At 62.3% G+C, this 57,671-nt stretch carries 46 protein-coding genes and 1 tRNA gene (2 of these 47 only partly in view); 36 read left to right on the top strand and 11 right to left on the bottom strand.

Translation table 11 applies throughout. The features are described from left to right. Positions 1-263: the 5' end (the start) of an efflux RND transporter permease subunit gene (locus HAHE_RS00765; RefSeq protein WP_338687670.1), read on the bottom strand. 2,935 nt of this gene lie to the left of the window's left edge; the window shows 263 of its 3,198 coding nt (coding positions 1-263); it begins with the start codon at positions 261-263; its stop codon lies beyond the left edge, outside the window. A gap of 124 nt (positions 264-387) precedes the next feature. On the opposite strand from HAHE_RS00765, the gene HAHE_RS00760 reads away from it, so the two are divergent. The 8 genes from HAHE_RS00760 to HAHE_RS00725 all read left to right on the top strand — a co-directional run bounded on the left by HAHE_RS00760 (position 388) and on the right by HAHE_RS00725 (position 7,720). Next, on the top strand, positions 388-1,044 hold the full coding sequence (locus HAHE_RS00760) for a hypothetical protein (protein WP_338687668.1): 657 nt from the start codon (positions 388-390) through the stop codon (positions 1,042-1,044). A 128-nt stretch (positions 1,045-1,172) separates the two neighbouring features. Beyond that, the gene (gene ccsA / locus HAHE_RS00755; protein WP_338687666.1) at positions 1,173-1,937 is read left to right on the top strand and encodes a cytochrome c biogenesis protein CcsA; all 765 of its coding nucleotides are present in this window, start codon (positions 1,173-1,175) and stop codon (positions 1,935-1,937) included. Next, entirely contained in the window at positions 1,937-2,929 is a 993-nt protein-coding gene (gene hemA, locus HAHE_RS00750; RefSeq protein ID WP_338687665.1) for a glutamyl-tRNA reductase, read from the top strand. Before ccsA ends, hemA begins: the two co-directional genes overlap by 1 nt. Then, positions 2,926-3,855, top strand: a complete 930-nt coding sequence (gene hemC / locus HAHE_RS00745; RefSeq protein ID WP_338687663.1) for a hydroxymethylbilane synthase — start codon at positions 2,926-2,928, stop codon at positions 3,853-3,855. The genes hemA and hemC overlap by 4 nt, the downstream gene beginning before the upstream one ends. After that, positions 3,852-5,360, top strand: coding sequence for a uroporphyrinogen-III C-methyltransferase (gene cobA, locus HAHE_RS00740; RefSeq protein WP_338687661.1), 1,509 nt, complete (start codon positions 3,852-3,854; stop codon positions 5,358-5,360). Before hemC ends, cobA begins: the two co-directional genes overlap by 4 nt. A 57-nt stretch (positions 5,361-5,417) precedes the next feature. Next, a complete protein-coding gene (nadC, locus tag HAHE_RS00735) occupies positions 5,418-6,275 on the top strand; it encodes a carboxylating nicotinate-nucleotide diphosphorylase (protein WP_338687659.1) in 858 nt (285 codons plus the stop codon). Beyond that, the gene (locus tag HAHE_RS00730; RefSeq protein WP_338687657.1) at positions 6,272-6,988 is read left to right on the top strand and encodes a biotin--[acetyl-CoA-carboxylase] ligase; all 717 of its coding nucleotides are present in this window, start codon (positions 6,272-6,274) and stop codon (positions 6,986-6,988) included. The genes nadC and HAHE_RS00730 overlap by 4 nt, the downstream gene beginning before the upstream one ends. Positions 6,989-7,120: 132 nt before the next feature. After that, positions 7,121-7,720, top strand: coding sequence for a hypothetical protein (locus HAHE_RS00725; RefSeq protein WP_338687655.1), 600 nt, complete (start codon positions 7,121-7,123; stop codon positions 7,718-7,720). Between the two features lie 52 nt (positions 7,721-7,772). Here HAHE_RS00725 and HAHE_RS00720 read toward each other — a convergent pair whose 3' ends face one another. Together HAHE_RS00720 and HAHE_RS00715 are read right to left on the bottom strand one after the other, a co-directional pair. Then, positions 7,773-8,426 (bottom strand): DR2241 family protein, encoded by a 654-nt coding sequence (locus HAHE_RS00720; protein WP_338687654.1) that lies wholly within the window; start codon positions 8,424-8,426, stop codon positions 7,773-7,775. Further along, complete coding sequence (locus HAHE_RS00715; protein WP_338687653.1) at positions 8,423-9,232, bottom strand: CbiX/SirB N-terminal domain-containing protein; 810 nt, start codon at positions 9,230-9,232, stop codon at positions 8,423-8,425. Before HAHE_RS00715 ends, HAHE_RS00720 begins: the two co-directional genes overlap by 4 nt. Positions 9,233-9,272: 40 nt before the next feature. Between HAHE_RS00715 and HAHE_RS00710 the strand changes: the two genes are divergently transcribed. From HAHE_RS00710 to HAHE_RS00695, 4 genes are all read left to right on the top strand, one after another. After that, entirely contained in the window at positions 9,273-9,977 is a 705-nt protein-coding gene (locus tag HAHE_RS00710; RefSeq protein ID WP_338687651.1) for a lipoyl protein ligase domain-containing protein, read from the top strand. An 82-nt stretch (positions 9,978-10,059) separates the two neighbouring features. Further along, positions 10,060-11,490 carry a circularly permuted type 2 ATP-grasp protein gene (locus tag HAHE_RS00705; RefSeq protein ID WP_338687649.1) on the top strand — a complete coding sequence of 477 codons (1,431 nt, stop codon included), beginning with the start codon at positions 10,060-10,062 and terminating at the stop codon, positions 11,488-11,490. 3 nt (positions 11,491-11,493) lie between these two features. Next, the gene (locus HAHE_RS00700; protein WP_338687648.1) at positions 11,494-12,528 is read left to right on the top strand and encodes an alpha-E domain-containing protein; all 1,035 of its coding nucleotides are present in this window, start codon (positions 11,494-11,496) and stop codon (positions 12,526-12,528) included. A gap of 65 nt (positions 12,529-12,593) precedes the next feature. Beyond that, positions 12,594-13,454, top strand: coding sequence for a transglutaminase family protein (locus HAHE_RS00695; RefSeq protein ID WP_338687647.1), 861 nt, complete (start codon positions 12,594-12,596; stop codon positions 13,452-13,454). An 18-nt stretch (positions 13,455-13,472) separates the two neighbouring features. Here HAHE_RS00695 and HAHE_RS00690 read toward each other — a convergent pair whose 3' ends face one another. Continuing rightward, on the bottom strand, positions 13,473-14,273 hold the full coding sequence (locus tag HAHE_RS00690) for an ATP-binding cassette domain-containing protein (protein ID WP_338687646.1): 801 nt from the start codon (positions 14,271-14,273) through the stop codon (positions 13,473-13,475). A gap of 105 nt (positions 14,274-14,378) precedes the next feature. On the opposite strand from HAHE_RS00690, the gene HAHE_RS00685 reads away from it, so the two are divergent. Further along, positions 14,379-14,455 (top strand) — tRNA-Pro (locus HAHE_RS00685). Positions 14,456-14,605: 150 nt separating this feature from the next. On the opposite strand, the gene HAHE_RS00680 is transcribed toward HAHE_RS00685, so the two are convergent. Then, complete coding sequence (locus HAHE_RS00680; RefSeq protein WP_338687645.1) at positions 14,606-15,742, bottom strand: hypothetical protein; 1,137 nt, start codon at positions 15,740-15,742, stop codon at positions 14,606-14,608. A 292-nt stretch (positions 15,743-16,034) separates the two neighbouring features. On the opposite strand from HAHE_RS00680, the gene HAHE_RS00675 reads away from it, so the two are divergent. From HAHE_RS00675 to HAHE_RS00645, 7 genes are all read left to right on the top strand, one after another. Beyond that, positions 16,035-16,775 (top strand): type II secretion system protein, encoded by a 741-nt coding sequence (locus HAHE_RS00675; protein ID WP_338687643.1) that lies wholly within the window; start codon positions 16,035-16,037, stop codon positions 16,773-16,775. A gap of 13 nt (positions 16,776-16,788) precedes the next feature. After that, complete coding sequence (galB, locus tag HAHE_RS00670; RefSeq protein WP_338687641.1) at positions 16,789-19,248, top strand: beta-galactosidase GalB; 2,460 nt, start codon at positions 16,789-16,791, stop codon at positions 19,246-19,248. 1 nt (position 19,249) lies between these two features. Continuing rightward, complete coding sequence (locus HAHE_RS00665) at positions 19,250-22,321, top strand: DUF1800 domain-containing protein (protein WP_338687639.1); 3,072 nt, start codon at positions 19,250-19,252, stop codon at positions 22,319-22,321. Positions 22,322-22,342: 21 nt separating this feature from the next. After that, on the top strand, positions 22,343-23,758 hold the full coding sequence (locus HAHE_RS00660; protein WP_338687637.1) for a DUF1501 domain-containing protein: 1,416 nt from the start codon (positions 22,343-22,345) through the stop codon (positions 23,756-23,758). 3 nt (positions 23,759-23,761) lie between these two features. Beyond that, positions 23,762-24,325 (top strand): hypothetical protein, encoded by a 564-nt coding sequence (locus HAHE_RS00655; protein WP_338687636.1) that lies wholly within the window; start codon positions 23,762-23,764, stop codon positions 24,323-24,325. A 133-nt stretch (positions 24,326-24,458) separates the two neighbouring features. Beyond that, a complete protein-coding gene (locus HAHE_RS00650) occupies positions 24,459-25,673 on the top strand; it encodes a glycoside hydrolase (RefSeq protein ID WP_343218193.1) in 1,215 nt (404 codons plus the stop codon). Positions 25,674-25,707: 34 nt separating this feature from the next. Further along, a complete protein-coding gene (locus HAHE_RS00645) occupies positions 25,708-27,336 on the top strand; it encodes a sulfatase family protein (RefSeq protein ID WP_338687633.1) in 1,629 nt (542 codons plus the stop codon). Between the two features lie 85 nt (positions 27,337-27,421). On the opposite strand, the gene HAHE_RS00640 is transcribed toward HAHE_RS00645, so the two are convergent. The 4 genes from HAHE_RS00640 to HAHE_RS00625 are packed head-to-tail and all read right to left on the bottom strand — an operon-like array spanning position 27,422 to position 33,612. Next, entirely contained in the window at positions 27,422-28,327 is a 906-nt protein-coding gene (locus HAHE_RS00640; RefSeq protein WP_338687631.1) for a family 16 glycosylhydrolase, read from the bottom strand. A 36-nt stretch (positions 28,328-28,363) separates the two neighbouring features. Beyond that, positions 28,364-29,992, bottom strand: a complete 1,629-nt coding sequence (locus HAHE_RS00635) for a sulfatase-like hydrolase/transferase (protein ID WP_338687629.1) — start codon at positions 29,990-29,992, stop codon at positions 28,364-28,366. A gap of 47 nt (positions 29,993-30,039) precedes the next feature. Continuing rightward, entirely contained in the window at positions 30,040-31,794 is a 1,755-nt protein-coding gene (locus HAHE_RS00630) for a sulfatase-like hydrolase/transferase (protein ID WP_338687627.1), read from the bottom strand. Positions 31,795-31,845: 51 nt separating this feature from the next. Further along, the gene (locus HAHE_RS00625; protein ID WP_338687625.1) at positions 31,846-33,612 is read right to left on the bottom strand and encodes an arylsulfatase; all 1,767 of its coding nucleotides are present in this window, start codon (positions 33,610-33,612) and stop codon (positions 31,846-31,848) included. An 82-nt stretch (positions 33,613-33,694) separates the two neighbouring features. Here HAHE_RS00625 and HAHE_RS00620 point away from each other — a divergent pair, with 82 nt between their 5' ends. Continuing rightward, a complete protein-coding gene (locus HAHE_RS00620; RefSeq protein WP_338687621.1) occupies positions 33,695-34,912 on the top strand; it encodes a glycoside hydrolase family 117 protein in 1,218 nt (405 codons plus the stop codon). A 150-nt stretch (positions 34,913-35,062) separates the two neighbouring features. After that, entirely contained in the window at positions 35,063-35,929 is an 867-nt protein-coding gene (locus tag HAHE_RS00615) for a DUF4437 domain-containing protein (protein ID WP_338687619.1), read from the top strand. Between the two features lie 106 nt (positions 35,930-36,035). Here the strand turns inward: HAHE_RS00615 and HAHE_RS00610 are convergent, their stop codons facing one another. Continuing rightward, positions 36,036-38,321 (bottom strand): thrombospondin type 3 repeat-containing protein, encoded by a 2,286-nt coding sequence (locus tag HAHE_RS00610; protein ID WP_338687616.1) that lies wholly within the window; start codon positions 38,319-38,321, stop codon positions 36,036-36,038. Between the two features lie 283 nt (positions 38,322-38,604). On the opposite strand from HAHE_RS00610, the gene HAHE_RS00605 reads away from it, so the two are divergent. The 3 genes from HAHE_RS00605 (at position 38,605) to HAHE_RS00595 (ending at position 42,442) form a co-directional block, all read left to right on the top strand. Beyond that, on the top strand, positions 38,605-40,125 hold the full coding sequence (locus tag HAHE_RS00605) for an arylsulfatase (protein ID WP_338687614.1): 1,521 nt from the start codon (positions 38,605-38,607) through the stop codon (positions 40,123-40,125). Positions 40,126-40,293: 168 nt separating this feature from the next. After that, positions 40,294-40,803 carry a sigma-70 family RNA polymerase sigma factor gene (locus tag HAHE_RS00600; RefSeq protein ID WP_338687612.1) on the top strand — a complete coding sequence of 170 codons (510 nt, stop codon included), beginning with the start codon at positions 40,294-40,296 and terminating at the stop codon, positions 40,801-40,803. A 1-nt stretch (position 40,804) separates the two neighbouring features. After that, entirely contained in the window at positions 40,805-42,442 is a 1,638-nt protein-coding gene (locus HAHE_RS00595) for a LamG-like jellyroll fold domain-containing protein (protein ID WP_338687611.1), read from the top strand. Positions 42,443-42,555: 113 nt separating this feature from the next. Here HAHE_RS00595 and HAHE_RS00590 read toward each other — a convergent pair whose 3' ends face one another. Beyond that, positions 42,556-44,814, bottom strand: a complete 2,259-nt coding sequence (locus HAHE_RS00590) for a hypothetical protein (RefSeq protein ID WP_338687609.1) — start codon at positions 44,812-44,814, stop codon at positions 42,556-42,558. A gap of 319 nt (positions 44,815-45,133) precedes the next feature. Between HAHE_RS00590 and HAHE_RS00585 the strand changes: the two genes are divergently transcribed. The 11 genes from HAHE_RS00585 to HAHE_RS00535 all read left to right on the top strand — a co-directional run. Beyond that, entirely contained in the window at positions 45,134-45,745 is a 612-nt protein-coding gene (locus tag HAHE_RS00585) for a GntR family transcriptional regulator (protein ID WP_338687607.1), read from the top strand. A 126-nt stretch (positions 45,746-45,871) separates the two neighbouring features. Beyond that, positions 45,872-47,068 carry a hypothetical protein gene (locus HAHE_RS00580; RefSeq protein ID WP_338687605.1) on the top strand — a complete coding sequence of 399 codons (1,197 nt, stop codon included), beginning with the start codon at positions 45,872-45,874 and terminating at the stop codon, positions 47,066-47,068. Positions 47,069-47,154: 86 nt separating this feature from the next. Continuing rightward, on the top strand, positions 47,155-47,784 hold the full coding sequence (locus HAHE_RS00575) for a GntR family transcriptional regulator (protein ID WP_338687603.1): 630 nt from the start codon (positions 47,155-47,157) through the stop codon (positions 47,782-47,784). 21 nt (positions 47,785-47,805) lie between these two features. Then, positions 47,806-49,281: an aldehyde dehydrogenase gene (aldA, locus tag HAHE_RS00570; RefSeq protein WP_338687600.1), complete on the top strand. Its 1,476-nt coding sequence runs from the start codon at positions 47,806-47,808 to the stop codon at positions 49,279-49,281. 1 nt (position 49,282) lies between these two features. After that, positions 49,283-50,422, top strand: a complete 1,140-nt coding sequence (locus tag HAHE_RS00565; protein ID WP_338687598.1) for a mandelate racemase/muconate lactonizing enzyme family protein — start codon at positions 49,283-49,285, stop codon at positions 50,420-50,422. 4 nt (positions 50,423-50,426) lie between these two features. Then, positions 50,427-51,440, top strand: a complete 1,014-nt coding sequence (locus HAHE_RS00560) for a zinc-dependent alcohol dehydrogenase (RefSeq protein ID WP_338687596.1) — start codon at positions 50,427-50,429, stop codon at positions 51,438-51,440. Between the two features lie 37 nt (positions 51,441-51,477). Beyond that, the gene (locus HAHE_RS00555) at positions 51,478-52,242 is read left to right on the top strand and encodes an SDR family oxidoreductase (RefSeq protein ID WP_338690835.1); all 765 of its coding nucleotides are present in this window, start codon (positions 51,478-51,480) and stop codon (positions 52,240-52,242) included. 47 nt (positions 52,243-52,289) lie between these two features. Further along, the gene (locus tag HAHE_RS00550) at positions 52,290-53,351 is read left to right on the top strand and encodes an L-rhamnose/proton symporter RhaT (protein WP_338687594.1); all 1,062 of its coding nucleotides are present in this window, start codon (positions 52,290-52,292) and stop codon (positions 53,349-53,351) included. Further along, the gene (locus HAHE_RS00545; RefSeq protein ID WP_338687592.1) at positions 53,348-54,397 is read left to right on the top strand and encodes an aldose epimerase family protein; all 1,050 of its coding nucleotides are present in this window, start codon (positions 53,348-53,350) and stop codon (positions 54,395-54,397) included. The genes HAHE_RS00550 and HAHE_RS00545 overlap by 4 nt, the downstream gene beginning before the upstream one ends. 35 nt (positions 54,398-54,432) lie before the next feature. Beyond that, positions 54,433-55,176, top strand: coding sequence for an AraC family transcriptional regulator (locus HAHE_RS00540; RefSeq protein ID WP_338687591.1), 744 nt, complete (start codon positions 54,433-54,435; stop codon positions 55,174-55,176). Positions 55,177-55,267: 91 nt separating this feature from the next. Next, positions 55,268-57,671 carry the 5' portion of a DUF1553 domain-containing protein gene (locus HAHE_RS00535; RefSeq protein WP_338687590.1) on the top strand. It continues 764 nt past the right edge of the window, so the window shows 2,404 of its 3,168 coding nt (coding positions 1-2,404); it begins with the start codon at positions 55,268-55,270; its stop codon lies beyond the right edge, outside the window.

Raw genomic sequence — 57,671 nt, 5'->3', positions numbered from 1 at the left:
CCGCTTCCGGCGCGGGCTTCCGACTCGATCGACTTCACGCCGGCCAACCCTTCGAGCGCGAGTTCGACCGGGATGACCACGCTGCGCTCGACGTCTTCCGGGCTGCCGCCGCGATATTCGACATCGATCCGGATCTCGTTGAACTGCAGACCCGGCTGAACCTCGAGGGGCACGCGCTTGAAGTACGACCAACCTCCGATCAGCAAGATGCCGATCATGAGAAAGTTGGCCGCAATGTCGTTGCGCGCGAACCACTGAATCATGTGCGGGTGGGATACGCCGGGGAGGGCCCCTAGTCTAGCGACGGATCTGAAATTCCCGCCATCCCGGGCTGGCACCGGATCGGCGAATCCGCTTGGCTCCGGTTCTCCCGGACCATTCTCCGCCGTGCTTCAGGAAATCCCGCTGCAACACGATCCCGTCGACCTTCCCGATGACGTCGCCGACCTGCTCGACGTCGCCGAGCGGCGGTGCGAGGCATTTTACGCCGAAGGTCTCGGGCCGCGCTACTATCGCTACGTGCCGAGCGATCCGACCGTTGTGTTCCGCGCGATGGATTATCTGGTCAAGAGCCGCCAGTTGCGCGGCATGCGTTTCTGCGAACTCGGATGCGGATTCGGGATTGCGACCGGAATGGCGGCCTTGCTCGGGTTTCGCGCCAGCGGAATCGAGCTGGAAACCGAGCTCTTCGAGCGCGCCAAGGCGCTGCATCGGGATGTCGGACTCGATGTCGAGATCCTCAACGAGAGCTATTTGCCGGAGGGATACGAGTCGGTGCAGGGAATCGGCGGCAAGGATCTGGTGGTGCCGAGTGGGGGGCAGTCGCGGGGTGGATCGCTTGATGCGCCGACTTATGAGGGAATCGATCCGGCTGAGGTGGATTTGTTCTTTGTCTATCCGTGGCCGGACGAGGAGGAATTCATGCGCCAGCTCTTCGACGAGGTGGCTTCCGACGGCGCCGTGCTGCTGATGTATCAGGGGGAAGGCGAGATCTCGGCCTACCTGCGGGAGGAGGAAGGCGACGACTTCGGGGATTTCGGCTGAATCGGGCTTTCAGGGCGACCGACATTTCTGTCGAGTCGCGACCGCGAAAGGACCATCGACAGGAATGTCGATTCCCCTGAAGTTTCCGGGACTTGCGCGAAGCGGCTTCGGGGGTCATGGGAAGGGGCGTGGATCTTGCTTTTCTGATCGCCGCCACCCTGCTTGCCGCCGTTGGCGGCGCGCTGGGCATGCGCTCGCTGCACCACGGGCGGCGGAGCAAGGCGACCGTGTTCTGGATGATCGCGGTATTCGTGGCGCAGCTCGGCTTCCTCTCAATCCGCGGTCAGGCCCGCGGCGCGTGTCCGCTGGTGGGGATCGGGGAGATTCTCGTATTTCTCGCGTGGTCGCTCACGCTGATTTACCTGCTCGTCGGACCGACCTACCGGCTGTCTTTGCTCGGAGTCTTCTCGGCGCCGGTGATTGTGCTCTTCCAAGGGGTGGCCCTGATTCCCGGCGTGCTCGATCCCGATCCGACGAAAGTCGCCACCACCGATGCCTGGCGCGAGACCCACTCCGCGATGTCGGTGCTCGGTTACGGAGCCCTCGCTCTGGCTGCCGTTTCCTCCGTCATGTTTCTGGTCCTCGACCGGCAGCTCAAGGACCACCATCTCGCTTCGGGGTTGTTCCGGAATCTGCCGCCGGTGCGGGAGTTGCTCGTCTCCGGCCGCCGCCTGCTCTGGCTCGGGTGGGGAATGCTCACCATCGGGGTGGCGGCGGGATTCCTGATGGAGCGCGATGGTGGTGGTGCGCATCTGGTGGCGGCCGTGGCCGTGTGGGTGGCCTATGCCGCTTTGGTCGGCGTCGCCCAGTTCCGCGGTCTGACCGGCCGCAAATTTTCGGTGCTCTGCGTGGTGCTGTTCGTCGCGTCGCTTTCGGTCTTTGCCTTGGTCTGATGGAGTTGGTCTGTCTCGGTCTGAATCACCGCAGCGCCCCGGTCGAGGTCCGGGAGCGGTTCGCCGTGCCTCCGTCGAAGCTCGGCGAGCGGGCGATGGAACTCGCGAAGTTGTCGGGGATCGAGGAGAGCGTGGTGCTCTCGACCTGCAACCGCACCGAGTTCTATCTCGCGGCTCCCTCGGCCGACGATGCGATCCGTTCGCTTCACGAGAAGATCGAGACCGGGGGTGCCGAATTTTGGTACGAGAAACGCCGTATCGATGCCGCGCGGCACCTATGCCAGGTGGCGAGCGGGCTCGACTCGATGGTGCTCGGGGAAACCGAGATCTTCGGGCAGGTGAAGGAGGCCTACCGTTGCGCCCACGGGGCCGGTGCGACATCGGGCACGCTCAACCGCCTGTTCCAGCGGGCCTTCGGGGTCGGTAAGAAGATCCGCACCGAGACGAAGATCCAGGAAGGGGCGACCTCGGTGGCGGGCACGGCCGTCGAGCTGGCCGAGAAGATTTTCGGCAAGCTGAAGGGCTGCCGCGTGATCGTGATCGGGGCCGGCGAAATGAGCCGCCAGACGGCCCAAGCTCTGGTTTCGCGCGGGGCTTCCAGCGTGTTCGTGACGAACCGTTCCTTTGAGCGCGCCGAGCAGCTCGCCGAGGAGATGGGCGGGCGTGCGGTGAGTTTCGACGAGTGGCAGGGGGTACTCGCCGGGGTGGATGTCGTGATTTCCTCAACCAGCGCGCCACACCCGGTGGTGATGCCTTTTCATATCGAGGCCGTCCGGCGGGTGAGGAAGTTCCGCCCGCTGTTTCTGATCGACATCGCCGTGCCGCGGGACATCGATCCGGCGGTCGCCGAGATCGAAGAGGTCTACCTCTACGACATCGACACGCTCGAGCAACTGGCGTCGGAAGCCCGGGGGCGTCGCGAGCGCCAGATCGAGGAATGCCGGCGGATCATCGACGACGAACTCGTGAAGCTGAATCTTCCCGGAACATGACGAATCAACGAATCATCATCGGAACCCGCGGCAGCGATCTGGCGCTGGTCCAGGCGACCGCGACCGAAGCGGCGCTGCGCGACGCCTTTCCCGAACTGGAGCTGGTGCGCGAGGTGATCCGGACGACCGGCGACCGCAGGACCGATGTCGCGCTTTCCGAAGTCGCGAAGGTCGAAGGCGTGCTCGACAAAGGAGTGTTCACCAAAGAGCTCGAGATCGCGTTGGAGGACAAATCGATTGATGTCGCGGTCCACTCGCTGAAGGACGTTCCGACGGTTCTTGAGCCCGGTTTCGAAATTGCCGGGACACTCCCGCGGGCGCCGATCCGCGACGTGCTCGTGATGACCGTCCCGGGTGGAATCGATGCTCTGCCGGAAGGCGCGACGGTCGGGACCAGCAGCGTGCGGCGCGCGCGTCAGCTGGAGTGGCTGAGGCCGGATCTGAAGGTGGTTGATATCCGAGGTAACGTCCCGACCCGCCTGCGCAAGGTGGCGGCCGGGGAGTTCGATGCGATCATGCTGGCCGAGGCCGGTCTGGTGCGTCTGGGACACCCGATGGACCGAGTGTGCGAGGTGGAGGGCGTGTCGCTGCACTTCGCTCCGCTTGATGAGGAACAGTTCTTTCCTGCGGCGGGGCAGGGTGCGATCGGCTTCGAGATCCGGAGTGGCGACGATGTCACCCGCGAGCGGATCGCGTCGATTGTCGACGGTCCGACTTTGGTCCGTGTCACCGCTGAGCGCGAATTCCTGCGTTTGCTCGACGCCGGGTGCCACACGCCGGTGGGGGTATTCACGATTCTCGACGGCGAAAATCTGACAATGGCGGCTCGCGTGTTCCCCGACGAGGGAGGGGAGCCGAAAACGGGACGGGTTGGCGGCTCGGACCCGATCACCGTGGCAAAGGAACTTTTCGAATCACTGGCATGAAGAACGAAGGCATCTGTTATCTGGTTGGCGCCGGTCCGGGGGATCTCGGGCTCGTCACGCTTCGGGCGAAAGAGGTCGTGGAGCTGGCGGACGTGGTCGTCTACGATGCGCTTAGTAGTCCGGAAATCCTGCGTTGGATGAAGCCGGGGGCCGAGAAGATCTACGTCGGCAAGCGGGCCAAGGATCACGCGCTTTCGCAGGACGGGATCAACAAGCTGATCGTCGAAAAGACCGGTGAGGGCAAGAAGGTCGTCCGGCTGAAGGGCGGCGACCCCATGATCTTCGGTCGCGGTGGCGAGGAGGCTGCGGAACTGGCGGAGGCCGGAGTGGCGTTCGAGATCGTGCCGGGAATCAGCTCGTCGATCGGCGGGCCTGCCTACGCGGGGATCCCGGTAACCCATCGCGACCACTGCTCGCAGCTGACGATCTTCACCGGCCACGAGGACCCGACCAAGGGCGAAAGCTCGATCGATTACGGGCAGATCGCCAGTGCGCCGGGAACCAAGGTTTTCCTCATGGGCGTTTCTCGGCTTCGCGACATCGCCTCTGCATTGGTCGATGGCGGAGCGGCGCCCGAGACGCCGATCGCGCTGGTCCGCTGGGCGACGACGGGTTCGCAGAAGACGATCGAGGGAACACTGGCGGACATTGCCGACATCGCCGAGCGCGAGGATTTCAAGAGTCCGGCGGTGGCGGTGATCGGTGGGGTGGTCACCGAGCGGAAGAAGATCAACTGGTTCGAGAACCGGCCGCTATTCGGCAAACGCATTGTCGTGACCCGCACGCGGGCGCAGGCCGGCGGTCTCAGTCGTGAGTTGTCCGGGCTCGGGGCGGATGTCGTCGAGTTGCCGACGATCCGGATCGAAACTCCCGACGACCGGCAGGGCTTTGTTGAGTCGGTAGCCCATGCCCACGAGTACGACTGGCTGGTGTTCTCCAGCCCGAACGGAGTCGAGCGATTCTTCAACGCGTTTTTCGCCGCCTACGAGGATGCCCGCAGTTTGGGAAATCCGAAGATTGCGGTGATCGGCGAGGGGACGGCGAAGAAGGTGCGCGAATACCGCTTCGGTGTGGACCTCATCCCGAAGCGCTTCGTGGCGGAGGGCTTGATCGAGGCGTTCAAGGACGAGTCGATCGAGAACCTCACGATGCTGTGGGTGCGGGCGCAGGAAGCGCGCGACGTGATCTTCGATGGATTGAACGCGATGGGGGCGATCGTCGACGAGTGTGCCGCCTACAAGACCGTGCCGGAAACGGAGGACCCGACGGGTGCCGTTGACCGCTTCAAGACCGAGGGCGCGGACCTCGTGACCTTCACCTCGAGTTCGACCGTGGAAAACTTCTTCAAGATGGGGCTTCCGTGGCCGGAAGGCTGTGTTGCCGGCAGCATCGGTCCCGTCACCAGCGAGACGCTGCGCAAGCACGGGGTCGAACCGGCCTTCGAAGCCGAGCAGCACGACATCCCCGGCTTGGTGGCCGCGATCCGCGAATGGGCGGGTGCCTGAGTTTCGGTCCGTGGGTTGTTGTTGTCCCGGGTTGGTCGGGTGGCCTAGCCTCCGGCTGTGGATGAAGCTGTATCGCAACTGATCGACGCCGCGCTGGAAGAGGACATCGGCCCCGGGGATCTGACTTCGGAGTATTTCGTTCCGGCGGATGCAAAGGTGCGCGCCTTTGTCGTGGCGCGCGATGATGGGGTGCTCGCAGGCACCGAAGTTGCGGTGGAGGTCTTCCGACGGGTGAGCCCGGACATCGATGTGCAGGTTCTCGTCAATGAAGGCGCGAAAGTCGGAAAGGGTGCGCACGTCATCTCGCTGACCGGTCCTGCCCGCGGTGTGCTCACGGCCGAGCGGACGGCCTTGAATTTCCTTCAACGACTCTCCGGAGTCGCCACGGCCACCCGCCGCTACGTCGACGAGATCGCCGATGCCTCGGCGAGGATTCTCGACACCCGCAAGACCACACCCGGCTGGCGTTTGCTCGAAAAAGCGGCGGTGGTTGCAGGTGGAGGGACGAATCACCGAATGGGTCTCTACGACCGAGTGATGGTGAAGGACAACCATCTCGTCGCGCAGCACGACACCGAGGCGCTGCAAGCGGCGATCCGCCGGTTGAAAGAGGAGCATCCCGGTGTCGAGGTTGAACTCGAAGCCGACCGGCTCGAACAGGTTGCGATATTTCTCGAACTCGAAGGCGTCGATCACATCCTCCTCGACAACATGAGTCTGATGGATCTGACCGAAGCGGTGGCGCTCCGCGGCGACCGCCTGACTCCGCGACTCGAAGCGAGTGGTGGAGTGACGCTCGAGACAGCGCGATCGATCGCGATGACCGGAGTCGATTTCGTTTCGGTCGGAGCGATCACCCACTCGGCGGTCGCGCTCGATCTCGGTCTCGATTTTGTGCCTCTGGAGGAGGAATGATCGCGCTGCCCGACGGCTGGTCGATCGAGTGGCTGGAGGAAGTCGACTCGACCAACGAGCACCTCAAGCGCGGTTCGTATCAGCACGGGCATGTCGTCGTGGCGGATCGCCAAACCCATGGTCGGGGGCGTCGCGGTGCGGTGTGGCACTCCGAACCCGGTGGGGGACTTGCCTTTTCTGTAATGCTGCGTCCTTCCGAGCCTCGCGGGCTATGGCCGAGGCTGGCCTTGGCGGCTGGTCTTGCGGTGGCCGAAGGTTTGGGACGTTTGGGAATCGAAGCCGGCGTGAAGTGGCCGAACGATGTCTGGATCGGCGACAAGAAGGTCGCGGGGATTCTCGTTGAAGCGGTGCCTGAAGGCGCAATCGTCGGAATCGGGCTGAATGTGGGCACGCGGGAGTTTCCCGAGGACATCTCAAACACGGCCACGTCGCTGTGGCTGGCGGACCGGGTCGACCGGACGCGTGAAGAAGTGCTGGAGATCCTTCTTCCTCCGCTCGCCGCATGGTCAGCAAGGATTGGCCGGGACTTCGGCGAGTTGCTCGGCAGCCTGCGCGAGCGATGTGTTCTGACCGGGCGCGCGGTAACTCTCGATACCGCTGCGGGTTCGGAATCCGGAGTCGTCCGCGGGATCGGGGATCACGGTGAACTCCTGCTTGAATCATCCGATGGGATTCGGCCGATCCTTCAAGCGGATCAGGTGCGGATCACGTGAGGGTTATCTGCGTCGAACCGCCCCTTGGGTGGAAGGGCCTGAACAGGTCCACGGACGCTTCGATGGTTGCTCTGACGTGCGATGTATATCCTTTTCGAGTTTCAAAGCTCCCACCAGAATTGAGGCACGAATATGGACATTTCCGAATTCAGCGAGCTGATGCAGGGGCTCGCAGCACTTGCCTCTATTGTCGCAATTATACCAAGCGTCATCATATTTCTCAGGCGGCAGAAGGAGCAGCTCGAAAACCAGCGTGAGCAGCTCCAACTAGCGAGGATTACCAATCATCGCTACGTGATCGAGAGGTATCGTGAGTTCCTCCGGATTTGCCTGCAGTATCCGGAGATTTCCCTTGAGACCGGAGAGCCGAAAGCTTGCCTCGATAGTCAGGCCCGAATGCGACGGGACATTGCATTCGATATTCTCACTTCGATTTTCGAGTCCGCGTTTCTGACCTACGTGATCGACAACTCCCGATCGGACGCGGGCCAATGGGAAGGGTGGGACCGTTACATCGAAGACTACTGCCGGCGACCCGATTACGTTGAGTGGGTTCGGCGGTATCTTTTCCAAGATCGGCGGGAGAACTTTTTCGCGCCGGGAGGAACCCAATATGATCCACGTTTTGAGGAACGGCTTTATGAGCGCCTGCGCCCGCACCTGCTGAGGATGCAGGAGAACGGAACGCTGGAAGAGTTTGCGCGAACCGGGCAGGAGGAAGCGGGCTCCTGAGGAGGTTGGCTGACTGAGGGGTGTTGGGTGCCTCAGGCGAGTTCCGTGGCTTTTATCCCTTCGCCGCACCCGCCGCCTCGAACTCTGCCTTCGATGCCTTGCGGCACTCGGCGACGAAGTGGTTGCACGCCTCGCGGCAGAGCAGGGGAATCGAGCGGGCCGGCTCGCCGAGCGTGCCATCGAAGCGGCTGGCTTCGCTGTCCTCGAGCGGGGTGTCGGCGTCGAGTTGCCACAGGATCTTCTTCACGCAGCAGTTGCCCGGACCACAGACCTCACGGACGAGGCGTTGGGCACCGGCGTCGCTGATGCCTTTGGCGAATTTGTACATCCCGGTCTGGCGGCCGAGCTTGTCGCGGAGGTGCTGGACCTCGAGCGTTCCGTCCTCTTGTGCAATCCACACGCCGAGGGCGGCAGGGTAGAAGAGGTCGAGTGCTTGCCGGAGTTCGTTGAGGTCGGTCAGCAACAGCATCCAACCTTTCTTGAGCGAGAGCTCGCCCTTGGTGAACCGGTAGTGGCCGTCTTCGGCCCAAGTCGAAAGGTCGCGCGCCGCTCCGGCACCGCGGTGGATCTCGAGTTCGTCGAGCCGGTCCTTGTCATCGATGTGGCACAGTGCGAATGCCGAGTCCGCCACGTCGCGCAGGATGATCAGCTCGCCGATGCGGTTGATGCCCCGGTCGAGCGCTTGCTGAAGTCGTTCGGCAATCATGAGAGGTGCTTGCTGTCGAAGTCGGCGACCTGGTCGAGGATGACATCGGCCATGTGGCGCTCGGTGCCGATGGCGGAGGAATAGTAGAGGGTCTTGCCGCGCAGGTGATAAGGGTTGTTGCGGAACACTTCGCGTTGGCTCGCGGCTTCGCCTTCGTCCTTTTCGAAGCCGAGAAGGACCGGGATGTCCTGATAGCTGTGCAATCCGTCGGCGATGAAGAACGGCACCACCACGACGTGGTCGGTCTTCGACAACTTGTCCCAGTCGGCGATGAACGGCTGCTCTTCCATGTAGGCGTCGAGCACCTCGGCGTAGCCGGCACCGGAAGCCTTGATCGCCTCGGCCTGGTCCCTGATCGCCTTGGTCGAGTTCTGGTTCAGGCCGGTGCCGTGGCCGACAATGAACAGGGTGATCTCGGACGGGTCGACGTCGGGCGCGACGTCCTTCGCCCGGCGCAGGAGAAGGCCGGTCATCGACGAGTGGACTCCGACCGGCAGCGTGTAGTGCCACGTTTTTCCGTGATGCTCGGTGGTCGGGCCGTCGAGCCCGAGTTCGCGGGGGATGATCTCCTGGGTGAAGTAGCCCTCGCTGATGAAGTCCGGGACGACGTAGACCTCGTCGGCGTCGATCATGTAGCGGGCCTCGCGCATCGACGGTTCCTCTTTCCAAAAGCAGCAGTGGACTTCCGAGAAAACTCCGCGCGAGCGGATCTCATCGGCGTGGTCGAAATAGGGCGTCGAGGAGTCCGGGTTCTCGGTCGAACCGTGCCCGACGATCAGCAGGGCGGTGTCCGGCTTGGATGGCATGAGCCCGACCCTGCGTGGGAACGGCGAACGCGCAAGAGCAATGACGGTGTGGGTTGTCGAAACCGGCCGGAACGACTTGGATGGGGCCGTGATTCCGGAACTGCAGCTGTGGACCGACGACGCCCGCCGCGACGGCTGGCGGAACATGGCCGTCGACGAGTGGCTGCTGCGGACGACAGAGCGGCCGGTACTGCGGATCTACCGGTGGGAGCCGGACTGGGGCAGCTACGGGTATTTCGTGCCCGATGCCGAAGCCGCGGCGGCCTTGCCCGGCCTGAAGCGGGTGCGGCGCTGGACGGGCGGCGGCATCGTCGACCACCGGCAGGACTGGACCTACACGCTCGTGCTGCCGGGCCGCGAGGGTTTGGCAGGGGCAAAAGGCGCGGAGAGCTACCGGGTCATCCACGAGGCGCTGGCGGGAGCCCTCGCCGAATCGGGCGTCGGTGTCCGGTTGTCTCCAGCCGGGGAAGCGGCTCGCGGCGGGGAATGCTTCGTCCATCCCGTGGAATACGATCTGACTGATCCCGAGGGCCGGAAAATTGCAGGTGCCGGACAGCGCCGGACCGCCGACGGTCTGCTGCACCAAGGGTCGCTCGCATGCCCGGTCGACGGAGCTTTCGGGGAAAAACTTGCCGCCCGACTTGCGGATCGGGTCGAGGTCTCCGGCTTTTTGGCGGAAGCTGCTGAAATCGAGTCGATTGTGGAGAAACGCTACGGCAGCGAGAGCTGGCGTTTGAGGCGCTGATCCGTGCCGTTCCGCTGCCTTGGAAAATCAATCCCTTGGCCCGCCCCGTGCTGAGATGCCATGCTAGGCCTTTAGCCAACCCATGTTCGATCGCTACACCACGGATTCCTTTTACGATGAGATGTTCGAAGCCGACGGTTCCCTGAGGGGGCAGTGCGGCGACCTTTTCGAGCGCTTTTCCCAGTTCGAGCCCGAGGAATTCGAAGCGAGACGCAACGCTTGCGACGCCCACTTCCTGAAGCAGGGCGTAACCTTCAACGTCTACCACGACAATCGTGGATCGGAGCGGATCTTTCCCTTCGACCCGGTTCCGCGGGTGATCCCGGCCAACGAGTGGGAGCACCTCGAGGCCGGGCTTTCACAGCGGATCATCGCGCTGAACCTGTTCCTGCACGACGTCTACCACGAGCAGCAGATCCTCAAGGACGGCGTGATCCCGCGCTACTACGTCGAGCAGGCGAAGCACTACCGCCCCGAGTTCCGCGGCGTCGACGTGCCGAAGGACATCTACATCCACATCTGCGGGTCCGACTTGATCCGCGGCGACGACGGCACCTACTACGTACTCGAGGATAACGGCCGCTGTCCGTCGGGTGCCTCCTACCTTCTTGAGAACCGCAACGCGCTGAAGCGGGCGTTTCCCGCTCTCTTCGATTCGATGGGCGTGCGCTCGGTCGATTCCTACCCGCGGGAGCTGCGCGACATGCTCGAGTTCATCTCGCCCCACCGCGAAGGCGATGCCGTCTGCGTGCTGCTGACGCCAGGTTGCTACAACAGCGCCTACTTCGAGCACTGCTATCTGGCGCGCGAGATGGGGATCGAGATCGTCGAGGGCAATGACCTCGTCGTGATCGACGACTTCGTCTACATGCGCACGACGAAAGGGCTCGTCCGGGTCGACGTGATCTACCGCCGCATTGACGACGACTTCATCGACCCGACCGTTTTCCGAAAGGACTCGGTGCTCGGAGTTCCGGGCATCATGCGCGCCTACCGCGCCGGCAACGTGGCGCTCGCCAATGCGGTCGGCACCGGGGTGGCGGACGACAAGGCGACCTACTACTTCGTGCCGAAGATGATCGAGTATTACCTCGGCCAGGAACCGATCCTGCCGAACGTGCCGACCTATCTCGCGCACGAGGACTCGGACCGGAAGTACATCCTCGATCACCTGCCGGAGCTGGTGGTGAAGTCGGCCAACGAATCGGGCGGCTACGGGATGTTGATGGGACCCACCGCGAGCAGGGAGGAGATCGCCAAGTTTCGCGACAAGATCATCGATGATCCGCGAAACTTCATCGCCCAGCCGGTCGTCTCGCTGTCGCGATGTCCGACGTGGTGCGACGGGTCCTTCGAAGGCCGCCATGTCGACCTCCGTCCCTACATCGTTTACGGAAACCAGGTGAAAATCGTGCCCGGCGGATTGACCCGGGTGGCGTTGAACAAGGGTTCGCTCGTCGTCAACTCGTCGCAGGGCGGGGGAAGCAAGGATACCTGGGTTCTCAAGGATTGAGTCATGCTATCGAGAGTCGCCAACAGCCTATACTGGATGGTCCGCTACATCGAGCGGGCCGACAACCTCGCCCGCCTGATCGAGGTCAATGAGCAACTCGTGCTCGACCTCGGCAAAATCGACCGTGAGACGCTCGCCGCGTTGTGGCGCCCGGTCATTGCCAGCACCGGGGATGAGGAGCTCTTCGACGAGGCCCATCCCGACGGCCAGCAGTCGGAGGCGATCCACTTTCTCACCGTCGACCGCGAGAACCCCAACAGCATCGCCTCGTGCGTGGCTCTGGCCCGCGAGAACGCGCGGATGGTTCGCGACCAACTTGCGGAAGCCCTCTGGGAGGAACTCAACGGTTTGTACCTCTTCGTCAATTCGGACGAAGGCGCATGGAAGCTGGCGAATGACGCGGCTGGCTACTACGAGCAGATCCGGCGGGCGACGCATTCGTTCCACGGCATCGCCGCGGCCACGACCTTGCGCGGCGAGGCGTGGGATTTCATGGATCTCGGCCGACACCTCGAGCGGGCCGACAAGACCACGCGCTTCCTCGACATCACGACCTTCCTCGAGCGCCGGATCGACGAATTCGGCCTGACGGTCGACGAACACTGGCTGGCGATCCTCCGCTCGTGCGGCGGTCTTGGTGCGTTCCGGATGAAATACCGGGCCAAGTTCAAGCCGCGCAACATCGCCGAGTTCCTCATCCTGTCGTCGGACTTCCCGCGCTCGGTGCGGTTCTGCGTCGACCGGGTCGACCAGAGCCTCCACGCGATTTCAGGAACTCCCCGCGGCGGCTTCAGCGACGATGCCGAAATCAAGTCGGGCCAGCTCCTGTCCGCGCTCGCCTACGCATCGATCGACGATGTGCTCGACGGAGGTCTCCACGTCTATCTTGACAGCCTCCAGACCCGTCTGAACGACATCGGCGAGGAGATTTTCCGGACCTACGTGCTTCTGCCCGAACAGATCGAAGACCGGCCGCCGATTCCGGCGAATACCGTCTCCGCCGTGGTTCGTTGGCAGATGGAACAGCAGCAGCAGTGAGTTCGCTCCCGAATCCCTCGTCACCGGCTTGCCAAGGAGAGGGCGGTAGCGTTCTCTCGCTCCCGGTGACTCCCGGTCCGAAGTATCAGGTGCTGCATCGCACGGTTTTCGAATACGCCTTGCCGGTCACGGAAAGCGTGAACGCGTTGCATCTCGAGCCACGCAAGTTTCCTTTCCAGCGGACACTCCAAGCCTTTGTCGGAGTGACGCCGCCGACGCGCCTGCGGCGCTTCCATGACCTGTTCGAGAACGTCACCCATCACTTCGAGGTTCTGCCGCCCCACCAGAGGCTCGAGATCACCAGCCGGATCCGGATCCAGAACCTGAAGCTCGAACTGCCCGACGGAGCGCGCGAACTCGGGGAGGAGGCTTACGAAGATCCTGAGACCCGTGAGCGCATCTGGCCGTTCCTGCAGGAGAGTCACTACGTTTCCAGTCACCCTGAGATATGGCGGGAGGCGATCGATCTGACCACCGGGATCCACTCGATCTTCGACAAGGCCAGCGCGATCATGAGCTGGATTCACCGCGAGTTCCGTTACGAGACCGGATCGACGCAGGTGAACACGCACCTTGAGGAGGCCTTCGCGCACCGCCATGGCGTCTGCCAGGATTTCACGCATGTGATGATCGGCCTGTGCCGGGCTGTGGGAATTCCGGCGCGGTATGCTTCCGGTTACCTCTACAATGGGCCGCGGGATCACCTGGTCGGCTCCCAGGCATCCCATGCGTGGGCGGAAGTCTACCTGCCGAATGTCGGCTGGGTCGGCTTCGATCCGACCAATGACAACCTCGCCGACGAGCGATACATCAAGGTTGCGGTCGGACGCGACTACGACGACGTCGCACCGATCAAGGGCAGCTATCGCGGCACTGGCCACTGCATGCTGTCGGTCACCGTCGAAGTCGAGCGCCTCGACGCCTGAGAGCGGAAAGCCTTCGGCTCAACCGGCTTCCGAGAAGCTCGGGATCGCGGCTAGGAGGCGCTTGGTGTATTCGTCCTGCGGATTCCGGAACACCTCCTCGGCGTCGCCACGTTCGACGATTTTTCCTTTGTACATCACCGCGATGCGGTCGGCGAGGTAGCGCACCACGCCGAGATCGTGGGAGATGAAGATCATCGTCAGTCCGAGATCGGCGCGCAGCTTCTTCAGCAGGTTCAGGATCTGCGATTGGATCGAGACATCGAGAGCCGAGACCGGTTCGTCGGCGATGATGAGCTTCGGCTCCGGGGCGAGGGCGCGGGCGATCGCGATCCGCTGGCGCTGGCCGCCGGAAAACTCGTGGGGGTATTTCCGCTGAAGCCGGGGATCGAGTCCTACCGTTTCCATCAATTCGGCGACCCGGCGTGCGAGGTCATCACCTTTCACGCCCGGGTGGCGCTGGCGGATGGCCTCGGTGAGGGTGGCGGATACGGTCATCCGCGGGTTGAGCGACGCGTAGGGGTCCTGGAAGACCATCTGGAAATCGAGCCGCCGGCGGCGCACGACGTGGGCTGGCAGGGAAGTCAGCTCCGTGCCGTCGATCGTGATCGTCCCCGAGGTCGGGCGGATGAGCTGCATCACCGTGCGCGACAGGGTGGACTTGCCGCAGCCGGACTCGCCGACCAGACCGAGGATCTCGCCTTTCTGCACATCGAGGCTGACTCCGTCCACGGCCCGAATCGTCTCCGTTTGGCCGCTGAGCCAGCCGCCGCTCTTCTTGGTGAAGTGGGTGTGCAGGTCCTTGATTTCCAGATAAGCCACGGGCGAAGAGTGGGGGAGGCGTTCGCGGGTGGCAAGCCGCCTTGGCCGAGAATGCGAGACTTCCCGCTTGTCAAACCGCGGTTGTCTAGGAACCTTCCGCGCGTCCGGGGCGTAACTCAGCCTGGTAGAGTGCCTGCTTTGGGAGCAGGATGTCGTCAGTTCGAATCTGGCCGCCCCGACCACTTCTCTTCCGTTCGATTGATCGATCCGCCCGCGGTGTCCGTCTTCGCTGCCGAGGATGCCTCAGGTTGGTCCGGAGCCTTGCCGCCGACGAGGCGGTGGAACCCGGCTACGCGGTGTGACGCTCCGAACCACGTGTTGCCGGGGAGTGGTTACTCAACCAACTCGAGCTTGTACGGATACCGGCGTCCGGCATTCCACTCCATCACGAAGATGTTTCCCTGAGCGTCGACCATCAGATCGTGAACGTGGCGGAATACCGGGTGCTTCTGGCCGTGGAGGTGGGGGTGTCCGTGATCGGTATGAGAAGCATCCGGAGGGGGAGGTGTTCCGCCAGGGGCGGAGAGGACCCTGCCCGTCTTGCGATCCAGCACGAGGACGAAGCCGGACGCGCTCTTCTTTGATCCGGACTTCGGATCCTTTGACCAGCAAACGCCGGTATACACCTTGTCGTCGTGAAACACTGCCTGACCGGCGTAGGCCCCGGGAAGGTCGATCGTGTCGATGTGCTTGCCCTCCAGGGTGAAGCGCTTGAGCTGGTTCTGTTCGCGCGAGCTGATCCATACGACGGGATTGTCCGGGTCGGTCGGATCGATCGAGATGCCGTGGCCGTTCCGGATGTCGGACGCATCGTCCGGTTTGTGGCCACCCCAATGCCGGACAAGCTTTCCTTTCTTGGTGAAGTGAAGGACCCGGTCGGAGGAGTAGCCATCGATGACGAGGATGTCACCGCCGGGAGTGATCGCGACGTCGCATGGTCCGTAGAAGGTTCCCTTGGCCTCAAGTCCGAGATCGATGGTGTCCGGCAGGGTCCGGACCACATCTCCGTCCTTGGTGAGCAAGTTGACCGAACCGGTTTTCTTCGTGGCCTTGCCGGCTGCATCGAATTCCCAGCCACAGTCGACATGGACGACGAGTTCCCTGTCACCGTCTGGCAGCATCGCCACCCCGTGTCCGCCTTTCAGTCCAGTGCCGAAACTGCGAATGAAGGTACCGTCGGGGCGGAAGACATGGAACGCGTGGTCGGGATGGTCGGTGACGAGATAATAGAGCCCGTCATTCCCCATCGCCATTGCGTGGGCGTTGACCACCGGGGCCACGGCGGGATCGGCTTTGGTCCAATCTCTGACCACCCGGTAGCGTAGTTGGCCGTGACCAATCACGCGTTCCTCAGCGGACAGGACGCGGTCGTCCCTCTCATACGTGAATTGACCCATCACGGGAATGCTGAGACCGAAGAATAGAAGTGTGCGGAAGCGGATGACCGGGAACGGAGGAAAGGTTTTCAAATGAGACTGCGATTGGTTGGTCCGGAAGACTACTGCCGATGAGGGCGCAATTGTCCATCGGGGACCGTGGTGGAGACGAAGCCCTTGAATAGGGAAGCACGCGGGTTCCCGGAGAGAACCTCGTCTGCCTGAGCAGATGAAAGAAAAGCTTGCAGGATTGGCGCGTGGGTCTAATTGTAGACAATATACCAAAAAGCAGCAGCAAGCGTGGCGGAACTTCGGCACGATTTCTTGCACTGCCTCCGGTCAGCGGGACATGCCCTGCAAAACCCATCCAAAACCTCATCAACCCATGAACAGAACCCAGAAACCCTCCGGTTTCACGCTGATCGAACTCCTGGTGGTCATCGTGATTGTCGCCGCTCTCTCAAGTCTCGTCTTCCTCGGCGTCAAGCGAGCCGTCTCGGGCGCCAAGTCGGCCAAGTCCGTCTCGAACCTCAAGCAGATCAGTCTCGGAATCGAATCGATCATGGCGGACGGCGTGCAGAACGGCCACAACATACGGGGAACGTATCCGCCGTACGCCGGCTGGATCAAATCGCCGGTGTGGGCGCAGTTCAATCTCTACGAACTGCTCGGAGAAGAAGCGGGTCTTTGCCAGCTTGAGGGGAACAAGTACAGCTGGTCGGTCCATCCTTCGGAAACCTTCCTGCAGAACCCTCTCTCGGAGCACAAGCTCTGTGGCGACACTCCGATCGTAAGCATCGAGAATGCAACCTTCAAGGCGGGTGAGGGGCTGCGTGGAGGTTACGCCTACAACCATCTCATTGAAGGATGGGTCGGGCCGGCGACTCCTGAAGAGAAAGTCAAAGGCACGCGGGCCCACCGCATCAAACGCCCTGCGAGTATCATTCTCGTGGCAGAGCAGAATCCCGACAAGGGCGCGATCTGGTTCGGACCCTATGCCAACGCGATCCCGCAGGGCACTTACAAGGACAAGACCCATTGCCTGATGGTGGACGGCCACGTCGAGCTGATCGACAACACCAAGCTGGCGGATCTCGACGAGGCCAAGCGGCTGATGAAGCCGTAGGGAACCGCCTTTCATGCAAGTGATCCGACTTCTTGCGGTGGTCTTCGGCGTCGTTGTCGCGACGGCTGCCGAGAAGAATTCGTTCAATGACGGCTGGCGCTTCCTGACCGGTCCTGCGGAGGGCGCAGAGACGACGGCATTCGATGACTCAGGGTGGCGCGAAGTGCGGGTTCCCCACGACTGGGCGATCGAAGGGCCGTTCGATGTGAAGTACAACGCCCGCAGTGGCGGACTTCCGATTCATGGAACCGGCTGGTATCGGAAGCGCTTCGAGATTCCCGAAGACCAACGCGGGAAGCGCGTCGCGATCGAGTTCGACGGGGCCATGTACGACGCGCATGTCTGGGTCAACGGACATTTCGCCGGGCACCGGCCCTTCGGCTACGTCGGGTTCGAGTTCGACGTCACAAGGTATCTCAACACGGATGGCGGAAATGTCATCGCGGTGCGGCTGCAGCCCGAGGATCTCAGTTCAAGATGGTACCCCGGGGCCGGGTTATACCGGAACGTGTGGATTCGTTACCGACAGGAGACGCACGTGTCCCACTGGGGGACGACGGTGACGACACCGACGGTCGCCGCCAACTCAGCCGAGGTCTGCGCACGCACGCGGCTTGAGCATCATGGCGATGAACCTATCGCGCTCCGGCTCGAGACGCGTGTTCTTGACCCGTCGGGGAAAGAAGTCGGGTCGGCCTCTTCACCGGTCGAGGTGCAGCCGGAAGAAACCGCCACGGTCACCCACACGATGGAGATCAGCGAGCCACAGCGGTGGGATCTGGAAACTCCGCGACTCTATACGGTGGTCTCGACGGTTCTGACCGGAGGTGTCGCGGTCGACCGGACGGAGACGCCTTTCGGAATCCGCACGATCACATACAAGGCCGGTGAGGGCTTCTATCTCAACGGGCGCCACGTCCGGCTGAACGGGGTGTGCATGCACCATGACCTCGGTGCTCTCGGCGCGGCCGTCAACCGGCGGGCGACCGAGCGGCAACTGGAGATCATGAAAGAGATGGGGGTGAACGCGATCCGGACGTCCCACAATCCGCCCTCGCCCGAGCAACTGGAGCTTTGCGACCGGCTTGGTCTTCTCGTCCAGGTCGAGGCGTTTGACTGCTGGCAGATGGCGAAGGTGCCGAACGGCTACAACAAGTTTTTCGACGCGTGGCATGAGCGGGACCTGCGCGACATGATCCGGCGCGACCGCAATCATCCCAGTGTGATCATGTGGTCGATCGGCAATGAAATTCTCGAACAGTCGAAGAAGGACGGATGGAAGCTGGCGAGGCATTTGCACCGGATTTGCAAGGACGAGGATCCGACCCGTTTGACCTCCGCCGGGTTCAACTACTATCCGGCATCGGTTACCAACGGTCTCGCCGCCGAGGTGGATATCCCCGGATTCAACTACAAGCCTCTGGCCTACGCCGAGGTCCGGCGTCAGCACCCGGAGTGGCACGTGCTCGGGTCGGAGACCTCGTCGTGCGTGTCGTCCCGTGGCGTTTACCATCTGCCGATCGAGAAGTACGAGAGGGCGGACGACAACCAGGTCACTTCCTATGACCTGATCGGGCCCGTGTGGGCGTATCCGCCGGATATCGAGTTCATGGCACTGGAGGGGAGTCCCGCGGTGATTGGCGAGTTCGTGTGGACGGGATTCGACTATCTCGGCGAGCCGACACCCTACGGCGGAAGGGACAACTCGACGGATGGATACTGGAATGACGACTGGCCCTCGCGTTCCTCCTACTTCGGGACGGTGGATCTTTGCGGATTTCCGAAGGACCGCTACTTCCTCTATCAATCCCAATGGAGAGATGTCCGGGAGTTTCCCATGGTTCACGTCCTGCCCCATTGGAACTGGGAAGGCAGTGGTCATGAACGGATCCCGGTTTATGTGTACACGAATGCCTCGGAGGCAGAGTTGTTCCTCAACGGCGAGTCGCTCGGGCGCAAGCGCAAGGGACGGGATAAGCCGCCTCTCAAGGTGGATTTCAAGAACTGGACTGCGGGCGACTATGAGACCCCTTACCGGTTGCGCTGGGAGGTGCCTTTCCAACCCGGTGAGCTGAAGGTGGTCGCCTTCGAGGATGGCAAAGCGGTTGCCGAGGACGTTCGCCGAACCGCTGGACCTGCTGCCGCGATATCGCTGGTCGCGGACCGGGAGACCATTGCGGGTGACGGGTCGGATCTTTCTTTCGTGACCGTGGCGGTGACCGACAAGGACGGCGTTCCCTGTCCGACGGCCGACGATCTCATCCGTTTCTCGGTCGAGGGGAGTGGAGAGATTGTCGCGGTGGACAACGGCAATGCGGCTTCGACCGAACCTTTCCAAGCCAGCCAAAGGAAAGCGTTCTCGGGAATGGCCCTGGTGATTCTCAGGGCGACGAAGAACAGTCCGGGTCGCATCAAACTCACCGCAACCGGTGAGGGACTTCGCCCGGCCAGCATCGTGGTGACATCGAATTGAAGTGAGAGCACATCTTTCCATCCTGCTACTGTCGTTGGGCCCTGTAACGGCCGCCAGTGAGGATTTCGACGCCCTTGCTCCGGGTCCGCTTCCGGCCGCGGACTGGTCGGTGAAATGGGTGGATAGCCCTTCGACCCAGCAGAACCTGCTGCAGGTCGCGGGCGGGTCGGGTGCCGGCGGCACGAACGGAGTGGAGATCGATGCGGCGGTCGTTGAAAGCAACTACGACGCGACCTATCTGCACGCGGTTGCCGGTGGAAGCTACTCGGTTTCCGCGAGTTTCCGGATGACGATCGGGAGCGGTGTGCCGGACCAGGCGAACCACAATTGCTTCGGGGTCAGCCTCAGCACGACACCGAACTGGTGGGATGGCGACTCGATCGGGCTGTTCCTTTCCCGGCGCGACGGCGGGAAGCGGTTCGGGATCTCGGGAATCGGATCGGACGCGGCGAACCCGCAGTCATGGCAGCAGAAGGGGTGGGAAGCCAACTCCGAGATCGGGCTGCCCGGAACGTTGCCGGGGACGACCGCCACCAGCGAGTGGCTCAACCTGAAACTCACCGTCACGCCGACCGGCGGTGCGGACGGCCTCGGACGTCCGCTGTGGGACGTGCTGGGTGAGGTGCGGAACGAGTCGGGAACCGTGATCTTTTCCCATCTGGTCGAGGGTCGGGTCATCACCAGCAGTGCGGGCAATCCCAACGATCCCGCTGCGACACCGATCTTCTCTCCTGGCCAGAATCTCTACGGAACCATCGAGATCCCATGGATCAGCACCGGCAGCTACAAGGTGCTCGAAATGGGGCAGGTCCCTTCGCTCCAGGTCGACGACTTCGAGGTGGCCGCAAGCTTTGTGGCTCCGGAGCTTCCGATGCACGGTCTGACCACGGATCCGGGCGGCGAGGACCGCGATGGCAACGGTTTGCCCGACCTGTGGGAAGCCCTCTACGGAGCGTGGGACGTCGATCCCTCGGCCGACTCGGACGGTGACGGCATGAGGAACGGGGACGAGGCGGGGTTCGGGACCGATCCGTTCGATCCGACGAGCCTTCTCGAAGCAAGGATGGTGAGAGATGCGGGTGGCTTGTCGCTGCGCTGGACGCATCTGGATCTGCGTCCGGGGCAGCCGGAGAGTTCTACCGATCTGGGGCAAGCCGATGCGTGGACCGCATTTCCCGGAGTGCCGGTCATCGACGGGGGCGAGTGGAAGTTGCCGCTGGGTGCGGCGGATTCCCGGCGCTTCTTCCGGATCGGATCTGCGGAGACGGACGGTGATGGCGATGGGGTTCCGGACTGGATCGAACCCATGCTCGGCTTCCTCAGCGGGCCGGGAGGGGCGGAGTCCGCGAGGCTTCCGAGGTCGTATGACACCGACGGAGACGAGATTCCGGACACAACACTCAGTGGCGACCTTGCCGCTTTCAACGAGATCTACCGTAGCTCGGAACCCGGAACCCGAATGACCCGGGCGCAGGCGGCGCGGTTCCTGATCCAGTCAACCTTCGGACCGGCGGACATCGCCGAGATCGACCGGGTGGCGGGCATCGGGGTGGAGTCGTGGATCGAGGAGCAGATCGCTCTGCCTCCGAGTCTGACGGAGCCCTACATGATCGCGATCAAGGACGACTGGACGAACGGCACGGCCGATCCGGCTCTGGCCGGCTACTCCAGCAACGAGACGATCGTCTTCGGGCACAACTTCGTGACGCCGTGGGCGCGCAACGCGTTGTCGGCACCGGACCAGCTTCGCCAGCGGGTCGCATGGGCGCTTAGCCAGATCCTCGTGACCTCGCGGGGCGGTCCGATGCTGGCGAACCAGGGACAGGCGGTCGCCCACTACTACGACCTGCTGGTCCAGAACGCCTTCGGGAACTACGAGGATCTGCTCCGTGAGGTCTCGCTGAGCCCGCTGATGGGGCACTACCTCAGCCACTTGGGAAACCGCAAGTCCGACCCGTCGATCGAGAGGTATCCGGACGAGAACTTCGCGCGTGAGATCATGCAGCTTTTCAGCATCGGCTTGTGGGAGCTCCACCCGGACGGAACCCGCAAAACGGATGCCTTTGGAGAACCGATCCCGACCTACGACAACGGTGACATCACTGAGCTGGCACGCGTGTTCACGGGCACCCACTACGCGGCCAACAATTTCGGCGGCGGCTGGAGAGATGACGGTCGCTACATGACGGCGCCGATGAAGGTCTTCGCCTCGGAGCACGACTTTGATCCGAAGACGGTGGTCACCGGAAATGGCACCAAGCACACGATTCCGGCGCGCGGCGCTTCGGATGCGAACGCGCTGCAGGATGTCGCGGACGCCGTTCATCAGCTCGTGCTGCATCCGAACACGGCTCCGTTCATCTCCCGGCAGTTGATCCAGTTCCTCGTTACTTCGAATCCTTCACCGCAGTATGTCCAGCGGGTGGCATCCGTGTTCTCCGACAACGGCGTAGGCGTGACCGGCGATCTTGAAGCGGTGGTCAGGGCGATCCTGACGGACGACGAGGCGCGGGATCCGCTGCAGCATCTTGCGATCGGGCATTTCGGCCAGCTCCGCGAGCCGACCGTGCGTCTGATGCATCTCTCCCGCGTGCTGAAGATCGGCCGCCACGACAACCTTCTATGGTGGGACTGGGGAACCTACACGGAGGTCTCGCTCCAGGACCCGATGCACTCGCCATCGGTGTTCAACTACTTCCGTCCGGACTTCCGGCTCTTCGGGGACCTGGCGGAACGCCAGCTGGACTCGCCTGCGTTCGGAATCGTCAATTCCTATTCGTCCGTGTCGTTTCCGAACTGGCTGTGGCGCACCTGCAATGTCGGGTTCAAACATCCCAACGGTGACCAGTATTATCCCGAGCAGTCGGAAGACCTGAGCGAGCTTGAGGCACTTGCCGGCAACATCCCGGCACTCCTCGACCGCTTGTCGCTCTACTACTGCGGAGGCACGCTGGGAGCAACCAGTCGTCAAACGATCACGACCTCTCTCGAGGCCGAATCCGATCTGACCGAACGGGCCCGGCTGGCGGCCTACCTTGTCCTCGTCGCTCCCGAGGGCTCGTGCCTGAAATGAATCCATGATCCGACCCCAGCGATGATCCGATCCAGACGCCAGTTCCTCGGAGAAGCCTCGTGTGCCGCGATCGGCTCCGTATCGGTGCTCTCGACCCTGCTCAACCTGAAGCTGGCAAACCAGGCGGCGGCGTCGGATCTGACGCCAGGTGAGGATTGCAAGACCATCGTCTGCATCCTGCTCGCCGGCGGATGCGATACCTTCAACCTGCTTGTGCGCCGCGATGCCGCCGGGCATGCGGAATACGCCGGATCCCGTACCAACCTGGCCTTGGCCTCCGAGGATCTCATTCCGCTGAATCAGGCCGGAGCGGGCGATGGCAACCTGTACGGAGTGCACCCCGGATGCCAGGGGCTGGCGGACATGTTCAATGGCTCCGGAGCCTTCGCAGGGAGCGGCCGACGGCTTTCGTTCGTTGCCAATATCGGAACGCTGGTCCAGCCGACGACGCTGGCGGACTACCTGGGTGGGACGGTTTCCCTTCCGAAGTCCTTGTTCTCCCACATCGACCAGATCACGCAGTGGCAGACCTCGGTGCCCCAGGGGCTCGGCGAGTTGACCGGATGGGCGGGCCGGATGGCCGATGTCCTTCACTCGACCTACAACACCGGGGCAACCTCGATGTCGATCTCGCTGGCCGGCAACAATGTCTTCCAGATCGGCAATGAGGTGGCGCAATTCTCGATTACGGACAGCGGAGCCCTGCTGCCCACGGGCGATACGGCCGGTCTGGGGAGCACGACAGCGCGCAAGAATCTGGCGGTCGACGGGTTGCTGACCGAGTCCTACAACAATTTGATGCAGGACGCCTTCGCGAAGCACGTGAAGCACAGTCACGAGGCGCAGGCAGCGTTCAATGCCGTCTACCAGTCGATCGATGACTCCGCGATCGCGCCGCTGTTTCCGAACTCGAAGATCGCGAAGCAATTGCTTGCCGCGGCGAAGACGATCAAGGCGCGCGATGCGCTCGGACTGCGTCGCAGCACCATCTTCATCCAGCGCGGCAACTGGGACCATCACGGAGAACTGCTGGTCACGCAGGCGGCGATGCTCGACGAACTCGCTGCAGCGATATCGGCCTATCAGCAAGCTCTCGAAATCCTCGGTGTGGCCGACGACGTGATCAGTTACACCGCTTCCGACTTCGGCAGGACCCTGCGCTCGAACGGGCGCGGTACCGATCACGCGTGGGGCGGCAACCAGATGGTCTGGGGTGGCCCGGTGGATGGGGGAAAGGTCTTCGGGACCTTTCCGAGTCTTGCCCTCGACGGCCCCGATGATGTCGGACTCGGTGGCCGGTTGTTGCCGTCGACCTCGATCGACAAGTTCTTCGAGGAGATCGCCGCGTGGTTCGGTGTGTCGTCGACCGACATGCCGCTCATCCTGCCGAACATCGGTAGTTTCTCGGGCGAACCGCCGGTTGGATTCATCGCCTGAGCCATGATGAGAACGCGGTATCTCGTCTCGGTCCTTGCGGTCGTGCTCGGTGTCGGAATCCTTATGCAGCTTTTCCGGAGGCAGGAGGTTTCCGCCCCGGAGGCGAATCGGAGCGCGGAGGCCAAGGCCGGCCAGCCGAGCGGTGAGAGCGAAAGCGATGGGCCCAGCGGAATGGACTTTCTCGATGGCTACAGTGATGCCGGTTCAACGCCGGCAGAGGATATGCGTAAGCTGGGGCGCGCGGTCGAGGGAATGCTCTTGCTGTTCAAGGGGCTCGATACCCGGTTGATCGCGACGAACCGTCAGCTTTCCGATTTCATTACCGGTGCCAATCCGGAACGGCTCGCCTATCTCGACCGCTCCCATCCCGTCTTCGACGGAGAGGGAAGAATGGCGGACCGGTGGGGAAGCCCGATCGTGATTCACCCATTGGGCACCGGGCTTCTCGAACTCCGGAGTGCGGGACCGGATCGGGTTGCCTACACCGAGGATGACCTCAGCTTGCTTCCGGACGGACAGCTCATTGCCGGGTACGGGTCGCGATTGATCGGTAGCGAGTCGGAATGAAATCGACTCGCCAGTCGGTCAATAATGTAGACAATCGACAAAAAGATGAAATAGCTCCGGATGACCTCCGGTATGCTCGGGAAGTCAAATGCGAGACGGATTTCTACAGTCAGTTCTTGGGGTCACAATCAGTATGCCAGGCGCTGCCGTGGGGGGCGAAGGTGTGTTTCCCCACAAGATGCCCGAGTCCAAGCCGGACATCGAATTGAGTTCCGCGATGGAACGGATGTTCGACTATCCGGCGCCCCGGGCGCAGGACAATGAGTTGTTCTCGCAGTTCAAGTTCACCCGCCTCAAGGGTTTCGATTACCGTGATGGGGACGGCACGGTATCGCGCCGCGATCCGTCGCGCCCGATCCGGGCCAACGGGCGCTACTACGTCTGGTATACGAAGCGCGATTCCCCTCGGCCTCCGCTCGGGGTGAAGCGCGCTGCGGAAGCGACGGATACGATCCCCTCCACCGACTGGGATTTGTCCGAGATCTGGTATGCGACCAGCGAGGACGGATTCACTTGGGAGGAGAAGGGGGTGGCGGTGCGTCGCCCGGAGAAGCCCGCCATCGGATGGCGTTCGGTCGCCACTCCTGACATCCTTGTTTGGAAGGGGAAGTATTATCTGTACTACCAGGCCTTCGTCGAGACGAGTGGTATCCGGGGAGATGTGTGTCCGGTTTCGGTGTCGTGGTCGGAGTCTCCGGATGGTCCGTGGACCCCGACGCTTCGCCAAGTGGTGCCGTTCGGAGAGAAGGGGGAGTGGGATCAGGATGCGATCCATGACCCGCAGCCGGTGGTCTACAAGGGCAAGATCCACCTTTACTACAAATCTGCCTACAACAAGTGGCCGGACCATCGTCAGGACTACGCGGTGGCGCAGGGTCTCGCGGTGGCGGAAGACCCGCTCGGTCCCTTCGTGAAGCACCGGCTCAATCCGGTCCTCAATTCCGGGCATGAGACGACCTACTTTCCTTTCAAGGAGGGAATGGCGGCGATGGCGATCAAGGACGGAAACGAGCACAGCACGATGCAGTACGCGCCGGACGGTGTGAATTTCGAGATCGCCAGTGTCCTCACCCTCACGCCGACCGCCGCCGGTCCGTTCACGCCGGACGCCTTCACAGGTTCGGGAAACGGGCGGGGGGTCACGTGGGGTCTCTGCCACTTCATCAATGCCGGCGATCGCGACCATCAGCACACGATTCTCGCGCGCTTCGATTGCGATCTGAGTCTCGACTGGCACGATCCCGCCATGAAGCAGACCGGGATCTGGCACCGGCCGGAAGTGTACTTCAGCCAGGGACTGACTCGCGAGCAGCGGCAGCGCATTGCCACACAGAGGCCGGAGCCGTGATGCCGGAAACGCGAACGCCCGATCCGCACGTCTCATGGTCCGCCTGCTTTTCGCGATTTCGTTTCTCTTTGGCTTCGGTCTGCTCGGGGCCGAATCTCCGGTGCGGCGTCCCAATGTCATTTTCATCATCACCGATGACCAGAAGCGGGATGATGTCGGATTCCTGACCGGGAAGGCACTCACACCGAATCTCGACCGGATCGCAAAGCAGGGGGTTCGGTTCGAGAATAGCTACACCTGCAGTACCGTCTGCACGCCGAGTCGCTACGCCTGCATCACCGGCCGATTTCCCAGCCGTTGCACATCGCCGTCCTTTCTGGGCGACATCACGCCGGAACGGGTGACGAAGGTCTACTTCAACACGCATCTCGAGCCAGACCGTCCGAATCTTCCGAAGGCGCTGCAAGCGGCGGGCTACACCACCGGGCTCGTGGGTAAGTGGCATCTCGGACTGCAGGGTTTTCGGCGCGGGAATGTGCCGGCCAATGCGGACCCGAAGGATCCGGCGATCCGGGCCGAGTTGGAGCGGGAGCAGCGCGATCTCTGCGAGGAGCTGAAGGTTCACGGATTCGATGAAGTCTCACGAATCTATGCGGGAAATCCTCTCGACTCGGTCAGCCTCCGCAATGCCGGTCTTGCCCATCACAACATGGAGTGGGTCACCGAGGGAGCGGTCGACTTTATCGATGCGCATCACGACAAGCCGTTCTTTCTCTACTTCTCGACCACGCTGCCTCACGCTCCCGATCCGGTCGGCGGCATGCGCGAGGATCCGCGAAGCACGCCGGTCGGATTTCTCGACGAACCGCCAGCCTCCGGAATGCCCGCGAGAGAGAAGATCTTTCGGACGGTTGCGGAGGCCGGGTTGGCGGAGAAGACCGCTGGGAATACCTGGCTCGACGCCGGGGTAGGGGCCATCCTCGCGCGGCTTGAGAAGCATGGGATCGCGGACGACACGCTGATCATCTACTTCAATGACCACGGGATGGAGCACTCGAGCAAGAGCACTCTCTACCAAGGGGCCCTGCGCACGCCGAGTGCCGCCCGTTGGCCACGTCGGATCCGGCCGCAGGTGTGCGGGAAACTGGTTTCGAACGTGGATATCACACCAACCATCCTTGATGCCTGCGGAGTCCCGCCGCTGCCGGAAATGATTCTCGACGGGCGAAGCTATCTTCCGGTGCTTGAGGACCCGGCTGCCGTGTGGCGTGAAGCAATCTACGCGGAAATCGGATTCACCCGCGCTGTGGTTACGGAGGAGCGGAAGTACCTCGCGTTTCGTTTGCCGCCGAGCCAGGTGCCGGACGAGAATGAGGGAATGCGCCAGCAGTTCGCGATGCTGGAGGAAATCAAGCGCAGGCACCCGTGGGTGGACTGGAAACCGGATCCCGATGCGAAGGTTCCGCATGTCGGAGGCCCTCCCGGCGGGGACTTTCTCGTGCGCCTGACACTTCACGCGAGTCCTCCCTACAAGAAGAACTACTTCGATCCCGACCAACTCTACGAATTGGGCGCGGATCCGCTCGAAACCACCAACCTCGCGTCAGATCCCGCCCACGCCGAGCGGCTGGCAGCCATGCAGGGGCGTCTCGGAGAATTCCTGAAGGAACTCCCCGGAGAATTCGGAGAGTGGAACGGGCTGCCGGTCGATCCCGGGCACTAGCCCGACGGGCGGATTCACCTGTCCACTCGCAGGCATGCGCGATCGAGAGGAAGTTGGAGGTTGAGCCACCACGGGCTGCGTCTCTTCACTCCTTCGCCTCGACCGCTGCCGGGATCGGGTCGGCGGGCTTCCAGACACGCACCCAGTCGTAGCTCGTGGTCCGTTGTTCCTCGGTGCCGCTTTCGACCAGCCCGCCGTCGGCAGGGATCGGATTCCAGTCGTAGGTCTCGATCGCCATCTGGATGAATGCCGGCACGTCCCACTCAACTTTCGGCTCGATGCTGTAAACGTGCTTGCCGTCGAGGTAGAAGCGCACTTCATCGGGTGACTTCCACCAGGCGCCGTAAACGTAGTAGCGCTCCCAGTTCGCCGTTTCGGTCGGGATTGAGTTCTGGATCTGGGCTTTTGTCGGGTTGTGTCGATTCGTACGATGGATGAGATTCGAGTGGAAGATCCGATCCCATTTCTTGGCCCATGGTGAGGTGAGATCGGAAGTCCTGCCGACGCACTCCTGAATATCGAGCTCGAGCTTCTTGACGTGGTTGGCTTTGGTCATCAGCCAGAAGGTCGACGACATCGCCGTCTGATTGGCCTTCATCCGGCATTCGTAGAACCAGCCCGGTTGTCCGGCATGAAGTGACCGAATGATCGCGCCCTGATGGGTGAAGCGGTTTCCTCCGCGTTCGACAGGTTCGTCGAGTTTCGAAACGGTGACCTTGAGGTTGCCGTCAGCGGTGCGCGCGTTCTTCGGGACAAAGAGACCGGGCGGGCGGCCATACCATGACCACCCGTTGCCGACCGGTTCGGTCTGCCACTTGGAATCGTCGATGGCGGATCCCTCGAACTCGTCCGACATGTTCTTGACCGGGAGCCACTTCTGGCTGAGGGCTCCGGCCGCTTGGCCGGGGACTAGGTGCGGGTGGTCCGGGGCGGCGGGTGAGGGCGCTACGATGGCCGCCAGCAGAGGGGCGAGAGTCAACAGGCGTTGCATGGAGGTCTTGTTTGGGTTGGGTTGTTGAGATTGAGTTCAGCCATTCCGACTGGCGTTCTGCTTCGGGAGGACCGGTTGTGTCTTGCGGGCAGGCACGCCTGGCGCGTCGGGAGCGGATGCGTGGAGGTCGAAACGGGGCAGGATCGCCTTCAGGGCATCCCGCTCCTTTCGGTGGGCATCGCTGACTGCGGTCCAGTCATCGATTCTCGGGAAACTGATGAGATTCTCGGGTGACGTGCTGACGTCCCACCATTTGCCAAACCCGTCCCTGAGAACGTGGCGGCCGCGGATGATCTGCTTGTTTCCCTGATATCCGTAGATCCAGTCGCGGTGCTCCGATTTTTCCGAGAAGAGGAATGGGACGAGGCTTTCGCCGTTGATCTCGTAGTCCTCGGGAATGGGCGTGCCGGCAAGCTCCGCCAGGGTCGGAAGGAAGTCGGACATGTTCACGAGGACATCCTGCCGGCCGTGCTTGGTCATGCCCGGGGCATACATGATGAGAGGCACGTGGGTTCCCTTCTGCCGGTCCGCGTTGTGTTTGCCGTAGCCGCTGGTTCCGTTGTCGGCGCAGAAGATCAGAACCGTGTTGTCGGCGATGCCGAGTTCCGCGAGTTTCTTCCGATACTGCCAGACCTGGTAATCGAGGTAGTTGATGTGGTTGTGGACCCCGGGTCCGGTGACCGTCCCGTGGGTGTCGTAGTCACCTTTGTCACCGGTGACGTGCGGCTCGGTTCTGAAATAACGTCCGTCCTTCCACTCGATCACCGGAGTTCCCGGCCACTTGCTGTCCGAGTCCGGATTGAACCAGTCGAACGCATCATGGCCGAGGTGGCTGGTGTGGTAGATGAAGAACGGTTTGCCTGCGTCCTGCTGCCGCTCCATGAACTCGAATACGAAGTCGAGTTCGACATCAGGGCCATAGGTGTTGAGTCCGAATTGCTCGCGGGACTCTTCGGTGTTCGGCCACCAGCAGAACTTCGGCGATCCGGGCTGGTTCATCAGTCGGACATGGGGGTTCCAGTACCACCCGTGCTGGAGATAGGTGTCGAGGGGCTCTCCCGTGTCGCTGTTCACGAGCACCTTCTTCCCGTTGACCGGCTTCATCTCCATCTTGAAGTCCGTGTAGGGGTTGTCCCTGTCGGACAGGTTGCCGGGCGTGAAGCAGCCTTCGTCGAAGCCAAACCGGGTGAGGTCCCCCGCCATCTGCGTTTTGCCCGCCCAGTAGGTGGCGTAGCCGGCGCGCTGCGCGACGTGCCCGAGTTGCAGTGGCGAGCTTTCATAGAGAGGCCACGTGGTCAGGCGTCCGTCGGTGTTCCTGTAATTCCCCTTGTCCTTGTTATCCCACCACTTGTGAAGGTGTGCGTAACGACCGGTCATCATCATCGCCCGGCTCGGCGAACAAACCGTTGAGGCCCACGCATTCGTGATCCAGCAACCCTCCTCGGCGAGCCGGTCAAGGGCAGGCGTCCGGGCGCGGAACCGGGGATCGCTCGAGTCCTTGCTCCACGGGTCGGTCCATACCGAAGAACCGTAGACCGGCAGTTCCCGAGCGCTGATGTCGTCCGCGAAGATCAGGATCACGTTCGGCCGCGACGGCTGGGCCGCAGCGCTCACACCGCCGAGCGAGAGAGCCGCGAGGAGCATGATCTGAACCGGGTTTCGCATGGTTTCAGGGGGTATGTCGGATTCGGCGGGAACGGTGCAACCGAGTGTCAATCGACCTCGATGACAATGCGGTCGGTGAATCCGTCGCGCGAGAACGTCTCGCTCCGGTTGTCGGCCAGCGGGCGGGCGTCATCCCACGAATACACAGTGATCTCGGTGGTTCCGGGGGCGATGGCATGAATCATTCCGAATTTGTCGACCGTGGCGACTTCCGGATTCCCGGACTCCCAGATCAGGTTCTGTCGCGTCGCGTTCTCCGGCGTGATCCGGCAGCGGATCAATGTGCTCGCGCCTTCTTCGAGCTTCAGGGAACGGGGAATGACCTCCAGTGACTTCACCGGGACGTGGTGATGCCGGTCCAGCACGGCACCGAGACTCCGGTAGGCCTCACGCTGATCATTGGTGAGGCTTGAGGTATCGAGGCCGCTGTGGTGCTTGTGCCACCACGCGACCTTTACCGAGTGCTCTCCCGATTCCTCGAGGGGGTCTTCCCGCAGGTCGAAGAAGCGGCCTTCCGGGAAATTGGCGTGGGGAGCATAACGTTTGAAGTCCTTGGTGAACGCGTAACGAATCAGCTTGGAAGTGTCGGTGCCCGGCCGGTTGGCATTGTACCAAGTGTAGATCACTTCCCGGGCCTCGCCGGGCTTTCCAATGGCGTGGGGCCAGAAGCTGATGCCGTCGATCGAACGGGGATTCGGGATCTCGAGTCCCGCGGCATCGCACATGGTCGGGTAAATATCGGTCACATCGACGAGGCCTTCATAGCTTGTGCCCCCAGGGATCGTTCCCGGCCAGGAAAGAACCAGCGGAACGTGGGTGCCGTTGTCCTTGGTGTCTCCCTTGCCGCCCCGGTAGTCGCCGCCGTCCGGCAGGATGTGGGTGAAGTTCTCCTTGGTGCCATTGTCGCCCATCACGATGAACAGGGTGCGCTCCCGGAGCCCCAGCCGTTCGATCGCAGCGACGACCTCTCCGACTTGCCTGTCCATGTAGGCAACCATGTCGGGAAGGAATCCGAGGTCGTCTCCCTTCTTGTTCGCCTTCCTGTCCTGCCATTCGCGGAATTCATCGAAGCGCTCCGGTGGGCGCGTGTCGGGTGTTGGCTGGTGAGGGTCGTGAACCAGCATGAAGGGAAGATAGAGCAGGAATGGCCGCTCGCGATGGCGTTCGATGAAGTCCAGCGCATGCCTTTGGCAGATGTCGGGCCCGTACCAGCGTCGTCCGGTCTTCGGGTCGATCGGGTCGCCCTTGCCGTAGTCCCGCGGCACGCCGTCGGTGACAAGGTTCGGAGCGAGAAAGCGTTGCCCCTCGCCGACGACATCGAAGCAGCAGAACTCGTCCCAGCCGAATTCACGGATGTAGTCCTTGCCCTTGATCTCGCGGGTTCCGCGGGTCTGCTTCCACTTGCCGAAGATGCCGGTGGCGTAACCCGCCCTCTTGAAGACATCGCCGAAGGTGATGTCCGACGCGTGCTGCGACTTCGGCGCGAGGAAGTTCCGGCCATTGAGTTGGCCGCTCATCAGCGCGATGCGGGTCGGTTCACAGAGTGGATAGGCGAAGGCGTTTTCGCAGAGGAGTCCACCGTCAGCCAGGCGGTCGATGTGGGGGGTTGAGATCGTTTGCGGCACTTCGTCATCCCCAATCCGGATCCGGTTCGCTCCATAGGCGGTCACGCCGTAGTGACTCAGGTCGTCGATGAGAATCACCACGACGTTGGGTCGCTCGGGCTCGGCACCGGCTGCATTCGAAAGCGCCAGCAGGCCAACGAAGAGCGCGACGATCGGTGTGAGAAGCGGTTGACGCATGTTCATGGGGAATGTCGACGGGGGATGACGACGTGAAGCTGATGACAGGATTCAATCCGACCGTTCCGGCTGCGGACCGGAGCCGGTTTGCCGGAGAACCTTGATGAAGTAGGCTCCGCGCTCCCGGCCACTCGCCGCATCGGTGAGCCACGTCCGCAGCATCGCTGGACCTTGGGGCAGGAGGAGCTCAAACGCGACGGTCTCCGCCTCCGGACGAGTGTCTGCGGTAGCGCTCTTCTCTCCGATCGAGATGCGTGCCCGACTCGCTCCGATGGGCTGCGTGACGCCCTCCGGATACCTCCGAAGCTCGAATCGGTAAGTTCCGGCCTCCCGCACGTGGACGGGCCAGTAGCCATTTGGGAACAGCGCGTCGTCCGAGGTCTGGCTGGTGGCCCAGAAAACCTTTCCTTCGGTGGGGAACCAATCCCTCGCGGTGAACTCGGTGGGGTTCTCCGTCGGATGTCCCAGTTGCAATCGGGAATAGCGCTCTTTGGCTGAACCAATCTCTTCCCAGTAGTCCCGGTATGCCTGAAGGTGCGCATTCACGACGGCGGGATGGGCCTTCGCGACATCGTTTGTCTGACCGGGATCCTTCGTGGCATCGTAGAGTTTGCCGTTCACCAACCGCCAGCGCTCGCTGAGCACCGCGAAGGGGTGAGAAACGCTGCCGTTCGGTAGGGCGGACTCGAGCATGCCGTCTTGGTGCTCGACGACCAGCATCCGGTCGGGCCAAGTGGAGGATTCGCCGCGGAGCGGTGCTGCCATGCTTCGTCCGTCGAATCGGACGGGACCTGCGTTCAGGTTGCAGGCTTCGATCAGGGTCGGAAGCCAGTCGCGGTGGGTCGTGAGTCCGCTGAATTCCCTGCCTCCCGCAATCTCTGCCGGCCACCGGACGAAACAAGGGACGCGATGGCCTCCGTCGTAGACCGATCCTTTCTTCCCCCGCATCCCCGAGTTGAATCCGTCTGCCGATCCCGGCTTTCCGTCGCTTCCCGCCGAAGTGCCGTTGTCGCTCATGAAGATCAGGATCGTGTTGTCCTCAAGCTTCCGCTCTTTCAACTCCCGCATCAGCAGGCCGAGATTGTCATCGAAGTTTTCGATCATGCCGTAGAACTTCGCCCGGTTCTCCGGATGGCCCTGTTCGTCGAACCGTCTGCGATAACGCTCTGGAACACCGAATGGCGAGTGCATCGCATTGGTGGCGAGATAGACGAAGAACGGACGGGAGTCGTCCGTGCCGATGAACCGGAGCGCTTCCCGGAAGAAGACGTCGGTGCAGTAGCCCTTGAATTTCTCCGCCCTGCCATTTCGAAAGTAAGAATCGTCGATGAACGAGTTCTCCGGTGGATTGCCGAGCTCATCGACGCCGCCGGCTTTGTGGCGCACGGTTTCCTCGAACCCTCGGAACCGCGGGGCGTAGGGATATGGATCGCCGAGGTGCCATTTGCCGAACATGCCGGTGCGGTAGCCCGCCGAGGCGAAGTACTCCGGCATGATCCGTTCTCCCGGATCGAGGAGTTGGCGCCCGCGCGTCACGGTCCACGCCCCGACCTTGGTGCAGTATCGCCCGGTCATCAGGGCGGCCCGGGTCGGTGTGCAGTAGGGGTCGACGTGAAAGTTGGTGAGACTGACGCTCTCGCTCCGCAGTCGGTCGAGATTCGGTGTGCGTAGGGATGGATTCCCATGGCAGGCCAAATCGCCGTAGCCTTGGTCATCGGTGACAATCAGGATCACATTCGGCCGGTCTTCCGCCACGGATGGGGCGACGTGGCAGGAGATGCCCGCGAGGAGAGCGCAAAGGGTGTTGAGAGGACGCATGGCGGGGAGGCCGAAGCCGCGACAGGTTGTTCTGGATCGCGGATGATAGATTGTCTACAATCCAGCGTTTGTTCTTCTACCCATGCCAGCACGAATTCTTTCCACCGGTGCGCTCTTGGCGGCAGTTTTGCCCGCCCTCGGCGAGTTTCCCTACGAGTTGCCCCCTGAGAAGCCGGACATCCCGCTCAGCCCCGCGATGGAGCGGCTTTATGAGCAGTATCCGGGGGCGCGTCCCGAGGAGAACGAGCTCTTTTCCAGCTTCAAATACACCCGCCTCGTGGGTTTCGACTACCACGGTGGAGATGGAACCGTCTCGCGTCGCGATCCGACCAAGGTCATCCGGGTCGATGGCAAGTTCCACGTCTGGTACACCCATCGCGCCACGCCCACACCGCCCCGCGGAGCCGATCTGGCAAATGAGACGACACCGTCAAGTGACTGGGACCTCGCCGAGATTTGGCATGCGACCAGTGAGGACGGCTTCACTTGGAAAGAGGAGGGCGTTGCGGTTCCCCGGCCACCGAAGCCGCATCCCGGATGGCGCTCCGTCTCCACGCCCGACATCCTTGTGTGGAAGGGCAGGTATTACCTCTACTACCAGGCGTTTCTGGAGATCTCGGGGAAACGTGGTGACGATTGTCCGGTGTCGGTGTCGGTAGCCGATTCACCCGACGGTCCGTGGACACCGACCCATAAGATCGTGGTAGCGAACGGACCGGAAGGGAGTTGGGACCAGTATTCGATCCATGACCCCTATCCGCTGGTGCGGGACGGGAAGATCTTTCTCTACTTCAAGTCCGACTACAGGCGGAATGGAGATCACATCCGTTCCCAAGGTCTCGCGCTTGCCGATGATCCGCTCGGCCCGTTCCGGAAGCATCCGCTCAATCCGGTCATCAACTCGGGGCACGAGACGACGCTCTTTCCCTACCGGGAGGGTGTTGCGGCGCTGGTGATCCGCGATGGCAATGAGAACAACACCATCCAGTTCGCGTCGGACGGAGTCGACTTCAAGGTGGTCGCCCAGACGATCCTCATGCCGACGGCCGGCGGTCCTTACGTACCCGACGCCTTCACCGATACCAAGGATGGCAGGGGCATCAGTTGGGGGCTGTGCCACTTCACGTGGCAGGGAGGGAAGGGCAAGAGCCACAGTATTCTCGGCCGCTTTGACTGCGACTTGAGCCGCGATATCGAGAGCCCCTCGATGAAGAAGACCAACACCTTCATCCCTGCGGAGACTCACTTCATGAACAGCCTGCCGCCGGCGGAGAGGAAGAAGCGGTCTGAGAAACAGTGAAGGTGAGCAGGATTCCGAGTTCCCTGATGGCCGGACGGTGAGGATCCTTGTGGCAAAAGCTGTGCCGGTGGGTGCACTCGGCGATCTACATTCTGTGAATATCATTTACGTCCCTAGAATTTCGGCGATCCCAACCCCATAGAGTATTCCATGAAAAAACGTTTCCCCATTCTGGTGGCATGCACGGCGGCCACAGCGGCGATCGCTCAGGTTGCGAAAGACAAGGTCGGGTCAAAGGCCCCGAAGATCGTGAAGGCGGATGACGTTGCGTGGGGAGCTTTGAACCCCGCGAGGGGAGAGAAGGGTCCCCGCGCCGGTTCATTGTGGAACGACCGCACAGCCGGAGACGCTTCCGGTTTCCTGGTGCGCTTCGCCGACGGATTTTCCTCTCCGCCTCACATTCACAACGTTACCTACCGAGGCGTCGTGATCAGCGGTAAGGTCCACAACGACGACCCCGAGGCAGCCGAAATGTGGATGCCTCCTGGCTCATTCTGGACCCAACCGGCGGGAGAAGTTCATATCACCGCAGCGAAGGGGGAGAACGTCATGGCCTACATCGAGATCGACAGTGGTCCGTATCTGGTGCTTCCGAAAGAGGAGGCTTTCGACAAGGGCGAGCGACCGGTGAATGTTGTGCCGTCAAATCTCGTCTGGCTGTCGGGATCCGAGACCGATTGGATTGGGGACGGGACAGAGTCGTCCGAAGGCGAGACCCCCGAGATCGCGTTCCTCTGGGGAGATCCCGGTTCCGGACACAAGTTCGGATCCTTCCTCCGGCTTCCCAAAGGATTCAGCGGGGCGCTTGCGTCAGACGCGGGTCCGCTTCGAGTGGTGATGGTGAAGGGCGAAATCGGCTACGCCGAATCCGACGGAGACCAGACGACGGAACTGGGTGCCGGGGAATACTTCGAACTTCCCGCCAACGGGTCGCGTCACGTTGTTTCCGCATCGGAATGTGGGTGTGTTGCCTACCTTCAGGCCTCGGGACCGTATCGCGTGGGAACCCGGGAGTAAGGTCTCCGAAGCGGCCTCGAAGAAAGCGGCCGACCGGGGAAACCCAATTCGAAACCCCGGCCGGCCAACCCCAATGATTGCCAACACTCGGTTGGCGGAAGTCGGTTCAGTTGTCCTCCACCCTGAAGAAGCCCTTCGCTGACACGGGCAGGGGGAGATCGAAGGTGAACGATCCGACACCCGAACCGTCGGCCGCGGTGGTCAGTCCGGTATCGCTGAAGGGTGTCGCGAGGTCGGGTGAGTAGGTGAGCTTGTAGGATGCCGAAGGCGAACCGGTGAAGTCGACCTGGATGGTGTCGGCATCGACGAACTGGAACAAGGTCACCTCCGGGTCGACAGTAACGACGACCGGGAAGTCGTTCTCGTCGAGCGGATCGGTGCCCGCCGTGATCTCCGCATCATCGCTGAAGCCGTCGCCGTCCGTATCAGTCAGTAGATCGCTGGTACCGAGCAACGCCTCTTCCGCTTGGCTGAGCGTGTCGCCATCGATGTCGACTGAAGCGCTGTAGCCGGTGGAGCTGAAGTTGTCGGTCGCGAGGGCCGAGATCTTCGCGAGATCTCCGACCGGAGTCGCTGGCGCGGCATCGAGGGGGTCGATCGGCGCCGCGGTGTCATTGCTCGGGTCCGTGTTGTAGCTGTTCGTCAGCATGCCGTAGACGTCATTGGTTCCGTCGAAGGCGGCGGGAAGGGCGGTCGGGTCGCTGGTGAAGAACACCGAGCCGTTGTAGGACGCCTTGCAGACCGCCTGCATCGTGCCCGAGCCGGGACTGGTCTCCGAGATCTCTATGCGGAGTTTGAACCAACCGCTGGTCGAGGGTGTGAGTCCGGGATCGAGGCCGATGGCCGAGTTCGAGACCCATCCCGTCAGCGAGTTGCCGACAAAGAATCCGAAGTTGTCGTCGGCGCGACGGCAGACGGAAAAGGTGAAGCTGTTGCTTCCGTTTACCTGCCACCACGCGTTGTCGGTCGCCACGGCGGCGAGTCCGATGAAGCGGTCGTTGACGCCGTTGATTCCTCCGGTGCCGCTTTCATTGAGCGCCGCTCCTGTGGTGGCGAACTGGAAGTCGGATTCGAGGATGACGACATCACCAGCCACGGGTGTCTGGTTGACGGTGTGGTAGTTCCGCCAAGCCTTGGTCACGTCCAGACCATAGCCCTGGCCGCCGTCGACTCCATTCGTCGCACCGACGCTCCAAAGGTTGCGCTGCGATGGATTGGAGCCATCCCACTTGGTTGACCAGTCGGAAGTCGAAGGAGTGGTTCCGGCGGAGTAGGTCGAGAAGTCGTCGGATGCCACTTCCGGCGAGTCGGGGTAGCTGGTGTTGTCGAGAGGGTCCGTGCCGTGGACGTAAACTTCATCTTCATCGCTGAAGGTGTCGCCGTCGGAATCCGCTTCGCCATCGGAGGTTCCGAGGGCGAACTCCTCGGCCTGGGTGAGGCCATCGGAGTCATTGTCGATCGCGCCCGAGGCATAGCGGAACAGGGCCCGGCCGGATCTGCCGACGAAGCCCGCGTTGCCGTTCGGAGCGAGTTGCTGCGCAAGGAAGGCCTCGACGGGAGTGGCGGGAACCGCTCCGCCATCGTCGTCATAGGTGAAGGTCTGGGCGGGTCCGCTGTAGTCCCACGTTTGGGCAGTGGTCAGGTTGGTCACGGTAAAGCCGATGACTTCCCAGGCCTGGGTGGCCGCATCGGTGCAACGCGCGGTGTAGGCAACCCGGATGTCATCGCTTTCGAAGTCCGCGGTGCCGTCGCCGACTCCCGGATCTCCCGCGGCGTTCAGCCCCAGCAGGGCTCCGTCGATGATCAAGGCGTCGGCATTTGCAGTGTCGCTACGGTCCGGCCAGAACTTGACCGAGCCGCCACTTGCCGCGGAGAACTGGTTGTAGGCGAGCTTGAATCCCTGCACGGCGGTCCAGTTGTTGGCGGTTTCGCCGCGGATGCCGACGTTGGCCATGTTCACGTTCACCGACGGAGGAAGGGTGAACTGGTAGTCGAACTCGATCGACAGGATGTCGTCGGTCATGAATGTCCGGACGGCGGTTCCCGGATCACCACCGGTGCTGCCGAGAGCGCCAGCGCCGTGAGCGTTGCGGATATAGCCGACGCCGGAGTTGCTGATCGTGGCGGTGGCCGTCTCGACCTGGGTCGTCGTCTGGCCGAGCCACCCCAACTGTCCGCTGAGGTTGCCGTCGACGAAACCTCCCGCGTTCGAGAAGTCGGAGTGGAAGACGACCAGCGGATTGCTGTGGGGATCGAGAGGATCGAAGCTGTTGCTCGTTTCGAAGGAGTCACTGTATCCGTCGATATCGGTATCGATGGCTCCGGACGCCGCCGGCAGGGCGGCGAGTTGCGCGGACACAGCTAGCGCAGGGACAAGGTGGGCTTTTCTCATGGTTTTTCGGATTTCACACGACTCCGGATTGGAAAACCGGAGTCGTGACGGGTTGTCGGTTTTTGAGGGTTTCGGGCAGTCTCCCGGATGGGGGCGGGACGGCTGATTCGACCGGAAGCGGCCGCACTGCGGACGATCCGATACAGGGAGATGTTCGCGGTTCGGAATGCTTGCAGGAAATTGCTCAAAAATCTTTTTCGGAGGGGCCGGTACGCTTGGAGTTGAAGCCGGCCAGCGCGACCCTTGCAGGGAGCCCGGCTGGGGTGACATATCCTTGGCGAACATGAACAACGCGGTCCTGCATCTGCTTTCGATCAGCCTGGCGGTCCATTCCGTCGTCCACTCGAAGGAACAACCCGGACGCCCGAACATCGTGTTCGTGATGGCGGATGATCTCGGACTCGGGGACGTTGGATTCCACCGTCGGAAATTCGAACGCAAGGAGGTGATCGTGCCGACTCCGAATCTCGACCGGCTCGCGGAGGGTTCGCTTTGGTTTACCGACGGGCACTCGTCGACCGCGCTCTGCTCGCCGACACGATACTGCACGATGAGCGGCAACTTGAACTACCGCAGCTACGCGCCGTGGGGAGTCTGGGGAACCTTCCGTGAGTCACCCTTTGGCGAGGGGCAGGTGACTTTGGGTACGGTGACCCGTGACGCCGGCTATGCCACCGCGTTCATCGGCAAATGGCATCTGGGCGGTGACTTCAAGCGAAGCGACGGCCCCGGAATCTACCGGGGAGAGGACCGTGGAAAGGCCGGGCTTCCGGTGGACCTCACGCGCTGGGTCTCCGGAGGTCCGCAATCACTAGGGTTCCAGTATGACTTCACCCTTCCCTGCGGGATTCAGGGACCGGTGTATCTCGCCTACGAGAATGGCGAGTGGTCGCCTTTCTCAAAGGACTCCTCCATCATCCACCTCGATCGCGAGAGCGCGCTTGATCCCGGATTCGTCTCCGACAAGGGGCCGGGCCCGGGCGACTCAGGCTGGGACACCCGCAAGGTCAGCGGGATTCTTGCGGGAAAAGCGGTTTCGTTCATCCGGGGTCAGAAGAAGGACCAGCCGTTCTTCCTTTGCTACTGGAGTCCCAATGTCCACCTGCCGCACTGCCCTCCGGATCGGCTGGATGGCGTGGAGGTTGCCGGGCGGACGCCAAGCAAGCACCTGGATACCGTGATCGAGTTCGATGTCCAGATTGGCATGATCGTAGAGGCGCTGAAGGAGACCGGAGCGTTGGGCAACACGCTGATCGTGGTCACCTCGGACAACGGCGGTTTGGTCGACAAGGCGGGACAGCAAGCCGGCCACCAATCGAACGGCGGGTTCCGGTCGAACAAAAACTCGCCTTTCGAGGGGGGGCACAGGGTGCCGTTCTTCGTCCATTGGCCGGGGAAAGTCGCGCCGGGCAGCAGCCCGATACCGGTGACCACCCATGACCTGCTCGCGACCTTCGCGGCGGTGGCAGGTACCGATGTTCCGGCGGATCAGGCGATGGACTCGACGAATCTGCTTCCGCTGTTTCTCGGGGATCCGTCGTTCAGGAGGCCTTCGGAGCTGCTGTTGCAGGCCGGCAGCAAAAACGAGCTGATCTTCCGCGACGGGCCGTGGAAGCTGGTGATTCAGACCGATCGGAACCTCAGCAAGTTCGAGCCAATGGCGTTGTTCCATCTCGGGAAGAATCCGCAGGAGAAGGAGGCGGGCAACCTCGTCGGTGATCCGGCAGAGAAGGAGCGCGTCCAGTCGATGCTCAAACGCTATCTCGAGATCCGGCGCAGCAAGGTTCCGACGAAGGGTTCCTGATCGTCCGGAGATCGCTGGTCATGCGGTGATTCGCTGCCATTCGGTGATCCGAAAAAAGTGCCGGATCCCTTGCAGCGATCCGTGTACAAGACACATTTCCTATCCGTGAGCGAGGAACCCACTCCAAACCCCACCGCGCCAGGGATCGCAGGAGCCGAGGACAGAGGCATGTTGTTTTCGCAGCTGCTGATCGCCAACCGGCACCGGATTTACGGCTTCATTTTCTCGCTGGTTCACAACCACCAGGGTGCTGAGGACCTGATGCAGGAGGTCTCGATGGTCCTCTGGCGGAAGTTCGACCAGTTCGAAGAAGGCACCGATTTCGCGGCGTGGGCGATGAGTGTGGCGCGTTTTTGCTCGCTGAACTGGCGGCGCAAGCAGGCGAAGCTGCCCCTTGCCCTTGACGACGAGGACCTGATGAGGTTGGCCGATGACGCCATGGCGGTGGCCTGCGAGATTGATGACCGCCGTGACGCTTTGCAGCAATGCCTGCCACGGCTGCCGCAGCGTTGCCGCAAGGTTGTTTGGGCGCGGTATCAGGATGAGGCCACCGTCCCTGAGATCGCCGAACGCAACGACCTGAGTGTCCGTTCCATCTATCTGCTTCTCGAAAAGGCTCACGGCATGCTGCTCGATTGCATCCGGGAGCGCTGCAACCGCGCATCCAACCCCACCTGACATGGAATCCGAAATCACGAGCAAGGAGGTGGATCGCCTCGCCGAGCTGTTGCGCAGTGACTCGCTGCAGGAAGCCGATGCGGAGAAGCTCAGGAAGATTATCCGCTCCCATCCCGCCGCGAGGCGGCGGCTGGCCGAGCACCTCTACCTGAGCGCGGAACTCAGGGACCAACTTCAGGGCAATCCGTCCGAGGTGGTTCCCGCGCGGATTGCGTGGTTCCGGCAGCCGGCGGTCCGCCGGGCACTGCTGCCGATCGCGGCGGCGGTAGCCCTCGTGCTAGGATACGCTTGGAAGGCGAACATGCCTTCCGATGTGCCGCCGACCGCGGGCCCGCCGGAGTCCGGCGAACTCGATGCCGACGGGATCGCGGTGATTTCCAGAACCAAGGGAGCGGTGTGGGGCGCGTCGACCTCGCTGGAGGTGACGCGTCTTGAGAGTGGCTTGCCGGTTGGACCGGGAATGATCGAGCTGACGGAAGGGCTGGTGCAGATCGACTTCTACTCGGGCGCGACGGTCATCCTTGAGGCTCCGGCCAAGCTCGAACTGGCGAACCCGATGCTCAGCCGTCTCGACTATGGGAATCTCTGGGCCCAGGTGCCCGTTCCTGCCCGCGGCTTCCGGGTGGAGACCCGCCAGTATGACGTGGTCGATCTCGGCACCGAGTTCGGCATCCGGGTCGGCGCTGAGGGCGAGGGAGAGGTGCATGTGCTCGACGGCGAGGTCGAGGTCTTTCCCGATGCCGACGGCGGCGAGACGGAGAAGCTCGAGTTGCTGACCCGCGGGCAGGGAGTCCGGTGGTCCGCCGGAGGCGTGCGGGAGGCGATCGACGCGCGACCGGAAGCATTTCATGCCTCGAAGGGGATCGCACGCGCTGCACGCGAGAATCTCCATCGCTGGGAAGCCTATTCGGAGACCTTGCGGCAGGATCCCGACCTTCTGGTCGATTACTCTTTCATGTCCGATTCCCCATGGGAACGCCAGGTCGAGAACCGTGCCGCCACGGCCCTCCCGGGAAGCTACGGTGCGGTTGTGGGATGCGAGTGGACGCAGGGCCGCTGGCCGGGGAAGGGAGGACTTCGTTTTTCGAACTCGTCGCACCGGGTCAGGCTCAACCTTCCCGGTGAATACGACGCTCTGACGATGGCCTGTTGGGTCCGTCTCGATGATCTCGACTCGCAGGAGGTCGCCCTGCTCCACCCCGAGACCAACCAGCGGAGGTTCGTTCACTGGACCTTGGTGAAAGTCGCGGAGGACAAGGTGCACGTGCACTTTTCCGAAACACTGAACGAGGGGGTGGGGGAGCCGGTTAGGCATCACTACCACGCCGACTTCAACCTGTTTTCCAAGCCCGGCGGCGAGCTCGGTGACTGGATGCAGTTGGTGGTGGTCTACGATCCGGAGGCCGAACTCGTCCGCCACTATCTGAACGGCGTTCCGATCGATGCCCGGCCAATCATTGAGAAGCGGAAGCTGGGAGTGGGTGTGGCGGACATCGGCAACTGGCCGTATCACGAATGGGCGGCCGGTACTGAGTTCGAGGTCCGGAACCTCGATGGCGTTGTCGACGAGTTTCTGATCCTCAAGCGGGCTTGGACTCCTGAGGAAGTCACGCGTCATTGGGAAAGCGGGAAGCCCTGAACGATTAGCGGGCAAGCGGCCTCCGCCAGCGCGCCCAATACCTCTCCGCAGCGATCTGGGATACGGATATGCGGAGAGGATCGGGATCATTGGTGGGGCGGCTGACGTGGATCTCAGGGAATGGGCCCCTCGACCACCCGGTAGAATCCTTTATCGGCACCTCCGACACTGACGACATGGACCAATTGGCCGCCGGCACCGACCTGTTCGGAACCGGCGAGCGGGGCGAACGGGGTCGTGAGATCGGGTGAGTGCTCGAGATGATAGGTCGCGCCGTCGACGACATCCACCGTGGTGATCGTCAGGTCGCCCGAATTGAAGGTGACGCTGCTGATCCGGAGGTTGCCGTCCGGCAGGGGGGCGCCCGACTGGCTGTAGGTGAACGCGAAGTCGAAGTCCCGTGCCCTTCCGACCGGGGTGATCGTGCCTGCGGTGTAGGTGGCGTTGTCGAACACCACCGTTGAAGTCGGGCTCCCGAAGGCTGCTCTCACGGTCTGATTCGTATAGCCGGTGCCGTTGAGGTTGATCATCACGGTATTGCCATTGATGTCGCAGGTCGCGTCACCGGACGTGGGGTTGCCGGCGCCCGCGCTGCCGCTGGCGAAGAAGCCGGCCTCTGAGAAGCCACCGAAGGTCACGCTGCCGAGGGTGCCCGGGCTGAGCTGGATATTGACGATCTCCGCGGTCAGCACCTCGCCGGGATCGATTCCCGCCGAGCCGTTCCCGGAAATGCCGATTCCCTCGCCGCCGAAGCTCACATTGTCCGCCGTGCCGGAGCTGAAGCGGACCGTGAAGTCGATGTAGTCATCGGCCGATCCGCTGTTGTCGAGGTCCAGGTCCTGCCAGCGGCAAAGCAGGTCGATGGTCGGTGCGGCGACCACCGCGGTAGCGTCGAAGCCGGGCTGAGCCACGATGTTGCCGAGGTTCGAACCGCCCTTGCCCGGTCCGGGCGGGGCGACGTCCGGATAGGTGAATGCCGCGTCATTCCTGAGGTTGAGATCATTCGTGGTCAACGATACCGGCGGCGGCGCGACCGACGCGTCGTAGGTGAACTGCATGTCCAGTTCGCGGACCCGGCCGGTAGGGTTCTTGAGGTCGGCAGTTTCATTAACGTTGTCGAACAGGACTGTGGAGATGAGCGAGGCGAACGTCGCCTTGTCGGTGGCGTATTGGTAGGCGAGGTTGTCCGGGAGATCGATGAACACCGGTTGTCCATTGATATCGCAGCCGATCGAAACCGCGCCGCCGCTCGCTCCGACGCCGGCCCCGAGGCCTGCGGCGCTGAAGCCGTCGAAAATCACGCTCCCGACAAGGCCGGGGCTCACCTGGATGTCAACGACCTCGACCAGAATCTCGTCTCCGTCATTCAGGTTGTCGTTGGCAAGTTCGCCCCCGGCACCTCCCTTGACGCCGACCCCCTGGTTGCTGGTCGCGATGTTCTCACCGATGCCGGAGGCGTTGGTGAAGCGGATGGAGAAGTTGAAATAGTCATCCGCGAGGCCGTCGCTATCGAGATCGAGTCCGGTCCAGCGGAGCGGGAAGTCCGTAGCCGGGCTGCCGGCCGGAGGGTAGGTCGCGTCGGGATTCGGAATGATGTCACCGATGCTCGCGCCGCCCTGCAGCGGTCCACCGACTGTCGGGTAGACGTTGTCGTTTCGCAGGTTCGTGCCGACCGAAGTCACGGTCACGGGCGGTGGAAGGGCGTTCGGATCATAGGTGATCGAAATGTCGCATTGGCGGAAGCGGAAGTCGCCGTCGCTCGCCACCACGTTGTCGATGACCACCGTGGCCGGAGTGCCGGGAAGGGCGAGTTCGGTCACGTTGAACGTGAATCCACCGGTCGCGTCGAAAGTGTCCGCGACGGGGGTGCCGTTGATGTCGGCCTCACCGTCCGTGATGATTCCGCTCCCGCCGAGGTAGAGGGAAGCTGCGGTAAAACCGTCAAAGTTGGCGAAGCCGGCCAGTCCGGGTTTGGCGACGATATCGACCACCGTGATGGTCAGTTCCTCGAGGTTGCCGGGGCTCAGGTCGCCGGTCACCCCTTGGCCCGCACCGGTCCAGTTGACCTGAGGGTTGCTGTCGCGGGTGGCCTCGAACCGGAGTGTGAAGTCGATGTAGTCGTCGTTGCCTCCGACTCCGTCGAGATCAAGCCCGTCGATCCGGATCGGCGCGTCGGTCGGGGTTCCCTGATTGAATTCTCCGGGGAAGGCTCCGTTGGCGACGAGCGTTCCCTCGGACGGGGATCCTTGTACCAAACCTCCGGTGGGGATCACGCGGAGATTGTCGATGGTGATGGTGGTCTGGGCCTGCAGAGGCAGCGCACCCAGAAGGCAAAGGCCTGCGAGCAGGCAGGATGGGTTGGGGTTCTTCATGGATTTTGGTGTTCCGGAGCCGGTTGGACGGAGGGCTTCGGGAGAGGGTTTCGGGTGGTGTCCAACCAATCGGTTCCGATTTGTAGATTGAATACAAAAGCCACGTTGGTTCACTTGTTGTAGATTGTCTACAAAAAAGTCACCCATGATATTGCAGGGGTGGATCGCCATTTGGTGGAGCGTGCCGCAGCGCCACCCGAACCTCGGGAGATCGCGGTTGACGCTGCATTGGGCCGCCTACAGGCTGCTTGTGCTGTAGGTTCCCGTGCCGGTTGATCTCGCTGTTCCGGTCAAAGGCGGCCCGCGGTGACCCTGCATCATGAAGGAGAAGATTACCCCGGTTCGGACGATTCGTGACCAAATTGTCGGGATGTTGCGTGCCGACATCCTGTCCGGCCGGCTTCCCCGCGGAACCAAGCTCCGTGAGCAGGCGCTGGCGGAAAGGTTCGGAGTGAGCCGGGCCCCGATCCGCGACGTGATCATGCAACTGACCCAGCAGGGGTTGGCGGTTTCAGAGCCGAACTGCGGAGCGACGGTCAGCGAGCGGGCTGCGGAGTGGATGCAGCCGCTGATTGTGAAGATCCGGCTCGATATCGAGATTTTCGCGCTCCGGAAATCCATCAAGCAGATTGGCGACAACGACATCGCCCGCCTTGAGGAACTGGTCGAGGGCATCGGCAAGGCATGTGCCGACGGAGACATGGCGGCGGTTGCCGACCTCGACATTTCGTTCCACGAGGCGTTGCTGTCCTGTGCCGACGAGCCTGATCTCATCGCGATCTGGCTCCCCATCGTGACCCGCATGATCCTGCAATACACCCGGTTGGTGGAGCGGGAGGAGATTCACGAGGAGCACGTCGAGATCCTTGAGGCGGTGAGAGCGAAGGATATCCAACGGGCGGTCCGCGCGTTGAAGCAGAACATTCGCTGAATCTCCGGAATGGAGTTCGGAGTGGGCTTGCTCCGCTGACCAATCGGTTGCAGAGATCCTGTCGCATCCGACATGGCTGTTTGGCCGGTCGTGCTCGGAGCCGCGGCCGTTCGAACCCACAAGCCCATGAAATCGAATCTTCCGATCGTCGTCATACTCGTGTCAGCCGTGGTGGCCACGGCGGCTTTCGCGGATGAACAGCCGGATACTCCGGTCTCCGCGGAGCAAATGGACCGCCTCGGTATCACCAACGCCGACAAGTTGAGCGCGGCCTCGAAGAGGGCCCTGCAGTGGCCGGACCTAGGCAGCGAGTGGTTCATCGAGTTCACCGTTTTCGATCTGAAGGGTGACTTCGCCTATGAGGAAGGTGTTGTCCGGCGGGACCCGAGCGCGATCATCCGACACGACGGCAAGTACTACTGCTGGTACACGCGCAGCACCGGGCCGACCCAGGGATTCGGTGGCGATATCGAGAAGGACAAGGTGTTCCCGTGGGACCGATGCGATATCTGGTACGCGACTTCGGACGACGGCATCACTTGGAAAGAGGAGGGACTGGCGGTTCCCCGTGGAGAGCCGGGGGCCTACGACGACCGATCCGTCTTTACCGTGGAGATCATGGAGTGGGAGGGGACCTACTACCTTTGCTACCAGACCGTGAAGTCGCCGTACAACGTCAGGGTCAAGAACCAGATCGGACTCGCTTGGTCCGATTCGCCGCGCGGGCCGTGGACGAAGAGCGACGAGCCCATTCTCAGTCCCGCGGACAACGGTGTGTGGAAGGGGACCGAGCAGAACCGCTTCCTGGTCGAGAAGAAGGGCGACTTCGACAGCCACAAGGTCCATGATCCCTGCATCCTGCCGTATCGCGGAAGGTTCTATCTCTACTACAAAGGAGAGCAAATGGGGGAAGAGATCACCTTCGGCGGACGGCAAATCCGGCACGGTGTCGCGATCGCCGACGACCCGAAGGGCCCCTACAAGAAGTCACCCTACAACCCGGTCAGCAATAGTGGCCATGAGGTGTGTGTTTGGCCCTACAAGGATGGCATCGCCTCATTGATCACCACCGACGGCCCGGAGAAGAACACGATCCAGTGGGCGCCGGATGGGGTCAATTTCGAGATCATGTCGGTGATCAAGAGCGCCCCCCATGCGATCGGGGTGAATCGTGCGCTGGACCCGGACGAGGAGCCGACCGAGGCGCTGCGATGGGGGCTGACCCACCAGTATCGGACCGGCGACTACCAATACATCCGCGGCTTCCGTTCGCGACGGGTGGTTCGGCATGTCGCGAAAGGGGCTGACGGCAAGGCCGAGTGATTCCAAACGCGCTTTTCGCGGAAATTGCGCAGGTACCACAATCAGAAGTTGACGGCTTTGTCGTTTGTCGACAATCTGCAATCAACATGAGCAAGATTCCTCCGCAGAACGGCCGCGTGGCCCCGATTCGGACGATTCGGGAGCAGATCGCGGGTCGTTTGCGTGCGGACATCCTGTCGGGAGCGTTGCCGCGGGGATCGAAGCTGCGTGAGCAGGAGCTCGCGGAGCGCTTCGGGGTGAGTCGGGGACCGATCCGCGACGTGCTGATGCAACTGGGTCAGCACGGGCTCGTGGTGTCGGAGCCGAACTGTGGGTCACGGGTTAGCGATGCACCGGCCGAGTGGATGCAGCCATTGGTTGTGAAAGTGCGCCGGGAGATCGAGATCCGGGCCTTGAGGCGTTCGATCCGGCGTCTCGACGAGGCGGATCTGAAGAGGCTCGAGACGATCGTGGACGAGTTGGGAGAAGTCTGCAGGGAAGGCGACATGTCGCGCATCGGCGAGCTGGATCTGGCGTTCCACGAGTGCCTGCTCGAGTGCGCGGGGGAACCCGACCTGCTTGATGTGTGGCGGCCGATTGTCACGCGCATGATCCTCCACTACTCCCGCTTGCTGGAAATGGAGCAGATCCATGCCGAGCACTATGCGATTTTCGAAGCGGTGCGTGACCGGGATCTGTCCCGGGCGATCGCGGCGTTGGAACAGAACATTCAATAACGAAGAACCTAGTAGAACTGGATGAGTGACGAATCGTCGGGAAAGGCACCTGTAGCGGAACTGCTGATGTTGATCGGCGGCGAGTTCCGAAAGTCCTTCGATGGAGGATGGATCGACGTCGAGAATCCGACCAATGAGGAGACTGTCTACCGGGTCCCGCAAGGGGGTGCGGAGGACGCCCGGCTCGCGCTGCAGGCGGCCGAGGCCGCTCGTTCGGAGTGGGCTGCAATGCCGGCGGTGGAGCGTGGTCGCTTGCTGGTGAGCTTCGCAGGCAAGATTCGGGAAAATCGCGAACGGCTGGCGGGAATGCTCACTGCCGAGCAAGGCAAGACCTACGAACTCGCGTTGGGCGAAGTCGACGTATCGGCCGACTTCATCGAGTTTGCCGCCCATGGAGCCCGGCGCCTTGAAGGGGACATTCTTCCATCCGACAATCCCGACGAACACATCTGGATCCACAAGGTGCCCTATGGCGTATGCGTGGGCATCGCCGCGTGGAATTTCCCGCTTGCGCTGGCTTGCCGGAAGCTGGGACCGGCTCTGACGGCCGGAAACGTCATGGTGATCAAGCCGCCGAGTGAAACTCCGGCAGCGGTCATGGCATTGGGGCAGCTGGCGCTCGAAGCGGGCCTGCCGGCCGGTGTGCTCAATCTGGTGACGGGCGGGGGCTCGACCATGGGCACCGAACTGGTGACGAATCCGATCACCCGGTTGGTCACCATGACCGGAAGCACCGCGACCGGTCAGCGGATTTTCGGGATGTGCGCCGACAACCTGACGGCGGTGCGCCTCGAACTCGGAGGCAAGGCACCCTTCATCCTGCTTGAGGATGGCGATGTGGACAAAGCGGTGGAAGCGGCGATGGTGTCGCGCTACCTGAACTGCGGCCAGGTCTGCACCTGCAGCGAGCGGTTCTACATTCACGACGCGGTTCACGACGAGTTCGTCCGCAAGTTCGTCGATGCCAGCGCGAAGCTGAAGCTTGGCGATCCGATGGACCCCGAAACGGACCTCGGTCCGAAGGTCAACCGCCATGAACTGGAGCGGATGGAGGCCATGGTTTCGAGAGCGATCGAGCAGGGCTGCACGCTGGCCCTCGGGGGCAAACGCCCGGAAGGTCCGGCATACGGGAAGGGCTACTGGTATGAGCCGACGATCCTGACGGGTGCCACCAACGAAATGGAGGTGATGCGCGAGGAGGTCTTCGGTGTGGTGAGCCCGATCATGAGGATCGGAAGCTTCGAGGAGGCGATCCGGCTTGCCAACGACAGCGACTACGGGCTCTCCGCATTCCTCTTCACCCGGGACATGCGCAAGATCCAGCGGGCGGTGCTCGAACTGGAATTCGGCGAGATCTATGTCAACCGCGCGATGGGTGAACAGCGCCAGGGCTTCCACAACGGGCACAAGCTCAGCGGAACCGGCGGTGAGGACGGCAAATACGGCCTCGAGAACTATCTCGAGAAGAAAACCTTCTACGTGAACTTCGGAGACTAGGATGTTGATCGAATCGGAATCCATTGAAGCGGGGGCAGCGGTCGGGACGTCGACCGTCATCTCGATCGAGGCCCGGCATTTCACCGTGCCACTGCGCGAGGTGCTCAAGGACGCGAGGCATCCGGACCACAGCCATTTCGAACTGGTCACCGTGACGGTGCGTCTTGCCGACGGCACCGAGGGAACCGGCTACACCTACACCGGTGGGCTCGGGGGGCGGGCGATCAAGGCGATGGTCGAGTCGGATCTCGCGCCGTCCCTGATCGGGGTGGACGCGAGCAAGGTCGAAGAGATCCATGAGGCGATGGAGTGGCGCATCCACTACGTCGGGCGTGGCGGGATCTCGTCCTTTGCCATCTCCGCGATCGACATCGCTCTTTGGGATCTCCGGGGCAAACGGCTCGAGAAACCGCTGTGGGAACTTGCCGGAGGTGCCGGGCGCACCTGCAAGGCTTATCGTGGGGGTATCGACCTCCTGTATCCGCTCGACAAGCTCGTCGAGAGCGCTTGCGGCTACGTCGACGAGGGTTTCAACGGGGTGAAGATCAAAGTTGGCAGACCCACGCTTGACGAGGATCTGCGCCGCGTGAGTGCGGTGCGCGACGCCATCGGGCCCGATGTCGCGTTCATGGTTGATGCGAACTATTCGATGAGCGTGGAGCGGGCGATCGACGCCGCGAGGCGCTTCGGTGAGTTCGGTATCCTGTGGTTCGAGGAGCCGACTCTGCCCGACGACTATCTCGGCTTCGGAAGGATTGCGGATGAGACAGGAGTACCGCTCGCGATGGGGGAGAATCTCCACACCATCCATGAGTTCGGCCATGCGTTCCGTCGGGCCAAGCTCTCCTTCATCCAGCCGGACGCATCGAACTGCGGGGGGATCACCGGTTGGTTGCAGGTCGCCAGGCTATCGGCGGACGCGGGTATCCCGGTGTGTTCGCACGGCATGCAGGAACTGCACGTGTCGCTGGTCGCTTCACAAGCTCACGGCGGATGGTTGGAGGTCCACAGCTTTCCGATCGACGAGTATACGACCCGTCCGTTGAGGATGGAAAACCATCTCGCCGTCGCCCCGGACGAACCCGGTACCGGAGTTGAGTTCGATTGGGACAGGCTGGCTCCGTTCGAAACGACACGCTGATCGTATGAAGGCCGCGTTTTATCGAGGAGACCGGGTGGTTGAGGCAGGTGCGGGCGAATCGCTGCCGCCCGGGCCCGGAGAAGTCAGGCTCGATGTGGGCTTCTGTGGCGTGTGTGGAACCGACATGCACATCTATCACGGCCACATGGATGCTCGCGTGGCGAAACCGCAGATTCTCGGGCACGAGGTGTCCGCGACGGTGGCGGCCCTTGGCGATGGGGTGGGCGGTTGGTCGGTCGGCGACAGGGTGGCGGTGCGCCCGCTGAAGTTTGGCGATCCGGTCGGTTTCGACCGGGGGCATTCCCACGTCGGGAAGAACCTGAAGTTCATCGGAATCGATCTGCCCGGCGGCATGCAGTCGTCGTGGACCGTTCCGGCCTACACGTTGCACCGGCTGCCTGAATCGCTTTCGCTCGAGCACGGCGCCCTGATCGAGCCGGCGGCGGTCGCATGTCATGATGTGCGTCTTGGCGAAGTGTCCCGCGGTGAGACCTGCGTGGTGATCGGCGGCGGCCCGATCGGATTGCTGATTGCCCTGGTCGCACGCGAGAAGGGCGCCAGGGTCATTGTTTCCGAACCGAACGAGCAACGGATCGAACTTGTGCGTTCCCTCGGCTTCGATGCGGTGAACCCTATTTCCGGGAACGTGGTGGAGTGCGTCACCGAGCTGACGTCGGGCGGGATGGCGGACTGCGTCTTCGAAGTTTCCGGGTCGGCGCCGGGAGTCGAAGTGATGACCGAACTTGCGGCGGTGCGGGGTCGCATCGTGATGGTTGCGATCCACCCCCAGCCGAAGCCTGTGAACCTGTTCCGTTTCTTCTGGTCCGAACTCCGGTTGATCGGTGCCCGGCTTTACGAGGAAAGGGACTTCGACGAGGCCATCGCGTTGGCGGCTGCCGGGCGGCTGATGATCGATCGTTTGATCACCGATGTCCGCCCGCTCGACGAAGTCGGTGATGCCTTTGCAGCGATCGATGCGAACCCCGACGGAATCAAAACCCTGATTCGGTGCAGTTGAACGGCGCCCGGGCACCTCTGTTCTCCAACCCATGAGCATTCTCGACCAGTTCTCGCTCGAAGGCAAAACAGCCCTGGTAACCGGCTGCAAACGTGGAATCGGAAAGGCGATTGCGGAAGGTCTGGCCGAAGCTGGAGCGGATATCATCGGCGTCTCTGCTTCGCTTGAAGAGGCCGGTAGCGAGGTCGAGCGATGCGTCACGGCGACAGGCCGTTCGTTCCGCGGGTATCGGTGCGATTTTTCCGACCGGGCGGAACTCTACCGGTTCATTGCCGATCTCAAGTCGGACGTTCCGGCAATCGACGTGCTCGTGAACAACGCCGGCACGATCCTGAGGAAACCCGCTGCGGAACATCCGGACGAGTATTGGGACCAGGTGATGGAGGTGAACCTGAACGCGCAGTTCGTGCTCAGTCGCGAACTTGGCAAAGATATGGTGGCCCGCGGTTCCGGCAAGATCATCTTCACGGCCTCCCTGCTTACCTTCCAAGGTGGCATCACCGTGCCTGGCTACGCCGCATCGAAGGGCGGCATCGGCCAGCTCACGATGGCGCTGGCCAACGAGTGGGCTGCGAAGGGGGTCAACGTCAATGCCATCGCACCCGGATACATCGCCACCGACAACACCGAGGCGCTGCGCGACGATCCGGTGCGAAGCGGGCAGATCCTGTCACGCATCCCGGCCGGTCGCTGGGGCGAACCCTCTGACTTCAAGGGGGCCGCGGTATTCCTCGCCTCCGCTGCCTCCGCCTACGTGCACGGGGCCACGCTCCTCGTCGATGGCGGCTGGATGGGCCGCTGAGCCCGCCAATTTTCCAAAACCCGAATCAACCGAACCCACCAAAATCCATGATCGAAGGCATAACTTGGGCGCTCGTCGCCGGACTCATGCTCGGGCTGTACGCCTTGCCCGGGAAATTCACGAAGGACTTCAAGGAAGAGAACACCTGGGGTCTGTTCTTCATGCTCACGATGTTCGTCGTGCCGTTGGTGGCAACCCTTCTGATCATGAAAGGAGCGGGGGAGATTTACGCCGCACCGGAAGTGAAGGCGGTATTGCCGAAGATGGTAGCGACAAGCGTGCTTTGGGGAATCGGAGTGATGATGTGGGGAAAAGCGATCCATCACATCGGGATGTCGCTCGGGTTCTCGATCTTCATCGGCACGGTGATCCTGGTCGGTTCCCTGCTGCCGTTCTTTGTCGACGGACTCCCGCCGCAGGGCGCGTTCGCGGCGATTCTGGTCGGCTTGCTTTTCGTGCTGGTCGGGATTGTCGCCAACGGCAAGGCCGGCATGGCGAGGGAGAACGATTCACCAAAGGGTGCTGACGACGGCAAGGGTTCGATGTCGGCTGGAATCATGATCGCGGTGTCCGGGGGCTTGCTGGCGACCGGCTTCAGTTTCGCCAATGCGGTAGGGCGGCCTCCTCTGCATGCGGCCAGCCAGGCACAGGGTAATCCGGAGTGGGTCACGGCGCTTGCGGTGATGCTGCCGATTTTTCTCAGCGGAGGGGTCATCATGGCCGGCTACTTCGCGTGGCAGCTGACCAGCAAGAAGGCTTGGCCGTCGTTCGGGACGCCGAGTTTCCTACGGAATCTCTCTTTGATCTTCATCATGGCGTTCTTCCACTATGCCGCTTCAGCCGTGTTCGCCTTCGCCGCGTTCAAGCTGGGGAGTGTCGGGAACACCGTCGGCTATGCGATCTTCAACACGGCATGTGTCGTGACGGCCATCGTCAGCGGGATCGTGGTCGGTGAGTGGGCCAAGGCATCGGGGCGGGCGAGACGTTTTCTCTACGCCGGACTGGGCTGCATGGTGATCGGTATCCTGATCATCTCGTATGGCAACAAGATGGCCGCCGGAGCCCCCGAAGGTGGCGAGCCCGTGGTCGTAGCGGAGGAAGCGCCATGAAAGTTGAACGGCAGCCGTTCGGCGAGGTAGGCGGGCGCGAGGTGGATCTCTTCACCCTTTCAAGTGGAAACGGACTTGTCGCCCGGATCACGAACTATGGCGGTATCCTGACCTCGCTGCGGGTGGCGGACCGCGACGGGCGACCGGGCGAGATCACTTGCGGCTTCGATTCGCTCGGGGAGTACTTCAGCGAGGCGTATCGCTCCAACTCACCCTACTTCGGTTGCGTCGTCGGCCGCTATGCCGGTCGCATCAAGGATGCCGCATTCGGGGTTGACGGCGTTCGTCATGAGGTCCCGGCCAACGATGGGGAGAACCACCTTCACGGCGGGATCGACTCGATCGACAAGCGCGTGTGGGAAGCCGAAACCTTCGAGGAACCGGGAAAGGTCGGTTTGCGTCTGACCATCACGAGCCCGGACGGCGACAACGGCTACCCGGGCAACCTGGAGATGTCGGTGACGTTCACCGTGACCGAGGAGAACGAACTCTCGATCGAGTATGGTGCGGTCACCGACCGTGCGACGCCGCTTTCGATGACCCATCACGCCTACTTCAATCTGAACGGCTTCGCCGACCGGATCCTTGATCACGAGGCGATGATCGATGCCGACCGTTTCCTTGTCCCCGATGGGTCGAACGTTCCCGTCGGTGACGAGTTCGAGGTTTCGGGCAGTGTCTGGGACTACAGCCGTCCGAAGCCGATTGGCGAGGTGTTCGCAGAGGAATCGAAGGGGTTCGAGCATTACTATGTCTTTCGGAAGAAGGCGGGCGAGTTCGGCAAGGTCGCCGAGTTCGTCGATGCCTCGAGCGCAAGGCGGATGGAGGTCCTGACGTCCGAGCCCGGGATGCTTTTCTACACCGGTTTCTATACCTCCGATGAGCTGCGCCGGAATGAAGGCATGCGATACGGTCAGTTCCGGGGCTTCTGCTGTGAAACATCCCGCTACCCGAACGGCCCGAACCTTGCGGATGCTCCGGACAGCGTGCTGCGGCCGGGCGACGCCTTTCGATCCCGCACCGTGTTTCGATTCGGAACCGTGTAGCCGCATCAGGGACCCTCGTCCTTTGCCGATTTTCAATGAACGCCTCGATCGCAGAAACCGACTTCGCCTGCAGGTATCCGATGGCGGCGAGGGTGTTCGAGTTGTTCGACTTCCTGCCGAACGCCTACTTCTATGCCAAGGACCGGGATCACCGCTATATCGGAGTCAGTGAGTCGGTGTTGCGTGAGGTCTTCGGACTGAAGGAGATGGGGGATCTGGTCGGAAAGACGGACCACGACTTCCAGCCACCTGCGCTCGCCGAGGCCTATCATGCCGAGGACCGGCGGGCGATGGAGACCCGGCAGCGGACCCCGAGTGAGGTTTGGCTGGTGCCCCAGGTGAAGGGGCCCGCACGATGGTACGTCTCGACCAAGATCCCGCTCATCGGAGACGACGACCGGATCGAGGGTATTGCCGGCGTCATGTACCGAATCGATACGCCCGAGGCCGAGCTCAGCCACTTCCAAGAGATGGTGCCGGTCATCCGGCACATCGAGGAACACTTCCGAGAGCCGGTAAACATGTCTTCGATGGCGGCCAAGGTCGGGCTGTCGTCCACCCAGTTCAACGTGCGATTCCGTGCCATCCTGCACATGTCGCCGACCGAGTTCCTGCTGACGGTCCGGCTGCAACACGTGCGCAGGGCATTGGTGGCCACGAAGAAGGCGATCACCCAGATCGCCATCGAGTGCGGCTTCTACGACCAGAGTCATCTTACACGGAAGTTTCGTCGGAGCTTCGGAATCACACCAGCCCAGTATCGCCGGCGCTTCCGCTGATCCGCGTCTGGCTCGAAGACCGTCAAAATATACACAAATTGTATCTCCAGTTGTCCAAAAGGTGAGACGAGAGCCAGCGTATCTTTTCCAGATGAACCTGAGATCCTCCATCGTCCTCGGATCCGTCCTGCTTGCAGGCGCGGTTTTTGCGGAGGAGCGTGTATCCTTCCAAAACGTGATCAAGCCGCTCCTGTCGGATCGCTGCTTCAAGTGTCACGGGCCGGATGCGAAGAACCAGAAGTCCGACTTCAGGCTGGATACCGAAGAGCATGCCCATGAGGACCTCGGCGGGTATTTCGGAATCGTTCCGGGAAATCTCCAAAAGAGCGAGCTGCACCATCTGATCCGATCGGAAGATGAGGATGAGATGATGCCGCCTCCCGACTCGAACCTGACGTTGAGTGACGCCGAGAAGGATCTGATCGACCGTTGGATTCTGCAGGGTGCGAAGTACGAGAAGCACTGGTCATTCGTGCCCGTGCCCGAGACCGTCCAGGTGCCCTCGGCCGGAGGCGGTTGGGCGCTCAACGAGATCGACCGGTTCGTCGCGCGCGGCCATTCGGACAGTGGGATGAAGCCCGCACCGGAGTCACCCCGGGCGAAGTGGTTGCGCCGGGTGAGCTTCGATCTTACGGGGCTGCCTCCGACACTGGAGGAGATCGACGCCTTCGAGTCCGACACTTCGGAGGATGCTTACGAGAAGGTTGCCGACAGGCTTCTGGCGACGGATGCCTATGCCGAGAGGATGACGGCCGAGTGGTTGGACGTGGCGCGGTATTCGGACTCCTACGGCTACCAGAGGGATCATGAGCGGCGCGTCTGGCCGTGGCGGGACTGGGTGCTCCGGGCTTTCCGCGACAACATGCCATACGGTCGCTTCATCACCGAGCAGGTTGCCGGCGATCTGATTCCCGGGGCGACTGACCAACAACGCCTCGCGACCACCTTCAGTCGGCTGCACGGGCATTGCATGGAAGGGGGAAGCGTTCTTGAGGAATACCGCTGCGAGTATGTCGCGGATCGGGTCGAAACCGTGGGCACCGCATTCCTCGGGCTCACGATGAATTGCACGCGGTGTCACGATCACAAGTATGACCCGTTGACGATGCGGGATTTCTATTCGCTCGGATCGTTCTTCGCGAATGTCGATGAGTCCGGACTGATCGCCTATTTCAGCGAGGCTGCTCCGACGCCCGCGATGCCATTGGCAACTCCGGAAGACAAGGCGGCCCTCGCCGCCGGGAAGGCGGCGGTCGAGGCTGCGGAAAGCGAGTTGCGGCAGATCGCCGGGGCTGCCGAGGCGGACTTCGTCGCATGGCTGTCGGATCCGGAGAGAGGCGGCGAGTCCGGAGGCCTTGAGGTCGCACTCGACTTCGAGTCCGTAGAAAAGATCGACGGAAGGCAAGGACGGCTTGTGAACGACGCCAATCCCGAGCATTCCGGAACGACGAAGCTGCTCAACCGGATTGTCGAGAATGGACGGAGCGGTCGCGCGATCTTGGTTACCGGTGACGATTCGGTTGAGGTGCATGATGTCGGAGCCTACGACCGGGATCAGCCGTGGTCGGCCGCGGTCTGGATCAAGCCGTCGGAGATTGCGCCGCGAGCCAATATCCTGAGCCGTGGCAAGGGTGCCGACGACTCGGCGTGCATGGGCTATGAGTTCCTTCTGAGCGATGGCAAGCCGACGGCTTCGCTTGCCCACTTCTGGCCGGGTGACGCCGTGAGGGTGCAGACGCGCGAGCCGGTGGAGGCGGGCAAGTGGGTCCATCTCGGCGTGACCTACGATGGATCCAGTAAGGCTTCCGGTCTCAGGATTTTCGTCAATGGCAGCGAGGCCGAGACCGTGGTCGTTCGGGACGGCCTGACGCGGAGCATCAACCAGTTCACCCGGGTCGGGAACGGCGACAAGCTGGGTTTGGTTCTCGGGGAACGCTTCAGGGACTCCGGCTTGCGGAACGGCCTGGTCGACGGCTTCCGCTTCTGGAGTCGGGAAGCCAGTTCGCTGGAGATCGCCGAAGCCTGCGTCGTGGGGACTCTGTCGGAGCTGCTCGCCAAGGCACCGGACGAACTCGATGAAGGGGAGCGGAGCCGCCTAAGGGAGCATTTCCTGCTCGCCGTTCATCCGTCGAGCCGGACGGCCCGACAGGCGCTTCAAGAGGAGCGGGCAGGGTGGAACAAGGTGATGGACTCCATTCCTGCGATCTCGGTAATGCGGGAAATGGAAACGCCACGGAAGGCCTATATCCTCGAACGCGGCGCTTACGACAGTCACGGAGAGGAAGTCAGCCCCGATACTCCCGGATTTCTTCCGCCGATGGCCCCGGATCTGCCGAAGAACCGTCTGGGTTTCGCCGGTTGGCTGACCGACCCGGGCAACCCGCTGACGAGTCGGGTTACGGTCAACCGCTACTGGCAGCTCGTTTTCGGCCGGGGCCTGGTGGCAACTTCGGAGGATTTCGGAGTGCAAGGGACGCCTCCGACCCATCCAGAGC

It is taken from the genome of Haloferula helveola, assembly GCF_037076345.1.
Classification (GTDB): domain Bacteria; phylum Verrucomicrobiota; class Verrucomicrobiia; order Verrucomicrobiales; family Akkermansiaceae; genus Haloferula; species Haloferula helveola.
This window is presented reverse-complemented; position numbering and strand designations above follow the sequence as displayed.

Coding starts and splice junctions, on each gene's coding strand:
- HAHE_RS00620 (WP_338687621.1), top strand. CDS start 33,695: ATGCCAGCACGAATTCTTTCCACCGGTGCGCTCTTGGCGGCAGTTTTG.
- HAHE_RS00610 (WP_338687616.1), bottom strand. CDS start 38,321: ATGAGAAAAGCCCACCTTGTCCCTGCGCTAGCTGTGTCCGCGCAACTC.
- HAHE_RS00630 (WP_338687627.1), bottom strand. CDS start 31,794: ATGCGTCAACCGCTTCTCACACCGATCGTCGCGCTCTTCGTTGGCCTG.
- HAHE_RS00725 (WP_338687655.1), top strand. CDS start 7,121: ATGGACATTTCCGAATTCAGCGAGCTGATGCAGGGGCTCGCAGCACTT.
- HAHE_RS00730 (WP_338687657.1), top strand. CDS start 6,272: ATGATCGCGCTGCCCGACGGCTGGTCGATCGAGTGGCTGGAGGAAGTC.
- galB (WP_338687641.1), top strand. CDS start 16,789: ATGCAAGTGATCCGACTTCTTGCGGTGGTCTTCGGCGTCGTTGTCGCG.
- HAHE_RS00645 (WP_338687633.1), top strand. CDS start 25,708: ATGGTCCGCCTGCTTTTCGCGATTTCGTTTCTCTTTGGCTTCGGTCTG.
- cobA (WP_338687661.1), top strand. CDS start 3,852: ATGAAGAACGAAGGCATCTGTTATCTGGTTGGCGCCGGTCCGGGGGAT.
- HAHE_RS00650 (WP_343218193.1), top strand. CDS start 24,459: ATGCCAGGCGCTGCCGTGGGGGGCGAAGGTGTGTTTCCCCACAAGATG.
- HAHE_RS00575 (WP_338687603.1), top strand. CDS start 47,155: ATGAGCAAGATTCCTCCGCAGAACGGCCGCGTGGCCCCGATTCGGACG.
- HAHE_RS00660 (WP_338687637.1), top strand. CDS start 22,343: ATGATCCGATCCAGACGCCAGTTCCTCGGAGAAGCCTCGTGTGCCGCG.
- hemC (WP_338687663.1), top strand. CDS start 2,926: ATGACGAATCAACGAATCATCATCGGAACCCGCGGCAGCGATCTGGCG.
- HAHE_RS00655 (WP_338687636.1), top strand. CDS start 23,762: ATGATGAGAACGCGGTATCTCGTCTCGGTCCTTGCGGTCGTGCTCGGT.
- HAHE_RS00615 (WP_338687619.1), top strand. CDS start 35,063: ATGAAAAAACGTTTCCCCATTCTGGTGGCATGCACGGCGGCCACAGCG.
- HAHE_RS00635 (WP_338687629.1), bottom strand. CDS start 29,992: ATGCGAAACCCGGTTCAGATCATGCTCCTCGCGGCTCTCTCGCTCGGC.
- hemA (WP_338687665.1), top strand. CDS start 1,937: ATGGAGTTGGTCTGTCTCGGTCTGAATCACCGCAGCGCCCCGGTCGAG.
- HAHE_RS00700 (WP_338687648.1), top strand. CDS start 11,494: ATGCTATCGAGAGTCGCCAACAGCCTATACTGGATGGTCCGCTACATC.
- HAHE_RS00545 (WP_338687592.1), top strand. CDS start 53,348: ATGAAAGTTGAACGGCAGCCGTTCGGCGAGGTAGGCGGGCGCGAGGTG.
- HAHE_RS00710 (WP_338687651.1), top strand. CDS start 9,273: ATGACGGTGTGGGTTGTCGAAACCGGCCGGAACGACTTGGATGGGGCC.
- HAHE_RS00565 (WP_338687598.1), top strand. CDS start 49,283: ATGTTGATCGAATCGGAATCCATTGAAGCGGGGGCAGCGGTCGGGACG.
- HAHE_RS00560 (WP_338687596.1), top strand. CDS start 50,427: ATGAAGGCCGCGTTTTATCGAGGAGACCGGGTGGTTGAGGCAGGTGCG.
- HAHE_RS00675 (WP_338687643.1), top strand. CDS start 16,035: ATGAACAGAACCCAGAAACCCTCCGGTTTCACGCTGATCGAACTCCTG.
- HAHE_RS00595 (WP_338687611.1), top strand. CDS start 40,805: ATGGAATCCGAAATCACGAGCAAGGAGGTGGATCGCCTCGCCGAGCTG.
- HAHE_RS00600 (WP_338687612.1), top strand. CDS start 40,294: ATGTTGTTTTCGCAGCTGCTGATCGCCAACCGGCACCGGATTTACGGC.
- HAHE_RS00605 (WP_338687614.1), top strand. CDS start 38,605: ATGAACAACGCGGTCCTGCATCTGCTTTCGATCAGCCTGGCGGTCCAT.
- HAHE_RS00720 (WP_338687654.1), bottom strand. CDS start 8,426: ATGATTGCCGAACGACTTCAGCAAGCGCTCGACCGGGGCATCAACCGC.
- HAHE_RS00540 (WP_338687591.1), top strand. CDS start 54,433: ATGAACGCCTCGATCGCAGAAACCGACTTCGCCTGCAGGTATCCGATG.
- HAHE_RS00715 (WP_338687653.1), bottom strand. CDS start 9,232: ATGCCATCCAAGCCGGACACCGCCCTGCTGATCGTCGGGCACGGTTCG.
- HAHE_RS00585 (WP_338687607.1), top strand. CDS start 45,134: ATGAAGGAGAAGATTACCCCGGTTCGGACGATTCGTGACCAAATTGTC.
- HAHE_RS00590 (WP_338687609.1), bottom strand. CDS start 44,814: ATGAAGAACCCCAACCCATCCTGCCTGCTCGCAGGCCTTTGCCTTCTG.
- aldA (WP_338687600.1), top strand. CDS start 47,806: ATGAGTGACGAATCGTCGGGAAAGGCACCTGTAGCGGAACTGCTGATG.
- HAHE_RS00580 (WP_338687605.1), top strand. CDS start 45,872: ATGAAATCGAATCTTCCGATCGTCGTCATACTCGTGTCAGCCGTGGTG.
- HAHE_RS00640 (WP_338687631.1), bottom strand. CDS start 28,327: ATGCAACGCCTGTTGACTCTCGCCCCTCTGCTGGCGGCCATCGTAGCG.
- HAHE_RS00550 (WP_338687594.1), top strand. CDS start 52,290: ATGATCGAAGGCATAACTTGGGCGCTCGTCGCCGGACTCATGCTCGGG.
- HAHE_RS00705 (WP_338687649.1), top strand. CDS start 10,060: ATGTTCGATCGCTACACCACGGATTCCTTTTACGATGAGATGTTCGAA.
- HAHE_RS00625 (WP_338687625.1), bottom strand. CDS start 33,612: ATGCGTCCTCTCAACACCCTTTGCGCTCTCCTCGCGGGCATCTCCTGC.